Origin of the sequence: Acidimangrovimonas sediminis (assembly GCF_002871005.1) — a bacterium.
GTDB lineage: Bacteria > Pseudomonadota > Alphaproteobacteria > Rhodobacterales > Rhodobacteraceae > Acidimangrovimonas > Acidimangrovimonas sediminis.
Genome location: NZ_PHSN01000014.1, coordinates 53,761 through 110,304 on the forward strand (window position 1 = coordinate 53,761; position 56,544 = coordinate 110,304).

Genomic DNA, 56,544 nt, shown 5'->3' on the forward strand with positions numbered 1-56,544 from the left:
CCTCGGCGTCGGTGCAGGGGCCGTCGACCGCAGCCCCGACCGCGCCTGCGGCCTTGGCGGCGACGGTGACACCCCCGCCCCAGCAGGCGTAGCGGTCGTCGTGCAGACGGTCGACGATGACGAAATCGCCGGGCCGCAGCAGGCCCAGAAGGTGATGCAGCAGGGTCGAATCCGGCCCCGGGATGGCGATGGTCACCGCGGTGCCCACCACCCGGCGGCCCGGCAGGATCGGCTGGATCTCGCGCGAGAGAAAGCCGCGCAGGCGCCAGTGGCCCAGCGTCGCCGTCTCGCACTGCCGCAGCAGGTCGAGGTCGGCATCGGGGATCTGGGCGGGCATGTCGTTGATCTGGTAGCTCATGGTATCCTCTGGGAAAGATCAGCGCCCGAAGGCGCGGGCGAAGCCTACGGAACGCTCGACGATCAGCACGATGCCCAGCGAGACCGCGATCAGCAGCACGGCCAGCACGGCGACCATCGGGTCGGTGCGTTCGTCGACGTAGCGATAGATGGCGACCGGCAGCGTGGTCAGCCGGGGCCCCACGATGAAGAGCGACAGCACCACCTCGTCGAAGGACAGGATGGCCGAGATCGCCCCCGCCGCCACCAGCCCCGGCACCAGCCGCGGCAGGGTGATGTAGCGGAAGGTCTGCAAGGGGCGTGCGCCCAGCGTCATCGCCGCCTGCTCGACCTCGGTCCCGAGGTTGCCCAGCGTCGTCTGCAGGATGCGCACGGTGAAGGGCAGCGTCATCACCAGATGCGCCAGCACGAGGCCCGGGTAGGTGGCCGTCAGGTGCAACTGGGTGAAGATCATCAGGATGCCGAGACCCAGCACGATGGTCGGCAGGATCAAAGGCGCCAGCACGAAGCTGCGCAGGAAATCGCGGCCCGCAAAGTTCAGCCGGGTCAGCGCATAGGCCGCCGGAAGCCCGAAGGCGAGGCTCAGCACCATGACGATGGCGGCGATGATCGCGCTGTTGCGGATGCCCGCCATGAAGTTCGCGTTGCCCAGCACCTCGTGATAGTAGCGCAGGCCCCAGCCGTGCGGCGGGAAGTTGAGGTAATCGTCGGTGCTGAACGAGATCAGCAGGACGAGGATCAGCGGCAGGAAGATGAAGGCGAAGACCGCGATCACGTAGAGCCGCCCGAGTTTCGGAAGTAACGACTGCATGTCCGCCCCCTAGCCCAGCCGCTTCACCAGCCGCCCGGCGACCAGAAGCGCGATGAAGAAGATCACCAGCATGACGAAGCTCAGCGCCGCCGCCGTGGGCCAGTCGAGCGAGACCAGCGCCATGTTGTAGACTTCGGTCGCCAGCACGAAGACCCGGCCACCGCCCAGAAGCTCCGGCGTGATGAAGGACGAGACCGACAGCACGAAGCCGATGGTCAGCCCGGCCACGATGGCGGGGGCCGAGAGCGGCAGCGTCACCTTGAGGAACACCGTGGCGGGCGGGGCGCCCAGGCTCATCGCCGCCTCGTCCAGTCGCCGGTCCAGCCGGTCGAGCCCGGCCATCACGGTGAGGAAGATGTAGGGCATGATGCTTTCGGTCAGGCCGATGACCACGCCGGTGTAATTGTTCACCATGCGGATCGGGTCGTGGATCAGGCCCAGCGATTGCAGGAAGGAATTGACGAAGCCGTTGTCGCCCAGCGTCACCATCCAGCCATAGGCGCGCACCACCACCGACACCAGCAGCGGCGAGGTGGCCAGCACCGCCAGCACCGTGCGCCAGCGCGATTCCATCCGAAGAAGCGTCAGCGCCACCGGATAGGCCATTGCGGTCGCCAGCACCGTCGCGGTCATCGACAGCTCCAGCGAGCGCAGCAGCAGGTCGAGGTAGTAGGGATCGGAGAAGACGTCGCGATAGGTGTCGAGGCTGACGGCGGGGATGATCGCGCCGTTGTCCGACTGGTTCAGCGCCATGCGGAACAGCCAGACCAGCGGCCCGATGAAGGAAAAGCACAGCACCAGCAGCACCGGCGCCATCAGGATCCAGGGCGTCAGCGGCCCGCCGGTGCCGGGTTCGCGGAAGGCTGCGGCGGCCCGGCGTTTCGCGGGGGCGGCGGGAACGGCGGTCATGCGGGGAACACCCGGATCGCCTCGGGCCGCCAGGTCAGACCCACGGCCCGGCCCGGACGCGCGCTGTCGTCGCCCGGTCCGCCGGGGCGCAGCTCGGCAAAGATCATCTGGCCCCCCTCCAGCTCCACCTCGATCTCCAGCGCATTGCCCATGAAAGCGCGGCGGTGAACCACGCCCTGAAGGATCCCCTCGTCGGGGGTGCAAAGCTCCACCGCGTGGGGCCGCAGGACGGCGGTGACGTCGGGCCCGGGGGGCAGGTCTGCCGCATGCGGGAGGGCGCGGCCATTCAGCTCCAGCCGCGCCGCGGCGCCGCTGCCGGTTACCCGGCAGTCGAAGCCGTTGGCCCGCCCGATGAAATGCGACACGAAGCGCGAGCCGGGCCGGTCGTAGATCTCTTCCGGCGTGCCCACCTGCTCCAGCTTGCCGCCGTTCATCACCGCGATCCGGTCGCAGAGCGTCAGCGCCTCCTGCTGGTCGTGGGTGACGAACAGCGTGGTGATGCCGGTGCGCATCTGGATATCGCGCAGCTCGAACCGCATCTCGTCGCGCAGCCGCGCGTCGAGGTTCGAAAGCGGCTCGTCCAGCAACAGGATATCGGGGCGGATGACGATGGCGCGGGCGATCGCCACCCGCTGCTGTTGGCCGCCCGACAGCTGCGCGGGCTTGCGGTCCCCCAAACCATCCAGACGGACGGTGCGCAGCGCCTCCTGCACCCGGTCGGCCACCTCCGTGCGACCAAGCTTTCGCAGCCGCAGCCCGAAGGCCACGTTCTGCGCCACGCTCATGTGCGGAAACAGCGCGTAGGACTGGAACACGAGGCCCAGGTTGCGTTCCCACGGGGGCCGGGCGACGATATCGTCCCCGCCCACGAGGATCCGCCCCGAGGTCGGCGCGATCAGCCCGGCCACCATGCGCAGCGTCGTGGTCTTGCCGCAGCCGGAGGGGCCGAGCAGGCCAAGGAACTCGCCCCGCCGGATCCCCAGGTTCAGGCCGTCCACGGCGGGCTTGTCCCCGCCGTAGTCGAAGGTCAGGTTCTCAACCGTGACATGTGCCGTATCGGGCGCCGAAGCGGAAGCCGGGCCAGTGCTGGCGCGCGCGCCATCCTGCATCGTCAGATCACCCCTCATCAGCGCCCGGGCACGATCTTGCGCTGCCAGTCCTTGGTCCACTTGCCCGCGACCGTGGCCTCCCACGCCCAGTCGAAGGGCAGCATCTGGTCAAGCTTGCTGGCCGCGGTCTTGGCCCCCGCCTCGGCCGAGATCTTCGCCTTGGGGTTCACCGGCGCGTAGTACATCGCCTCGGTGAAGGCCTTCTGCGCCTTGGCCGAAAGCGCGTAATCAATGAACGCCTTGGCCGCCGGCGTGTTGGGCGCGCCCTTCACCAGGTTGATCGTGTTGATCTGCAGGACGCTGCCCTCCTTCGGCAGCATGACGCCCAGCTTGTCGGGGTTCTTCTGGGCATAGAACTGCGCCCGCGCGTTCCAGCCGGTCGCCATGTCCAGATCGCCGTTCAGCACCATGGTGTAGCCGTCGGGCTTCGGGTCGAAGGTCTGGACCGAGGGCGACAGCGTGGCGAGCTTGTCGACCGCCTTGCTGACGGATTTTGTGTAATCCTCGCCCAGCGATTTCGCGACGATCGCCAGAAGTGCCGCGCCCTGGATGTTGGGCATCGAGCTTATCCCCAGGCGCCCCTTCAGCTTCTTGTCCCAGAGCGCGTCGATCGAGGTGGGCGGCGTCGGGAACGCCTTCTTGCTGTAGACGAAGACGAGGTTGTCGAAGGTCACGGCGGGGCCGTAGCCTTTCTTGATGATCGCCTGTTTCGACAGCTCGCCGATCACCGGATTCTCGGAAACCGGAAGCTTCGCCAGAAGCCCCTCCTTGTCGCCGATCAGGCTGGTCGAGGCGTCGAAGATCACCACGTCGACCTGCGGCGACCCCTTCTGCGCCCTGAGCGTGCCGAGCATCTGGGCCGAGTTGCCGGTGGTGTAGTATTTCACCGTGACGCCGGGGTGCGCCTTCTCGAAGGGTTTCACCACGGCCTCGGTGTACTTGTCCTGGAAGAGGCCCGAATACGCCATCAGCGTCACGGTGCCCTTCAGGTCGTCAGCCTGCGCCGGGGCGAAGCCGCCCAGCGTGCCCACGGCAAGGGTCAGCGCACCGCCGAGGATCGTGCGGCGGGTGGCGGAATTGCCGGATGTCCGGTGTTTGGTCATGTCGTCTTCCCTGTTGGTCGGGTCTGGCCGAGGCCTCGCTGTCGAGGCTTCTGCCGGCCTTGATGGCCCCAAGTGAGGAAGCCGGGGGTGCTTTCTGTCCAATAGAAAATTCTTCGTTTCCCCATAAAAGTTACGGCGTTGGCAAGCGGCGGAAGCTGGGGTACGGCTGGGTCGATTCTCCGCTTTCCCTCCCCCTTCGACAGGCGCTTCACATGACCCGATCCCCGCTTCCCTTCACCTGCGAGAAGCGCCCCGCGACGGGGGCCGGCGGCATGGTCGTGGCCAACCATCCGCTGGGCGCCGCGGCGGGGGCCGAGCTTCTGGCAGCGGGCGGAAACGCCGTGGATGCGGCGGTTGGCACGCTTCTGGCGCTGACGGTGGTGGAGCCGATGATGGTGGGCATCGCGGGCGGCGGGCTGTCGCACCTGCGGCTGCCCGACGGCCGCCACGTGGTGATCGACGCGCTGGCGACGGCGGCGTCGGGCATGCAACCGGGGATCTACACCCCGATCTCCGACGACCCGCTCAGCTACGACGTGCGCGACCGGCGCAATCTGGTCGGCCCCTCGGCTGTCGCGGTTCCGGGCAACCTTGCGGGCTGGTGCCGCCTGCATGAGCAGTTTGGAAAGCTGCCCTTCGCCGATGTCGTGGCGCCCGCCATCCGACTCGCCCGGCGCGGCTTCCTTGTGACCGACTACCTCTCCGGCGCGATCCGCGAGAACGCGGCCGATCTGTCCGCCGATACGGCGATCTCTTCCGTCCTGATGCCCGGCGGCGCGGTGCCCCGCACCGGCGACCGGCTGACGATGGGCGATTATGCGGAAAGCCTGTCCCTCATTGCAGAGGAGGGCGCGGCGGCGCTGCATGGCGGCGCGCTCGGCGCGGCGCTGGCCGAGAGCATGGCGACGGGCGGCGATGGAGACGGCTGGATCACGCGCGAGGACCTTGCCGCCTACCGGCCCGCGGAACGCGAGGCGCTGCACGGCACCTACCGCGGGTTCGAGATCGTGGGGCCGCCGCCGCCGGCCTCCTCGGGCGTTCACATCCTGCAAATGCTCAACATGCTGGAAGCCTACGACGTGGCGGGGCTGGGCTTCGGCACCGATGCGGGGATCGACCTTCTGGCACAGGTGCTCCAGGTGGCCTTTGCCGACCGCCGCGCGCATTCCGGCGACCCGGCCTTCGTCGACGTGCCGGTGGCGCGGCTGACGTCGAAGGCCTACGCCGCCGAATGCCGGGCCCGGCTGGGCACCTCCGCCCCCCCTGCCCCGGGCTACGAGAGCCGCGACACCACCCATGTCACCGTGGCCGACCGCGACGGCATGATCGTGACCGCGACCCACACCATCAACGGCCTCTTCGGCGCCCGCTACATGGTGCCGGGTACCGGGATCATCCCCAACAACTACATGTCGAATTTCGACCCGCGGCCGGGCCGCGCCCTTTCGGTCGCGCCGGGCAAGCGGGTGCCCACCTCGATGGCCCCGATGATCGCGCTGAAGGACGGGGTGCCCGCCTTCGCGCTGGGGCTGCCGGGCGGCCTGCGCATCTTCCCCTCTGCGCTGCAGGCGATCGTCAACCTGATCGACCACGGCATGAGCCTTCAGGAAGCGGTCGAGGCACCCCGCGTCTGGACCCAGGGCGGAGAGCTGGAGATCGAGAAGACGCTGACCGACCGCGCCCCGGCGCTGGAGGCCGCGGGGCACGAGGTGAAGATCGTCCCCCATATCGGCGGCGGCATGAACGCGATCGGCTTCGGCGCCGACGGCATGATGACCGGGGCCGCCTGCTGGCGCGCCGACGGCACCGTGATGGCGCTTGGCGGCGGGCTGGCGCGACCCGGCGTGCGGTTCTGGCCCGACAAGGCCCCCGAGACGCCCGAGGGCTCCGCCACCCCCGCCGCCAAGGCCTGAGACCGGAGACCCCGCCCGATGACCAGGATCGTGATGCTCGACCCGATGCCCGAGGCGCGGCTGGAGCGTATTCGCCCCTACCTGCCCGAGGGCTGGACCGTCACCACCGCCGCCTCGCGCGCGCCGGCCGACCAGATCGCGGCGCTCGAGGGCGCCAGCTTCGCGATCACCGGCGACGTGCCGGTCAGCGCCGGCATGATGGCGGTGCCGGGGCTGAGGGGCGTCCACAAATGGGGCGTGGGCTATGACAACATAGATTGCGAGGCAGCGCAGTCCCACGGCGTGCGGGTGATGCGCACGACCGGATCGAACGCGGTCGCGGTGGCCGAGACGACACTGGGCTTCATCCTGGCGCTGAACCGCAATATCGTGCGCGGCCATGTCGGCATGCTGGACGGCAAGTGGCTGAAGCAGGACCTCTCGAGCAGCTCGATGCGGCTGTCGGGCAAGACCGTGGGGATCGTCGGGCTGGGCTACATCGGCAAGGCGCTGGCGCGGCTTCTGGCGGGCTTCGGCTGCACCATCCTCTATGCCAAGCGCACCCCGCTGACCCCGGAGGAGGAGGCCGAGCTGGGCGTCCGCTTCGCGCCGCTGGACGACCTGCTTGCGCAATCCGACGTGGTGACGCTGCATTGCGCGCTGAACGACGAGACGCGGGGGCTGATCGACGCGGCGACGCTGGCCCGGATGAAGCAGGGCGCGCTGCTGATCAACGCGGCGCGCGGCGGCGTGGTGGTCGAGGCCGACCTTGCCGCCGCGGTCGTCTCGGGCCACCTCCGCGGCGCCGCGGTCGATGTCTTCGCGACCGAACCGGCAGAGACCGGCAACCCGCTGGTCGGCGTCGACGGGATCATCGTCACCCCGCACGTGGGCGCGATGTCGGCCGATGCCTTCGTCGCCTCGATCACCCGCATGATCGCCAACCTGCGGGCAGTGGATCGTGGCGACGACCCGCCCGCGCTCGACACCGTGGTCTGAGGGCCGCGCCGCCGATCCGTGCGGCATGGCCGCGCCCGGACCCCGGCGAAGACGGCAGGAACACCTGCGATGCAGGCGTCTGTCCGGTGCAAGCCCACGGCAAGCCCACCCCGGTAGCTCCCGCCCCGGCAAACCGAGGTTCTACGGCATACCGGCTGAGGCCCCGGGCGTGACGGGCCAGCGGGCACGGTGGCTGGCGACCGTTCGCCGCGTGGCAAACCTGCCCGGGCGAGTATTGGCCGGGCACGATGGCCCGGAGCGCGCCACCGAGGTGGCGGCCCGGGTGCGGAGTCGTTACGCGAGGCTCTCGATCCGCCGCAGATCCTCCAGCAGGCCGGGGCCGGTGGGCTCCCATCCCAGCACCTCACGCGTCCAGTCGCTCGACGCGAGGATATTGAAACGGGCGAAATGCGCCAGCGGGCCGAAATAGCCCTCGACCTCGGCGTCGTCGAGGGCGTGCACCGGCAGGCCCATGCCCTTCGCCAGCGCCTCGGCCACCTCGACCGCGGGCACGCCGGCCTCGGCCGCGGCGTGATAGACGGCCCCCGGCACGGCCCGTTCCAGCGCAAGGCGGTACACCCGTGCCGCATCGCTGAAATGGGCGGCGGGCCAGAGGTTCGACCCGTCCCCCGCGTAGCCGACAAACCCCTTCTGCCGCGCAACTTGCGCGAAGAAGGTGATCAGTCCGAAATGCGCCGTGTCATGAACCTGCGGCAAGCGGATGATGCCCATGTTGGCCCCGGCCGCCACTGCCTCCTGCGCCGCTTCCTCGCTGGCCGCGCGCGGCATGACATCGCTCCCCGGATGGCTGTCCGTCTCGACCGAGGCCCGGCCCGGCGCGGCGGGAATCCCGCTGGTGACGACCATCGGCCTGCCTGTGCCGGCCAGCGCCTGCCCCATGGCGTGGATCACCTTGCGGTCGTCCTCGCAGTTTTCCCTGAAGCGGGTGAAATCGTGGTTGAAGGCCAGGTGGGCGACGGCGTCGACCTTGGCGCAGGTCCGGGCCATCAGGTCGAGGTCGTTCACGTCGCCCATCAGCACCTCGGCGCCAGTGTCGGCCAGCGCCCCCGCCTTCTCGGCCGAGCGGGCAAGACCGGTCACGCTGTGGCCCGCGGCCAGCAGATCGGCGGTGACGGCGGCCCCGATGAACCCCGTGGCGCCGGTTACGAAGACATGCATGGATCTTCTCCTCATTGCGATATGGACGCTACCTGCGCACGGATGCTATCGTGTTAAAGTAGTGACTTTATCCTGTTATACGGCTTAACAGGCTGGAAGGTGAGCATGGACGGCACATCCCCCCGCAGCCCCGATGGCAAGCAACCCCTCGGCCAGAGCCTGGGCCAGTACCTGAAGGACCGCCGCGCCCGGCTGGACCCGGCTGCCCTCGGCTATCCGGAGGGGCGCCGCCGCACCCCGGGGCTGCGGCGCGAAGAGGTCGCGCAGCGCGCCCATATCTCTCCCGCCTGGTACACCTGGCTGGAACAGGGGCGCGGCGGCGCGCCCTCGGCCGATGTGCTGGACCGGGTGGCGCGGGCGCTGATGCTGACGGATGCCGAGCGTGAGCATCTGTACATGCTGGGCCGGGGGCACCCGCCGGAACGGCACAGCCGCCATGCCGAGGATATCTCGCCTCGGCTGCAACGGGTGCTGGATGCCCTCGACCCCTGCCCCGCGCTGATCCGCAACGTGGCCTTCGACGTGCTGGGCTGGAACCGTGCCGCGACCGTGCTGCTGAGCGACTATGAAAAGGAGCCCCCGGAGGCGCGCAACATCCTGCGGCGGATGTTCCTCGACCCCCGGTCGCGGGAGGCCCAGCACGACTGGCTTTCGGTCGCGCGGTTCATCGTCGCCAGCTTCCGGGCCGAGGCGCTGCAAGCGGCCGGCGATCCGCACGTGCAGGAGCTGCTGGACGAACTGACCCGTGCAAGCCCCGACTTCGCCGCGATCTGGCGCGAGAGCGAGGTCATAGGCCCCTTCGGCGGTGAGAAGGTGCTGCGGCACCCCGTCTTCGGCGACCTGCGGATGGAGTTCTCCTCCTTCGGGGTGGACGGGCGTTCCGACCTGACGCTGCTGATCTTTTCGCCCCTCTCGCCCGAAGACAAGGACCGCTTCCGCGCCGCTGTCGAGGGAGGCGGGCCCGGCGCATAGGACACCCCGTTCAGACCGCAATCAGGGCCGAGGGCCCAAGGACCGGAAGATTTGCGACACCGCCCATGGCAGACGGTGCCTGCCCCCGCAGGCCGCAAGCCCGGGGTGACAGGACGCCGCCGTCCCGGACCATAGGCGACGAATTCAGGTCGTGGCCCCCTGGCCGACCGGGGGCGCGCCGTCCTCCTCGGTCAACACGAATTCGCAGGTGACGCAGACCGGGCACTCCCCCGGGACCAGCCAGCCTTCGAAGATCGCGCCGTCCACATCGACGATCGCGATGCGCAGCCTTGCCGCCCCGACCTCTTCCGCGTTCCCTTCCCCAGCCTCCTGCGGCGCGTCGTAACGCCCGTCGAGGACGAGGAATTCCGACGCGAAGGAATGCATTGGCGGCGCGTCATCAAAGACCGCGCCGTTCAGGCTGCCGATGCCGCGGATCCGGGCGCGCCGCCAGCCTGCCTCGCGGCAGATGGCCGCCAGCGCAGTCGGCACATCGGTGTTGGGCTTCAGCGTGACGGCCAGCGCCCGCGGGCGCGGCGGCGACATGCCCATCGGTTCGGCGGCGAAAAGGCGAAAGCAGGTCTCCGCGTCCTCGCGCGAGACGAAGGCGCCGCCCGTCAGGCCGATGCCCTGCACCGCGATCTCAGCCGCCGCGCGGCTGTCGGGGCAGAGCAGATGCCCCATCTCGACCGGCCCGCCCTCCGCCTGCCAGCTCCCGTGACAATGGACGAAGGGCGCACCTTCGCGCCACCCCACGATCGCGCCCGCCCGCAGCACCGTCGCAGCGGGATGGGCGATGGTCGGCGAATACCACGCGGCATGGCTGTCATCGGGCGACGGAGCGGGCATGACGAAGGCGAACGGGGCAAGCGGCGCCGCCGACATCTCGACATAGGCGCTGTCACAGCCCGCGGCGCGCAGGCCGCGGGCCAGCCCCTCCTCGACCGTCTGGCCCGGTGCGATGGAAAAGCTGATCGGCTGCACCCTGGCCGGTGCCCGGGTGTCACGGTCGGGCGACACCGGGCCGGGGTGGCGGATCTCCGGGTTAAGCGGCATGGCGACGATCCCCTCCCGGCATCACGCGTCCTGCCCGAGGGTCAGCAGCCCCCGCGCCTCGAGCGTCTCGCGCACCAGCTTCTTGGTGATCTTGCCGTAGGCCGACTTGGGCATCTCGTCGAGAAAGAGGATCCGCTTGGGGATCTTGTAACGCGAGACCTTCTCGGCCAGCAGTGCGGCGATTTCCGCCTCCGTCACCGTGGCGCCCGGCTTGGGCACGCAGACCGCGACGCCCACCTCGCCCCATTGCGGATCGGGCACCCCGAACACCGCGACCTCGCTCAAGGCCGGGTGGGTCAGGATCTTTTCCTCGATCTCGCGCGGGTAGATGTTCGAACCGCCCGAGATGTACATGTCCGAGGCACGGCCGGTGATGAACAGAAACCCCTCGGTGTCGAGATGGCCAAGATCCCCGGTGCGGAACCAGCCGTCGCGGAACGATTTCGCATTCGCTTCGGGGTTGCGGTAATAGCCGGCGAAGACCCCCGGGCCGGTCACGCAGATCTCTCCGGTCTCGCCCGCCGGCAGGATCGTGCCGTCCTCGGCCTGGATCGTCACCTCCATCGCGGTACGCTCATAACCACAGGTGCCCGGACGGGCGTCGGCGGTGTCCTCCGGCCGGTGGGCATGCGGGGGCAGCACGGTGATGTTGCCGGTCACCTCGCCCAGCCCGAAATACTGCACGAGGACCGGGCCCAGCTTGGCCAGCGCGCGCTTCTGATCCTCGCGGTACATCGGCGCGCCCGCATAGATCACGTAGCGGATCGAACTTCGGTCATACGCGTCGACCGCCGGATGCTCGATCAGCCGCTTCACGATCGTGGGCACGGTGAACATGGTGGAAACCTTCCACCGCTCCACCAGCGACCAGACCTCGGCCACGTCGAAATTGGCGGCGGCGGGCAGGATCGTCGCCACCCCCGCCGCGACCTGGGTCAGCTGGTGCACCCCCGCGCCGTGCGAAAGCGGCGCCACCACGATCGAACGGTCTTGCCCGGTCAGCCCGGGCATCAGGTCGCACAGATGGTTCGTCACGATATAGGCCATCTGCCCATGGGTCAGGACCGCCGCCTTGGGCCGGCCCGTCGTGCCCGAGGTGAAGAAGAACCAGCAGGGATCGTCGCGGTCCACCGCCGCATCGCCGACCACCGCACCAAGGTGTTCCGCGACCAGCCCGTCGTAATCCGGCCCGAACCCGGCCTGACCGATCGCCACGACGAAGTCCGGCGGAGAGGCCAGCGCGCTGCAGGCGGCGGCATGATCGGGAAAGTCCGCGTTGCAGATCATGCCCTTCGCCCCGCTCGCCTCGCACAGGTAGGCAACCTCGTCCGGGGTCTGGCGATAGTTCGTCGGCACCCAGACCGCACCGAGGCGGAAGCACGCGAACATCGACTCGAACATCTGGTTGCAGTTTTGCGACTGCACCAGGATGCGGTCGCCCTTGCGCACGCCGAACCGGTCGCGCAGGCATGCCGCCATGGCGTTGATGCGACCCTCGAACTCGGCCCAGGTCCAGAGGCTGTCGCCCCAGATCACGGCGGGCTCGCCTGCCTGGCGCCGGGCCGCGCGCGTGACGAAATGCGCAAGGTTCGACACCCGGGTGGAAACCGGGGCAAAGCCCGGATCGAACGCCGTTTCGCGATAACCGGTGGTCATTTCACCCGCTCCAGGATCGAGACGTAGTTGGCCACGGCGGCGCCGCCCATGTTGAAGACACCGGCCATGCCCGCGCCGGGGATCTGCATCGCGCCCGCCTCGCCCATCAGCTGCATCGCCGCCAGAACATGCATCGACACGCCCGTAGCGCCGATCGGGTGGCCCTTGGCCTTCAGCCCGCCCGAGGGGTTCACCGGCAGCTTGCCGCCCTTCTGCGTCAGCCCCTCGCGAAGGATCCGCCCGCCCTGGCCCGGCTCGGCCAGACCCATCGCCTCGTATTCGATCAGCTCGGCGATGGTGAAGCAGTCGTGCGTCTCGACGAAATCCAGATCGTCGAGGGTGACGCCCGCGTCCTCCAGCGCCTTGACCCATGCCCGGCGCGCGCCGTCAAACGCGATCGGGTCGCGGCGGCTCAGCGCCAGCACGTCGTTCTGGTGGCTGCGCGCGCGGAACCCGATGGCGCGCGCAAGACCCGCCGCCGTCTCCTCATCCGCCAGCACCAGCGCCGCGGCACCGTCGGACACCAGAGAGCAATCGGTGCGCCGCAGCGGTTGCGCGACATAGGGGTTCTTGTCGGAAATCGTGTTGCAGAAATCGAAGCCGAAATCCTTCTGCATGTGGGCGTAGGGGTTCACCGCGCCGTTCGCATGGTTCTTGGCCGCGATCATCGCCAGCTCTTCCGACTTGTCCCCGTACCGCTGGAAATAGGTCCGCGCGATGCCGCCGAAGACACCTGCGAAACCGCCGTCGATCTCGGATTCCTCGGGCCGGTAGCAGGCACCGAGAAGGATATCGCCCACCTCTGCCGTGGGGGTGGCCGTCATCTTCTCGGCCCCGACCACAAGGGCGATCCGCCCGCGTCCGCTCTCGATGAAATCCATCGCGCCGTGCAGCGCCGCGGACCCCGTGGCGCAGGCGTTCTCATACCGCGTGGCCGGAGTGGTGGCGAGGCCCTCATGCACCATGCCCACCAGCGCCCCCTGGAAATCCTGCTTGGAGAAGCCGTTGTTCATGACGCCGACGAAAATCCCGTCGACCGCCTCGGCGCCGACGCCCGCGTGATCCAGCGCCTGTGCCACCACCTCGGCCATCAGCGCTTCGGTCGAGGGCGCCTCGGACTTGCCGAACTTGCCATGGTGCCAACCGACGATCTGTGCCTTGCTCATCCTTGTCTCCTCCTGTTTCCAAGGGTTGCCCCGGCGGATGCGCGCGGGGCGAACATGCGTTCCAGCTTCTGTTCGATGCGGGCCTTCTCGGTGCGCATCAGGGTGACCAGCTCGGCCCGCCGCGCGTCGCCCATGCGGCTGTCGATCGCGGCGATCGACAGGGCGCCCGCGACCCGGCCGTCAGGATAATGCACCGCCATGCCGATCGCCCAGGAATTCGCCAGCACCAGACCGGGGTTCAGGGAATGCCCCTCGGCCCGGGCCCGGCACACCTGCTCGTGCAGCACCTCTGCCGTGTATTGCGGGTAGCGCGCCGCAAGCTCCGCGGCATTCTCGGAGATCACCTGCTCGATCTCCTCGTCGGACAGCTCCGCCAGCAGCGCGGCGGAACCCGCGCCGATCCCCAGCGGATGGTGCTCCCCCGCCACCAGCACATGCGTGCGGATCGGAAAACGCCCCTCCTCTCGCTGGAGGCAGACGGAATGGCCCCGCCGCATGACCGAGAAGAAGGCCGTATCCTCGCTGGCATCGGTCAGCCGCCGCAAGCTTTCCCCCGTGATCTCAAGCAGACCATGCCGCCCGGCGGCCAGCGCCCCCATGACGAAGGCCTCCTCGCCCAGGTGATAGCGGCGGCTGGCCTCATCCTGCTCCACCAGCCCCGCGCGGATCAATGCCAGCATCAACCGCCGGACCGTCGGCTTGTTCAGCCCGCTTTCCTGCATCAGCCCCGACAGGCCGATCCCCTCGGCCGCATTGCGCCGGACGACGGCCAGAAGGCCAAGCGCACGGTCCACGCTTTGCGCGCCGGAAAGGGCCTGATCGGTCATGCGAACCTCACGCAGGGATAATTCATAATATGGACCACTTTTCCGAGTCTTTCTTGCATGATCTATTTTTGTGGCGCCAAGGTGACTTTTCAAGCCACAAATCATGGGCAATCATGCGAACAGGAAAAATGTGGATGATCCACATTATGGACCTTGTGGAGGAGAGTTCATGACACATTCCGAGGAGGAGCCCGGGCGCACACCGGCCGGCGGACGCGTGGCGGGGAAGGCGATCCTGATGCTGGGCGGCGGCGCGCCGGCCGAGGGGCTGAACAACGGCAAGGCGGCGGCACTGCTTTACGCACGCGAAGGGGCGCGGCTGGCCATCGCCGACCGCGACCTTGCCGCAGCCGAACGCACCTGCGCCGCGCTTGGAGACGAGGGGTTCGCGGCGACGGCGGTTGAGGCCGACGTGACCGACAGCGACAGCCTGGCCCGGGCCTGCGCCGAGACGCGCGCGCAACTGGGCCGGATCGACATCCTGCACAACAACGTGGGCATCGCGGCGACGGGGGGCCCGGTCGAGACCTCCGAAGACAGCTGGAACCGCGTGATCGCCGTGAACCAGACCGGGGTGTTCCTGGCCTGCAAGCACGCGATTCCCTACATGCTTCAGGGCGGCGGCGGCGCCATCGTCAACATCTCGTCCGCCGCCGCGCTGCGCTGGATCGGCTTTCCCTATGCCGCCTACACCGCATCCAAGGCGGCGGTTCTGGCGCTGACGCAGAACGTCGCGCTGCAATATGCGGGCCAGGGGATCCGCGCCAATTGCGTCCTGCCCGGCCTGATGGACACGCCCATGATCCGTGAGCCGCTGGCCGCAAGCTATGGCGCCGATGTCGAAACGATGCTTGCCAAGCGCAACGCCCAAAGCCCGACCGGCAAGATGGGCGACGCCTGGGATACCGCCTATGCCGCGCTGTTCCTGGCCTCGGACGAGGCGCGCTATGTCAACGGCACGCAGATCATCGTCGACGGCGGGCTGACCCAGCGCTGCGCCTGAGCGACAGGGGCGCGCGCCGCGATCCGTTCGACAAGGTTCCGTCCGGATGTGCCGCGCGCGCCCCATGATCAGACCCTCAGGCCGGCGCTGATGAATCCGCCGTCGACCGCGATGATCTGACCGGTGACGTAGCTGGCAGCGGGCGACAGCAGGAACGCCACCACCTCGGCGATCTCTTCCGGCGTGCCGTAGCGTTGCATCGGCACCCGGTCGTTCCACTGCTTGCGCACCTCGGGGGTGTGGACCTGCCGGGCAAGCGCGGTATCCACCGGCCCCGGCGCCACCGCGTTCACCCGGATGCCCTGCGCGCCCATCTCGGTCGCCATCACCTTCGTCATCTGGTTCACGCCGCCCTTCGAGGCGCCATAGGCGCTGCGCCCGCGGTTGCCGGTCAGGCCCGAGACCGACGAGATGTTGACGATGCTGCCGCCCCGCCCCTCGGCGATCCAGTGCCGCGCGGCGGTGCGCGCGATCAGGAACGACCCGGTCAGGTTCACGTCGAGGATGCGGCGGAACTTCTCGACCGGGGTGTCGATGGCAAGCGTATCGGCCGCGATCCCGGCCGAATTCACGACACCGGCCAGCCGCGCCGTCGCGCAGACCGCCTTGAACGCCGCCTCGACCGCGGCCTCGTCGCTTACGTCGCAGTCGAGCGTATGACCCTCGGGCAGGCCCAGATCGGCCGCGGCCTGCGCCAGACGGTCGGCGCCGAGATCCATGAGGAAGACCTCCCACCCTGCCGCCTTCATCTTCGCCGCGACCGCCAGCCCGATGCCCGAGCCGCCGCCGGTGACGACGACCGCGTCAGCGCCTGCCGAATTTGACATACTTCCTCCTTCGGGTGGCAACGCGGCCCCCGTTCTTCCGATGTTCAGACGTGAGGGATCAGCCTCAGAGGAAGCCGATCGAGAACCACGGCACCGCCGCGATCAGGATGACGCCCAGGATCAGCGCGACGAGATAGCCGACGATCGGGCGCATGCCTTCGTCGGGGTTCACCTTGCCGATGACGCAGGCGGTGTAATAGCCCACGCCGAAGGGTGGGGCGAAAAGGCCGATCCCCATCGAGAGGATGACGACGATGGCGTAGTGCACCTCGTTGATCCCGACCATGTGGGCGATCGGGAACAGGAGCGGCCCGAACAGCACGATGGCGGGGATGCCCTCCAGCACCGATCCCAGCACGATGAACACCACGATGGACATCGCCATGAAGGTGAAGGCGCCCCCCGGCTGCGACGACATGAAGGCCGCCAGCTGGCTGGAAAAACCCGATTGTGTCAGCGCCCAGCCCATGCCCGTGGCCGCCCCGATGATGAACAGGATCGCACCGGAGAGAGAGGCCGTGCCGATCAGGATCGGGTAGATCCGGCGCCAGTCGAATTCGCGGTAGACCAGAAGCCCGATGACGACCGAATAGACGATGCCGATGGTCGACACCTCGGTCGCCGTCGCGATCCCCTCGATCACCGCGGCGCGGATCACGAAGGGCAGGACCAGCGCCGGGATGGCGACGATGAAGCTGCGCGCCAACTGCTTGCGCGGGGCGCGCTTGATCTGCGACATGTCCTCGCCCCGGGTGCGCCACCAGGCGACGCCCGCCAGCGCCAGCGCAAGCACCACCGCAGGGATCAACCCTCCGTCGAACAGGGCCGAGATCGACACCCCCGTGACCGAGCCGATGGTGATCAGCACGAGCGAGGGGGGGATGGTTTCGGACATCGCGCCCGAGGAGGACAGAAGCGCCACCAGTTCACCGGGCTTGGCGCCGCGGCGCTTCATCTCGGGGAACAACACGGGGGCGACGGCGGCCATGTCGGCAGCCTTGGCGCCCGATATGCCCGAGACAAGGAAGATCGCGCCAAGCAGCACGTAGTTCAGCCCGCCCCGCACATGCCCCACGAGATCGGCAAGAAAGCCGACCATGGCGCGGGCCATCCCGGTCATCTCGATCAGGTAGCCCAGCAGCACGAACAGCGGCACGGCCAGCAGGATGAGCGACGACATCCCCCCGTCCATCCGGCCCACGATGATCGACAGCGGGATCTCGGTGGTCAGCGAGAGATAGGCGAAGGTGGCAAGGCCGAAGGCAAAGGCGATCGGCACGCCGGCAAAGATCGCGCCGGCGAGGAAGATCACGAAGAAGATTACCAGGTTCAGGTTTCCGAGCGCCTCGAACACCGGCTTCAGCGCGACCAGCCCGATGCCGATCGCGAAGGTGGCGACGATGGCGCCCAGCACCATGGCCAGGCTGCCCACCTTCAGCATCCTTATGAGCGATATCAGGATCATCAGGACCGAGGCCACCGGCAGGGCCGCCGCACGCCATGCGGCAGAAATGCCCAGACCCGGCGAGGTGATGATGATCTCGTTGATCGCGAAATCGTAGGACGGTTGCAGGATCAGCGCGACGAAGGCCGCCGCCGTCACCACGGCGATGACCTCGGCAAAGGCCTGCCCGCGTGGCGACAGAAGGCCCACCACCGCTGTCATCCGCATGTGCGCGCCGGATCTCAGCGCGATGCAGGTGCCCAGAAGGCCCAGCCACAGGAAGCAAAGCGAGGCCAGCTCATCCGACCAGACCAGCGGGCTGTCCAGCAGGTAGCGCGCGATCACGCCCGCGAACAGCACCACCACCTCGACCAGCACGAGGATGGCGGCCGGGATCTCGATCGCATAACCGACCGCGGAATCGAGGACGCGGAGCCAGGGCGCGTGAACGCCCAGGCCCGCCTTCTCGGCATCGACCGCCAGATCCGCCATCGGCTCAGGACAGCTTGCCGACGGCCTGCTCCAGCAGCCCCCAGGGTTTCTCGCCGAACTTCTTCTTCCACTCGTCGTAGAAGCCAGCCGAGCGCAGCTTGTCGCGGAACGGGCCCGCGTCGGGCGAGTTCAGCGTCATCCCCTCGGTCTTGAGCTTGTCGGCGAGCGAGCCGTTCAGCTTGGCCACGTCGTCGCGCTCCTTCAGCCCGGCGGCGTTGATGTGCTTCGACACCACCGACTGGATGTCCTTGGGCAGCGCGTCCCATTTCTTCTGGTTGGCGAGGAACCAGAAACCATCCCACATGTGGTTGGTCATGGAGCAGTACTTCTGCACCTCGTAAAGCTTGGCGGTCTGGATGATCGCCAGCGGGTTCTCCTGCCCTTCGACCACGCCGGTCTGGAGCGAGGTGTAGACCTCGGAGAAGTTGATCGAGGTGGGCGCGGCGCCGAAGGCCTCGTACATCGAGGTCCAGAGCGGGCTGACCGGCACGCGGATCTTGAAGCCCTCAAGATCCTTGGGCGAGGTGATCGGCTTTGCGCGCGACGTCGTCTCGCGGAAGCCGTTGTCCCAAATCTTCTCCATCGGATGGATCCCGTATTTCGAGATCTCGCCGCGGACATAGGCGCCAAGGTCGCCGTCCATCGTCTTCCACACGGTGCCGTAATCGGGGAAGGCAAAGCCCACGCCGTTGATCGCGGCCACCGGCACCAGCGTCGACAGGATCAGGCCCGACAGCGTGAAGAATTCCACCGCCCCCGCGCGCAGCTGGCTCAGCGTCTCGGTATCTCCGCCCAGCTGGCTGCTGGGGAAGATCTGGATCTTCATGTCGCCATTGGTTTCCTTGGCGATCGCCTCCGCCGCCTCCTTGGCGCGGATGTTGAGCGGGTGGGTCAGCGACAGGTTGTTGGCGAACTTGTAGTTGAAGGTCGCGGCCTCGGCCCGGCGAATCCCCGGCATCGCCAGAACGGCGGCGCCGGACAGCGCGGTGGTGACGAAAGCCCTGCGGGTCTGATTGGTCATGTGCTCCTCCCAAAGACACAAGGGCGGCCGGCCTTTCCCGTCCGCCAGCGCGCAGTCCACAATGTGGAATGGTATCTGCGCAGGTTCCTCCTGCCGACGAGTTAAGGAACCGGGAAACCCTCTGTCAAACGATAAATATGAAAATACGGCAGGAAAGGCAGGAAAATGAAAGGTCCATAATGCGGACCAAATTCACACCCAAGCCGTCGAAAGGGCAGCCAACCCTCCCATGGCGCTCCGGCAAAGTCGGGCGGTTTGCCCTTCCGAAATGAACCGACATGTTCGATGCGGAGCAGTACGACTATCGCATGTGTGACCGCAATCAGACAGAGAGGCGGGCACACATGTTGCCCCAGAGCGAGCAAGAGCAGCGCCGCGTGTCATGGCGCGTGGCCAATTGGTCGCCTGGACACACAGCAGGCTGGATCAACGCCAGCTTCCTGGAACTCCAGGCACGCCACAGACATGGCGAAATCTCGCTTTCGGAGGTTTGGGACGAGCTTCGCCGCCGGCAACGGGCACGCGCGCGGGACGGCTGACCCCGCCTGGCGAAATGCCCGATCCGTCAGGACCCGCGCTTCTTGCGGGTCTTCTTTTCCGGCTCAGGCGTCGTTGTCGCCTCGCGTTCCAGGCGGGCCTGACGCAGGCGGGCGTTCTTCGTGTCCCGCGCCTCGGTCTCGGCATCGAGGATTTCCCAGAATTGCCGGGTCGTCTTGTCGATCTGTGCGCTCGGTCCGGTCGTGGGGTGATCGCGCAGCGTTTCCCTGGTGCTTTTCGCCATTCAGGCGCGGGCCCCGGCCGGAGCTCCGGGTACGCTCGCCCTGAAACCGGCCGTCGTCGCGGCCGAGAGGAACGCTTGCCGTGCAACCGAGACGGGAACGAGGCAATCCATAGCCGCCGCGACCTTGGAAAGCGCGACGTCTCTCGCGCGGTCGGCGACGGGCCACTTCTGCTTCAGCCAGTACTGGGCCTGTTCGATGGTGGAGATCCGCGTGGCCTCGTCTTGTGTCGAGAGGGCCATCGGGGCGCCCCAGTGAATTTCTATCAAGTCATATCCTATCTTGGGTAACATGGTGCAGCGCACCCGCGGGGGGGGGGGCGCTGCGGGGTAACGGCGCCACGGCGCCGTGGGTGCCGGCCTCAGGCCAGCGCGACGTTCGTCGCGGATTCACGGCCATCGCGGCCGGTCTCGACGTCGAAGGTGACTTCCTGGCCATCATCGAGGCCGCGCAGCCCGGCGCGCTCGACCGCGGAAATATGGACGAAGACGTCCTTCAACGCGCCTTCGGGCGAGATGAAGCCGAAGCCTTTTTGGGAGTTGAAGAATTTCACGGTGCCTTTGGCCATCGTGATGTTTCCTTTTGATGGATGCCGCCCGCAGGATGCGGCGGCCCGGCGCACAGTCGACGTAGGATCAACTGGTGCCAGAAGGAAACAGAAGGCCGAATGAGGAAGGTTTGCCTTCAGGACATGGGGCCGCCCCTTCACTTATGCAAGGGTTTTCGCTGTCTTCCGAAGGATAGCAGGCGGAAACGGGGGTGCCGTTGCCACTTGGTCGCGAGGCCCTGCAAAGCATGGATCGCCATCCACGGCACGTCCCCCAAGGTGACATGGATCGTGGCTTATCGCAGTCCGAATTCGCCGAGCGGCCGCCAGAGGCAGAATGATTTTTCGTGTAATTACTGTTGCTTAAATGACCTCCGCGCAATCAGGATGATGTCTTGACCTCCCCTTTCCCATCGGCGGTTTCAATGGCGCGCAGGCGGTCGTTTTCCGCGTCGTGCCAGCCCTTGAAATCGGCGAGCGGGATATCGGCCACGCAATAGCCTGCACCAACCCGGGCGGCGTGAAATCGCAGCCGGAGGGAAATGACGCGCAGACGGCGGATGGCGCGGGAGCATGCATGTTTCACCCCGTGCCCCGTCATTCTGATGCGACCTTGGGGCCCGGACCGGGGGCGAAGTCGCGCGTCGCCGGATCCACGCGGCGGCCGTCACCGAACATGATGCTTTTCGGCGACACACACCGATGCGCCGGACACCTTTCTACCGGCAACTCCCGCCCGCCCCGGAAGGTCGCGCCCCGGGTCAGCCTCCGGGCGCGCCTCGGGCGGATCGCCCGCCCGGACAGCACGACAGATGCCCCTAGCACAGGAGCAACCGGCGGGGCTCCCCAAGCAGCGCTGCATACCGCGACAGAAACCGCGCGGCATCGGCACCGTTCACGACCCGATGGTCGTAACTCAGGTCGAGCGGGCACATCGGCACCGGCACCCATGATCCGTCCTCGTGAACCGGCTGCGTCCGGGTCCGCGTGAGGCCCAGGATCGCCACCTCGGGCGGGTTGACGATCGGCGTGAACCCGTTGCCGCCGATGCCGCCCAGGTTCGAGATCGACATCGAGGCGCCCCCCATCTCCTCCGGGCGGATCTTGCGGGTCTGCGCACGGGCGGCGAGATCGGCAATCTCGGCGGCCAGCGCCCAGAGCCCCTTGTCGCCCGCGTCGCGGATCACCGGCACCATCAGCCCGTGCGGCGTGTCGACTGCGATGCCGATATGGACGTACTCCTTGAGGATCAGCTGCCTTCCATCCGCCGAAAGCGAGCTGTTGAAGCGCGGGAACTGCCGCAGGCAGCGCGCCAGCACGGCCACGTGGAAGGCCAGCGCGGTCAGCTTCGTCCCGCGCACCTGCGCTTCAGGTTTCAGCCGGGCGCGGAAGCTCTCGATCGCGCGCATATCGGCGCAATCGTGGTGCGTGACCTGGGGGATCGCCGCGTTGGCCGCAGACAGGTTCGCCGCCGCCAGCGTGGCAAAACGCGGCAATTCCTCTTCGCGGACAGGGCCATGGGCGGCGTGGTCGACCTCCCAGTAATGGCTGGTGCGAACGCCCGAAGCCGAATCCTGAACCGAAGCCGGCGCCGGGGTCATGCCGGCCGCCGCCTGGTCGACATCCTCGCGCGCCAGTGTCTCGCGACCGCTTTCGCGGGCGAGGCGGGCAAGGTCCACCCCCTTCTGGGCCGCGTAGGACCGGACCGAGGGACTTGCGACATAGCTCATGATCGCCTCCTACCAGCTGGCCGAGATGTATTGGGTTTCCATGAATTCATGCATGCCCTCGTGGCCGCCCTCGCGCCCGAGGCCCGATTGCTTGGTGCCGCCGAAGGGGGCCGCCGGGTCGCTGACGAGACCGCGGTTGAGGCCGACCATGCCGTAGTCGAGCCGCTCGCAGACCTGTAGCCCGCGGCGCATGTCGCGGGTGAAGACATAGGCGACAAGGCCGTATTCCGTGTCGTTGGCGCGCGCGATCACCTCATCCGTGTCGGTGAAGGTCTGGATCGCCGCGACCGGGCCGAAGATCTCGTCGCGGACACAGGCGGCATCGGTGGGCACGCCGCTCAGCACCGTGGGCGGGTAGAAGAAGCCCTTGCCGCCGGGCAGCTCACCGCCAAGGTGCAATGTCGCCCCCTTCGCGACGGTATCCTGAACAAAGCCATGTACCTTGTCGCGGGTATCGGCATTCACCAGCGGCCCGACGTCGATCCCGTTTTCCAGCCCGTCGCCCATCTTCAGCGCGGCCATCTTCTTGGTGAACCGCGCGGTGAAGACCTCGGCCACGCTTTCGTGGACGTAAAAGCGGTTGGCGGCGGTGCAGGCCTCGCCGAGGTTGCGCATCTTGGCCAGCATGGCGCCTTCGACCGCCGCGTCGATGTCCGCATCGTCGAAGACGATCAGCGGGGCGTTGCCGCCCAGCTCCATCGCCGGTTTCAGCACCTGGTCGGCGGCGGCGTGCAAGAGCTTGCGGCCCACGCCGGTCGAGCCGGTGAAGCTTACCACCCGCACCCGCGGATCGTGCAGCAGGTGATCGACCAGTACACCCGTCCGGCGCGAGGGCAGAACGTTCACCACGCCCTTCGGCACACCGGCCTCCTCCAACAGCGGCATCAGCGCGAGCATGGTCAGCGGCGTTTCCGAGGCGGGCTTGATGATCACCGGGCAGCCGGCGGCCAGCGCCGGGGCGATCTTGCGGGTGCCCATGGCGGCCGGATAGTTCCAGGGTGTCACCAGCACCGCGATCCCCGCGGGCTTGTGCTGCACCATGATCCGCGCGCCCGAGGCCGGCGCGCGGGTGATCAGACCGTCGGCACGCACCGCCTCCTCCGCGAACCAGCGGAAGAACTCGGCGGCATAGGTGGCCTCGCCCATCGCGTCGGCGCGGGCCTTGCCGTTCTCCAGCGTGATCAGCCGCGCGAAATGGTCGAGGCGGGCGGTCATCAGCTCCCACGCGCGGCGCAGGATCTCGGATCGTTGGCGCGGGGTCTTTCCGGCCCAGTCTGCAAAGGCGGCTTCGGCGGCATTCAGCGCGGCATCGGCATCGGCGATCTCGGCCGAGGCGACGGAGGCAAGCACCTCCTCGGTCGCCGGGTTGATCACGTCGAAACGCGCGCCCTCGGCCCCCGGGCGAAAGGCGCCGTCGATGTAAAGGTCGGTCTGGTCCATGGGATACTCCGGTGTCAGAGGAGGTGGCGCAGCGGGTCGTTCAGCCGCGCGGCCACCCCGGTCATCAGGTCGAGCGCGGCGGCGGGCGACAGCTGCCCCGCCGCGCATTCGAGGGTGAGGCAAATCCGGTCGTCACCCGTCAGCGTCAGCACCGGCGCCTCCTCGGCGCCCAGCCGCAGGCCGGTCAGGCCACTGCCGCGCAGGTCGCGCAGGATCAGCGCGGGCGCAGCCTTCTCCTGCGGCTGCGGAGCCGAGCCGAGGCCGCCGCGATCCGGGTCGGCATAGCTGCGCCGCTGGCCATGGCGTTCCACTGCGACGATCAGCGACCCCTCCGCATGGGGGCGCAGGGCCCCCGCGGCGAACCCGGCGAGGAGACCCGCGGCATCCACCGGGGCATTCCCTTCGCCTGCGATCCACGCGACGAGTTCGGCGAGGGCCGTGGCCGGTGCCTCGGCAGTCAGGTGCAGGCTGGCAGCCGCCTGTGCCGGGTTCGCCGCCGCCCCCGGAGACGGAAGCGCGCGCAAGGTGTCGAGATCGGCCACATGGAAAGGCTGCGGCACGCCCGCATCACGCAGCCGCGCAAGATCCAGCCCCTCGGCCGCCGCCAGCCGCCGCGCCTTCGGCGAGGCAAGGATACGCCCCCCCTGCGTCGGAACAGCCGCCGGGGCGACCTTTTTCTCGGCCGCGGCGGCGGGCGTCCCGGTCGCGACCGGCTTGGCGGTTTCGGGCATTGGCGACGGCGCGACAGGCGCGCCACCTGTTGCCGCGCTGCGCTGCACCGGGTTCTCCGGCTTCGAAGTCGAGATCACCGCGATGGTCGCGCCCACCGGCACCTCTTCGCCCGCCTCGGCCAGCAGCGCCGCAATGTAGCCATCGGCGCCCGCAGGCACCTCCATCGTGCTCTTGTCGGTCTCGACCTCCAGCAGCACCTCATCGCGGCCCACCGCCTCTCCCGGGGCCTTCAGCCAGGCGACAAGGATCCCGGTATCCTGCGCCATGCCGAGCGCCGGCATGATGATCGCCTCGCCCTCCGGCAAATCGTCCGGCGCGGCCCCGCCCCCGGCAGAAGCGGCCGGGGCGGCGGGAGGGGAGGATGCGCCCTCGCCCGTGCCCCCGGGCCGGTCCGCGATCAGCGCGACCACCTCTCCCACGGGCACGTTCGCCCCGGCCTCGGCGCGGATGTCGGCGAGGAACCCGTCAAACTGGGCCTCCACCTCCATCGTCGCCTTGTCGGTCTCGACCTCCATCAGCGGCTCGCCCGCCTTCACCGCATCGCCCGCGGCCTTCAGCCAGGCGACGATCTGGCCCGTCTCCTGCGCCATGCCGAGGGCGGGCATGATCACCTCATGCGGCATCGGTCATCTCCCCCCGCACGATCCGCCGCGCGGCCTCGGCCACGCGGTCGGGCGTCGGCACGGTCAGATCCTCGAGCGCGGGCGAGAACGGCACCGGCACGTCCATCGCGCCGAAGCGCAGCACCGGCGCGTCGAGATGGTAGAAGGCCTTTTCGCTGATCCGCGCCGCGATCTCGGCGCTGACGCCAAAACTCTGATGGCCCTCGTCGATGACGATGGCGCGGCTGGTCTTGCGCACGCTGTCCAGGATCGTCGCCTCGTCCAGCGGGACGATGGTGCGCGGGTCGATGACCTCGGCACTGATACCATCGCGGGCCAGGACCTCGGCCGCGGCCCGGGCCACCTGCACCATCGACGAGGTGGCGACCAGCGTCAGATCGCGCCCCTCGCGCAGCACCGCGGCCTGGCCGAAGGGGATCAGGTATTCCTCTTCCGGCACCGGGGCCTTGTCGTTGTACATCAGCTTGTCTTCGAAGATCACGACCGGGTTGTTGTCGCGGATCGCGGTCTTCATCAGACCCTTCGCCTCGTAGGCCGAAGAGGGCAAGGCGACCTTGAGCCCCGGGATATGCGCAACCAGCGCATGCAGTGATTGCGAATGCTGCGCCGCCGAACGGCGGGTGGCGCCAAGGTTGGTGCGCAAGACCAGCGGCACGTTCAGCTTGCCGCCGGACATGTAGTGGATCTTGGCCGCCTGATTGCAGAGCTGATCCATGACGAGGAACAGGAAGTCGCCGAACATCAGGTCGACGATGGGGCGCGAACCGGTCATCGCGGCGCCCACGGCAAGCCCCATGAAGCCCGGCTCGGAAATGGGTGTGTCGATGATCCGCTCGGTGCCGAATTCCTCGACCAGACCCGAGAGCACCTTGAACGGCGTGCCGGCCTCGGCCACGTCCTCGCCCATCAGGAAGATGGTGGGATCGCGGCGCATTTCCTCGGCGATGGCCTCGTTCACGGCCCTGGACAGGGTGATTTCACGCATCTCTCTCTCCTCAGGCGGCGGTGTCGGGGGCATAGACGTGCATGTCCACCTCGGCGGCAGGCGGATAGGCCGCGTCCAGCGCATAGGCGACGGCGGCCTCGGCATCGGCCTTCACCGTGTCGCGGATCTCCTGCAGGTCGGCCTCGGTGGCGATCCCCTCCTTCGCCAGCCAGACGCCGAAATTGACGATCGGGTCGCGGTTCTCCTTCCAGATCGTCTCTTCCTCCTTGCTGCGGTAATAGTTGCGGTTGATGTCGCCGACGTGGTGACCGTGATAGCGGTAGGTCTCCAGCTCGATGAAGAACGGGCCCTCGCCCTTGCGCGCCCGGGCGACCAGCTTGGCGGCAAGGTCGTTCACGGCCAGCACGTCCTGCCCGTCGACCTGGTGCGCCTCGATCCCGAAGGCCTCGGCCCGTTTCATCAGCGACCCGGCGGCGATCTCGTCGGTGCGGGTGTATTCGGAATAGCCGTTGTTCTCGCAGGCGTAGATCACCGGCAGCTTCCACAGCGCCGCCATGTTCATCACCTCGTACCAAAGACCCTGCGCCGTCGCCCCGTCACCGAAGAAGCACACCGTCACCTCGTCGGTGCCGCGCAGCCTGGCCGACAGCGCGGCGCCGGTGGCGATGCCCATCGAGCCGCCGACGATGGCGTTGGCGCCAAGGTTGCCGTGGCTCTGGTCGGCGATGTGCATCGAGCCGCCCTTGCCCCGGCAATAGCCCTCTTCCTTGCCCAGGAGCTCGCAGAACATCTGCCTGAACTCCGCCCCCTTGGCGACGCAATGGCCGTGGCCGCGGTGGGTCGAGGTGATCTTGTCGTCGTCCGTCAGCGCCTCGCAGATGCCGACGGCCACCGCCTCCTCGCCGGAATACATGTGGGTCAGCCCCGGCATCCTGGCCGAAAGGTACAGCTGGTTCGCATTGTCCTCGAAGCTGCGGATCCGCACCATCTGGCGATACATCCGCAGGTAGGCCTCGGTATTGGTCTTGCGCTTGGCGGCAGCCATCACGCCCTCCCTGATTTCATCTTGGCAAAAATACTCCCGCCGGAGGCGCGGCCCTTCCGCGAAGGGCCGCGCCCGGGGCAGGTCAGTAGCGCGCGGCGATCGGCAGCTCCTCGGCCGGGAACAGACTGATCACGGTGCAGCCCTTGTCGGTCACCACCACCTCCTCCTCGATCCGAGCGGCGGAATATCCGTCCGCCGCCGGGCAATAGGTCTCCAGCGCGAAGACCATGCCGGTCTGGATCTCCATCGGGTTGTCGAGACTGACCGCGCGGCTGATGATCGGGCGTTCGTGCAGCGCCAGCCCCAGACCGTGGCCGAATTGCAGACCGAAGGCCGAAAGCTCGTCGGGAAAGCCGTATTCTTCGGCCCTGGGCCAGAGCTTTGCCACCTGGTCGGTGGTTACGCCCGGCTTGATCGCCCCGATCGCCGCATCCAGCCATTCGCGCGCCTTGACGTAGGCGTCCCGCTGGGCCGGCGTGGAGCGCCCGATGTTGAAGGTCCGGTAGTAGCAGGTGCGATAGCCCTGATAGCTTTGCAGGATGTCGAAGAAGGCCTGGTCGCCGGGCCGGAACAGCCGGTCGGTGAAATTGTGCGGATGCGGGTTGCAGCGTTCGCCCGAGATCGCGTTGATCGCCTCCACGTCGTCCGAGCCCATCTCGTAGAGCAGCTTGTTCGACATCGCGACGATGTCGTTCTCGCGCACGCCGGGTTTCAGCTCTTCGTGGATCATGTGATAGACGCCGTCGACCATGCTGGCGGCCTGGTTGAGCAGCTGGATCTCGTCGATGTTCTTGATCTCGCGCGCCGAAAGCATCACCTGCTGGCCATCCACGACGTTCAGCCCCGCCTCCTTGAGTGCGAAGAACATCGCGGTTTCGGCATAATCCACGCCCACCGGCATGTCGGCCATGCCCGCCTTCCTGATCAGTCCCGCGATTTCCTCGGCATAGCGTTTCATCAGGCCGAACGACGGCGGGATCGTTCCGCGCATCCCCACGACGCCCGCCAGCATCCGCTCGGGATCCAGCCAGTCGCAATATTCGCGGTGGTGCACAGCGGCCGAGCCGAAATCCCAGACATAGGGTTCCTCGTCCCCCGCAAGCAGGCAGAACCGGCACATCTTGTCGCGTTCCCACTCGCCGATCTTGGTGCCCGAGATGTAGCGAATGTTGTTGACGTCGAAGAGCAGGAGCGACCCGCAGCCCGACTTCTTCAGCGCGTCCTTGGCGCGGCTCAGGCGGTAGCGGCGCAGGCGGTCGTGATCGACCCGGCGCTCGAAATCGACCGAGGTGTGACCCCAGGCGGGGATGTGCTTTTCCCAGCGCCAGTTGGGGTCTATATCCCCGGGCTGAAGGATGCGGGGGTTGAGGGCTGTCGTGGTCATGCGTCTCCTCCCTGCACCCGCGCGGGGTGCAGCTTGTTCGGGTTGGTTTCGTTGCTTCGTGTCGGTTCAGGCGGCAGCGCGCTCTTGGCCGCGCCCGGTCACTGGATGACCCAGCCGCCGTCGATGTGGATCATCTGGCCGGTCATGTAGTCGCTGTCGTGGCTGGCCAGGAACGCCGCCGTTCCCTTGACGTCGTCGGGATAGGACACCTTCTTCAGCGCGAGGATCTCGGCGATGTCGTCGAAGGCCTGCCCCTCGCGATCCTTGAAGCCGATATCCACCAGGTCCTTGTCGAGCTGCGCCCAGAGCGGCGTCTTGACCACGCCAGGGGCATAGCCGTTCACGGTGATGTTGTGTTCGGCCAGCGCGACCGCACCGCAATGGGTCAGCGCGAGGCAGCCGTATTTCGAGGTGCAGTAGACGGTCACGTCGACCAGCGGCTTGCGCGACGCGACGGAGCCCACGTTGATCAGCTTGTAGACGTGTTCCTGCGGGCCCTGGGCGATCATCTGCCGGGCCACCTCCTGCATGCCCAGCCACATGCCCTTGGTGTTGACCTGCATGATGTGGTCCCAGTTGTCCTCGTCGATATCCATGAAGAACCGGGGCTTGTTGAGGCCAGCGTTGAACACGCCCACGTTGATCGTGCCGAAGGCATCGACCGTGGCCGCGACCGCCTCCGCATTGTCGCGGCGCCTGGTCACGTCCATCCGAACCGCGACCGCGCGGCCGTTGCCGGCGGCGTTGATGCGGTCCGCCACCTCCTGCGCGTGGTCGAGGTCGACATCGCCGAGGCAGACGTTGGCGCCCTGTTCGGCGAAATGCTCGGCGTTGCAGGCGCCCATGCCCTGGGCCGCGCCGGTGATCAGGATATTCTTGCCCTTCAGGCGGTTGGGATCCATCGTCTCCTCCTCAGGATGGTCGGTGTCTCAAGGCGTCCTCGGCCCGGGATTGCGTTCGGGCGAGGGCGGCACGCGGGGTCGTGACCCCGCGCAGCATGTCGTGAAGTTCCTGGCCGCAGATCTCGATCAGGTCGCAGATCCGGGGCACCGGGGGCCGAGGCCAGAATTGCAGCTCGTCGCGCCAGGACATGCCGTCCACGGCCTCGAAGATCGGCGACAGCCGCTGCACCTCGGGGTCGGCGCCGACCGAATAGCGGGGCGCCGTGCGGCTGCCGTTCTGGATGTAGAGCTTCTGCGCCGCGGGTGAGGTGAAGGCGATCAGCGCCTCGGCCGCCGCGGCGCGCCGCTCTGGCGGAAGGTTTGCGGGGATCGCCATGACATAGCCGCCCACCGGCGCGACCGGCGCGCCGCCCGGTCCGGCCGGGTGCGGCAGATAGCCGGTGGTGTCATGCGCGGGCGACCCGGGGTCGAGCTCGAAATACGGCGCGAGAAGGGTATAGCCATAGGCCATCGCCACCCGCCCCGCGGCATAGGGGCGGACACGTTCGTACCACGACATCGACAGGATGTCGGGCGGCGAGTAGTTCATCAGTTCCAGCAGGTACTCCGCCGCGGCCTCGGCCGCCGGCGTGTCGAACTGCGGCACGAAATCGTCGCGGTCCAGGTGGTCCGCGTCGAACCCCCCGGCGATCGGGTCGAGATCGACCACGGGCTGGCCGAAATCGGCGCAGGTCATCATGAAGGTGTGCCCCAGCGCAGTGCCCCGCGCCGCGTTCCAGGCGATGCCGTAGCGACCGTGGGCAGGCGCGTGAAGGCGGCGGGCGGCCTCCAGCACGGCGCCCGTGGTTTTCGGCGGCTCAAGCCCTTCGGCCGCGAACAGATCCTTGCGGTAGAAGAACAATTCGGGTGTCGTCTGGCTGGGCACGCCATAGGGCCGCCCCGCCCAATGCGCCGCGCGCCAGCCCGCGGTATGGAAATCGCCGGGGTCGAGCCGGGCGATATCCATCACCTCGTCCAGCGGCAGGATCAGACCCTTCTTGGCGAACTCGCCGATCCATGGCAGGTCGATGGCGATGATGTCGTAGTGGCTGGCCTTGCGATGCCCGTTGCGCAGCGCCTCCTCGTGAAGCCGGTCGATGGAGAATGCCCGCTGCGAGATGCCGGTGCCGATGATATGCTCGAACTGGCGCTTGAGCGTCTCCATCACCATGAAGGTGGGATCGCCGTGCACCAGCACCCGCACGCCGCCGGGCAATGACAGCGGCTCCGGCAGGACGACCGGCGGCTTGATGCTGCGTCCCTCGCTGTAGGAGCCGCCGAAGTAATAGTCGCGCTCGGCAAGGGGGGCCGCGACGAGATGCTGCCGCGCGAGCCGCTGAATCCGCGTCGAAAGGTGGCTCCAGCTATCAAGCAGCTTTGCGCTGGCATGGAGCGAAAAGGTCTTGCCCGAGGCGGTGCGCGGACGCTGCTCGATCAACCCGGCCTCGGTCATGTCCGCAAGCCTGCGCACCGCGGTCGCATAGGGCACGCCCGACGCCGCGACCAGCGACGACGGGGTCACGGTCTTGCCTTCCAGGTGGTTGCGGACAAGGTGGGATGCCATGGCGAGATACGGGTTCGGAGTTGAGAGATCGAGGGTTTCCCCGACCTCGGTTGCAAAGGCGTCCATGAACGCGATCACCGAGAGCGCGCCGCCGGAGCCGTCATCCGGCTGATGCAGCCCCGGGGTTCTTTCCGGGAGTCCGATCTGGACATTTTTTGCATCTGGGGTGGTCACGTCGGCATTGCGGCTGGCCCGGATTCGGGATCGGTTCGAGTTGGACATGTGTGTCTCCCGGAAGATGTTCAGATTGAGGATGTCCCGCTGCGGGAATAAAATCCATTATGGATAAAAAGATATCCGAAACGGATTTCTTGTGGGGAAGAAACCCGGCGCAGGTATGGGAATGATCTGGCCATCGTCAGCGGATTCGGCCGCCTGGAGGAGGGCGCCACGCCGACGGGCAAAATGCCGGGAACTGGAAAAAAGCAACGGGAGGAACATCATGGATAACAGGCTCAAGGCGCTGATCGCGGGAAGCACCGCGATGGCCGCCGTCGCCCTTGCCGGCGGCGCGTCGGCCGATCAGATGAAGATCGGGATCACGCAGAACAACGTGGGTGTCGACAGCTACCAGACGACCTACGAGAAGGCGTTCATCGCGGCGGCCAAGGCCAATCCGAACGTCGACGTCGTGGTGCTGGACGCCGGGGGCGACGTGGCGCGTCAGATCGCGCAGATCCAGGACCTGATCCAGCAGAAGGTGCAGGCGATCATCATCTGGCCCACCAACGGCAAGGCGGTGGTGCCCGCGGTGAAGAAGGCGCATGACGCCGGGATCCCGGTGGTCATCACCAATTCCAACATCGCCAAGCAGGGCATGCCGTTCATCTCGGCCTTCTCGGGCCCGAACAACATCGAGCAGGGCAAGGAAGCCGCCGACATGATGTGCAAGGCCCTGAACGACAAGGGCCAGATCGTGCAGATCTCGGGCAAGCCCGGCTACACCACGGCGATCGAACGCGAGAAGGGCTTCGAGGACCAGCTCTCCGCCAAGTGCCCCGGGGTGAAGATCCTCGACACCCAGCCCGGCGACTGGAACCGCGAGAAGTCGCAACGCGTGATGGAGGATTTCCTCGTCAAGTATCCCAAGATTGACGGGGTCTATGCGGCCGACGACAACATGGGCGTGGGCGCGCTGAACGCCGCCAAGGCGGCAGGGCGCGCGAAGGACATAAAGTTCGTCGGCGCCACCAACTTCGCCGTCGGCTACGAGGCGATGAAGAAGGGCGAGTATTACGGTTCGGTCTACCAGTCGCCGGTGGACGACGCCGAGAACGCGCTGAAGACCGCGATCGAGGTGATCGAGGGCAAGAAGGTGCCCAAGATGAACTACTTCAAGACGCCCGAGATCACCCAGGCGAACATGGACAAGTTCAAGAAGCCGGTCTTCTGATCGCGACCCCACGGCGATGCGGGCCCCGTGCCGGGCCCGCCCCGCCCATTCCAAGCTTGACGAGGTGATCATGGGACGCGTTTCGGGACGGGTCTGTCTTGTGACCGGCGCTGCGCGGGGCCTTGGCCGGGCGATCGGCGAGGCGTTGCTGGACGAAGGGGCGGACGTCTGTTTTGCCGACATCAACGGCGAAGGGGCGGCCGCCGTCGCAAGACAGAACGCGGCCCGGGCCGAGGCCAGCGGCGGGCGGGTGATGTCGGCGGCGGTCGACGTCACCCGGCGCGATCAGGTCCGGGCGATGATCGGCGCGGTCGCGGAGCGCTTCGGCCGGCTCGACGTGAAGTTCAACAACGCGGGCGTGAACCGCCCGATGAACTTTCTCGACGTGACCGAGGAAAACTGGCGCTTCATCATGGACGTGAACGGGCTGGGCACGCTGATCGGAATGCAGGAGGCCGCGCGGCCGATGATCGCGCAGGGCGGCGGCGGCAAGATCGTCAATACCGCCTCGATCGCCGGGCGGCAGGGCTTCGACAACGTGGCGCCCTATTGCGCGTCGAAATTCGCCGTGGTCTCGCTGACGCAATCGGGCGCGCGCGACCTGGCGCGACACGATATCACGGTTACAGGCTTCGCCCCCGGCGTGGTCGCGACCGAGATGTGGGAAGAGGTCGACCGCGACCTGCTGGAGATCGGCGCGGCCGAGCGGCCGGGACAGGCGATGGAGGATTTTTCCGCCGGGATCCTGCGCGGCCGCGTGGCACGGCCCGAGGACATCACGGGCACGACCACGTTCCTCGCCTCGGCGGCGAGCGATTACATGACCGGTCAGATCGTGATGATCGACGGCGGCATGACGCTGGTCTGACACAGGTCGGGCGACCGGCGGCCCGGGCGGTGCGGGAGGCACCGCAAGGGGCGCAGCAAAGGGAGGCAAGAACGAAATGGCGCAGACACGCCTGGAGAGCGCGCGCATGCCCGGGGCGGAAGACCCGGCGGGGCGGCGCGGCGAAAAGGGAGGCGGCATGGCTGGAAAACGACTGAAGGCGGTCACGGGTGTGCTGGCGCGGCAGGGCATCCTTGTCGCCTTCGCGCTGTTCCTGATCGGCTTCGCGCTGGGGTCGGACAGGTTCCTGAGCGCCGACAACATCTTCTCGGTGATCCGCGCATCGGCGATCATCGGGGTCATGGCGCTGGGGGTCACGGTGGTGGTGATCGGCGGCAATCTCGACCTCAGCGTGGGGTCGATGCTGTCGTTCTCCACCGTGCTGGTGGTCGACCTGCATGACAAGATCGGGCCCGGCCCCGCGATCCTGGTCACGGTGCTGGCGACGCTGTGCCTCGGCGCGGTGAACGGGGTTCTCGTGGGCGTCGCGCGGCTGAACTCGCTGATCGTGACACTGGGGATGCTGTCGGCGATCCAGGGTCTCACGCTGATCTACTCGGGCGGCAAGAACGTCGACATCGCGAACCCGGACGGCACCTGGTTCAGCCTCTTCGGGCGCGGCTACATCGCCGATATCCCGACGCCGATCGTGATCTTCGGCCTTGCCGCGATCGTGTTGCATGTCGCGATGGCCTACACCCCGTTCGGGCGGCGCATCTATGCCACCGGCGGCAACCCGACGGCGGCGGTGTTTTCCGGCATCCGCCGCAGCCGGGTGGTGTTTTCCACCTACCTGATCTCGGCCTTCACCGTGGCGATCGCGGCGGTAATCCTGGGCAGTCGGGTGATGGGGTCGCAAAACAACGTGGGCCAGGGCTACGAGCTTCAGGTGCTGGCCGGGGTGATCCTTGGTGGCACCTCGCTGCTGGGCGGGTCGGGCACGATCTGGAAGACGGTGATCGGCGTGCTGATCCTGGGCTTCATCCAGAACGGCCTGCTGCTTCTGGGCTTTCAATACTACGTGCAGTGGCTGGTGACCTGGGTCGTCATCATCCTCGCGGTCTGGCTGGACATCGCGGCCAAGCGCGGCCGGCTGCTGTCGCCCATCGCGTGACGGAGGGGGAAATGGCACAACGCTTCAAGACATCGCCGCTGGGCTGGCTGGCACGCAACCCGATCTGGGGGTTCATCGTGCTGATCTTCATCTTCTTCAGCTTCGCGAACCCGTATTTCTTCGCGATCCAGAACTTCCAGAACATCCTGGTGCAGACCTCGACCATCGGGTTGATCGCGCTGGGGATGACGCTGGTCATGATCAACGGCAACATCGACCTGAGCGTCGGCGCCGTGGTCGCGCTGGCGGCAAGCCTGTGCATCGACATCCAGGGCTGGGCCGTGTTCGCAAGCTGGGGCAACTGGGCGATCCTGCCCGGCGTCGCGGCGGCGCTGACGGCGGGGGTCGCCCTGGGCGCCCTGAACGGGCTGATCGTGTGGAAGACGGGGGTCGATGCCTTCATCGTCACGCTGGGGGCGATGCTCGGGGTGCGCGGCCTCGTCTTCGTCTACACCAAGGAACAATCGTTCTTCGCGATGAACTTCTCCTTCTCCGATTTCGGGTCGTCGAACCTCGGCCCGCTGCCGACGCTGGCGGTGATCTTCCTGATCTGCGCCGTCGCGGTGCATTTCCTGCTGGCGCGCACGGTCCACGGGCGCAACAGCTATGCGGTGGGCGGCAACCGGTCGGCCGCGGTCAACGCGGGCATCCGGGTCGGCCCGCACATGCTGGTCAACTTCATGATCGTGGGGTTCTTCGCCGCGCTGGCCGGCGTCACGCTGTCCAGCCAGATGGGCGCGGCGACCCCCAACCTCGGCACCAATTACGAGCTGTGGGTGATCACCTCGGTCGTCCTGGGCGGCACCAAGCTGAATGGCGGCTCGGGCGACATCGTTGGCACCATGGGGGGCGTTCTGGCGATCGGCATCCTGCGCAACGGCATGAACCTGATGCAGGTGCCCGCCTTCTATGTGCTGGTCATCCTCGGGATGATCCTGATCGCGGTGCTCCTGCTCGACAAGCAGCTCAACCGAAAGGGCAAGGAGGAAATCCGGTTATGACCGCGCCCGACAAGACACCCGCCCCCGCGCTCCGGCTGGAGGGCATCGTCAAGACCTTCCCCGGCGTCCGCGCCCTCGACGACGTCAGCTTCGAGGTCCGGCACGGAGAGGTGCACGCCCTACTGGGCGAGAACGGCGCCGGCAAGTCGACGCTGATGAAGGTGCTCGCGGGCATGTACCAGCCCGACGAGGGCCGGATCTTCATCGAGGAACGGCCCGTCACCATGCGCTCGCCGCTGGAGGCCAAGGCGCGCGGCGTCGTGCTGATCCACCAGGAACTCAGCCTCGCCGAGGAAATGTCGGTGGCCGAGAACATCTATCTGGGCGAACTGCCGCGCCGGTCCTTCGGGCGGGTCGACTGGAAGACGCTCTATGCCAACGCGCAGGCCATCCTCGACCGGCTGAAATGCGGCTTCGGGCCGAAGGACCGGGTGGGAAGCCTGTCGATCGCCAACCGCCAGATGGTCGAGATCGCCCGCGCGCTGACCGTCGACGCCAAGGCGGTGGTGTTCGACGAACCCACCGCATCGCTCACCGACGCCGAGAAGGTGGTGCTGTTCGACATCATCAACGACCTCAAGGCCCGCGGGGTGGGGATCGTCTACATCTCGCACCGGATGGACGAGATCTTCACGCTGGCCGACCGCATCTCGGTGCTGCGCGACGGGGCCCATCGCGGCACGCTGATCGCGGCCGAGACCGACGAAGACGAGGTGATCCAGTTGATGATCGGCCGCAAGCTGGACCTGTCGCGCCACGAACGCGAGGCGGCGAACCTTGGTGCCGTGGCGCTGCGCGTCGAGGGGCTGTCCTGCGGCTCGCTGTTTGAGGACGTCAGCTTCGAGGTATCCGAGGGCGAGGTGCTGGGCTTCTACGGCCTCGTCGGCGCCGGACGCACCGAGATCGCCGAAACCCTGTTCGGGCTGCGCCAGCCAACCGCAGGCAGCATAAGGATCGGCGACGAGACGGTCTCCGTCACCTCGCCCGCCGATGCGATCGCACGGGGCATCTCGCTGGTGCCCGAAAGCCGCAAGGAGCAGGGGCTGGTGCTTGGCATGAATTGCCGCGACAACATCACCCTGCCGCAGGTCGGCGACCTGACCTCGGGGCCCTTCGTGTCCGACGGGGCGGAGGTGGCGATCTTCGACCAGTACCGCGACCTTCTGAAGATCAAGACGCCAAGCTGGCGGCAGGCGGTGGGCAACCTCTCGGGCGGCAACCAGCAGAAGATCGTGATCGGCAAGTGGCTGGCGATGCGGCCACGCATCCTGATCGTGGACGAGCCGACCCGCGGCATCGACGTGGGGTCGAAATCCGAGATCCACGCGCTGATCCGCGACCTCGCGAAATCAGGGTATGCGGTAATCGTGATCTCGTCCGAAATGCCCGAGGTGCTGCATGTCTCGGACCGGATTGTCGCCATGTACCACGGCAGGATCACGCGCACCTTCGACGTCGACGAGGTGACCGAGGACAATCTCGTCGCCGCGATCTCGGGGATCGGGCAAGACAAGGTGGCGTGATGCCGTGGTCCGCGCCGGGCATGTCGAATCCGGCGCGGGGCGTACGCAGCCATCGGCTGCGTACGATGGTCCGGTGATGCGGACCCGGTCTTCCGGTCCGGACCGGGCCTAACCCTCGCAGGCCGCGGTGATGATGATTTCGACCTTCAGCTCGGGGCGGGCAAGCCTGGACTCGCCGCAGGCGCGTGCGGGCGCCTCGCCCTCGGGCACCCAGGCGTCCCACACCGCGTTCATCGCGTCGAAATCGGACATGTCGGCCAGCCAGACGATCGCCTGCAGGATCCGGTCGCGCGACGAGCCCGCCTTTTCCAGAAGCGCGTCGATGCGCCCGAGGCAATCCTTGGTCTGCGCCGCGACATCGTCGCCCGCGCCGACCTGGCCGCACAGATAGACGACACCGTTGTGCCGCACGATCCGGCTCATCCGCGCGTTGGTTTCGATACGTTCGATCATGATCTGCTTTCCTTGCTGTCGGCGCCCGGGTTCTGGTGTTCCGAAAGTTGCGCCACTTCACTCAACGTCACCGGCTTGATCGGGGGACGCAGCCGGTAATAGCCCGTCGCCTCGGGGTCCGCACCCGTCGCCTGCGAAAGGATCTGGGTCACGGTCAGGCCGCAGTAGCGGCCCTGGCAGGGCCCCATGCCCGCGCGATTGAAGGCCTTCATCTGGTTGGGCCCAAGACAGCCCTGGCGGATCGTCTTGCGCACATCCCCGCCGGTTACCTCTTCGCAGCGGCAGACGATCGTATCGTCGGCAGGGGCAAGCGCCTCTGCCGCGGGGGGAAACGCGAGGTCGAGGAAGGGGCGCACCGCACGTTCGGCGTCCAGCGCCCGGCGGCTGCCCGCGCTGCGCCGGTCGCGTTCGTCTTGCGTGATCCGACCCAGATCGCGGGCGATCTCCGCCGCGGATACCCTGCCCGCGTATTCGGCCGCCTTCGCCCCCGCGATGCCTGCCCCGTCGCCCGCGATGAACACCGCCTCGGCGCTGGAACGGCCCCAGGCGTCGAGAACCGGGGCGAAACAGGCCTGCCCGGCCTCCCAGCGGTGATCGAGGCGCAGCGCCCGGCTGATCTGCACGTTCGGGACGACGCCGTGATGCAGCAGAACCGTGTCGCAGGCGATGAACTGCGCCCCGCCCGCGGAAAAGCGCAGACCGGTTGCCGCCCCCTCGCCCTCGATCGTGATGTCGCGCGCCCGGCGATACCGGCGCACCCCCGCGCGACGCAGCTCGCGCAGCAGGCCGGTGCCCTTCATGAGGGTTCGCCAGCCCCGCAGCGCCTGCGGCAGCGCCCCGAGCGCGCGCCCCAGCCCCCCGGGCGTTTCCACCAACGCCAGTGGCGGCGCCCCGGCACGGACCATCTGCACCGCCACGAGGTAGAGAAGCGGGCCCGAGCCGACCAGCACGGCGCGCCGCGCCACAAGGCCCGATTGCTTGAGCAGGATCTGCCCCGCCCCCGCCGTCATCACGCCAGGCAACGTCCAGCCGGGCAGCGGCATCGGCCGCTCCAGCGCGCCGGTCGCCAGCAGCAGGCGCTTGGCGCTGATCTGCGCTGTCTCCTCGCCCCGGGTATAGGTGACCTCCCCCTCGACCGTCAGGTTCCACACCTTGGCCTGTTCGATATGCGTGACGCCCGGCGCCCGGACCGCACCGGTCAGGCTGGCCCCATGCAGGTAGTCCGCGCCCAGGATCCGCCCGCGCAGGCGGCCGGCCCGGTCGACATCGCGGTAGATCTGCCCGCCGGGGCGCGGCTGCTCGTCCAGCAGCACCACCGACAGACCAAGACCCGCCGCCTCGGCCGCGGCGGCAAGGCCCGCGGGCCCTGCCCCGATGATCGCAAGGTCGCAGCGCGTCATGGCCTCTGCCCCCGTCCCCTTGCGGGAAGGATCACCATTCCCTCGCGGATCTCCGTCATGCAGGCCTGGCAGGTCACGCCGTCGATATCGACCAGGCAATCGAAACAGGCGCCCATCATGCAAAACGGCCCGCGCGGCGCCCCGGACACCGGGGTGGCGCGAAACCGGCGTTCGCCAAGGGACAACAGCGCCGCCGCAAGGTTCGCACCCTCCGGCAGGTCATAGTCCCTGCCGTCGAAACTGATCGTGACATGCCGCACGCCCTCCGGCCGGGCGACAGGCTCAAACGGTAAATCGGTCTTCACTGAACTTCTCCAGGTCGGGGGCGGCGGGCGCCGCTTCCAGCCAGTCGGGCAGGAAGCGGGCGTGGGCGGCGGAAAGGGTGACACCGGAATGGCAGGTCACCATCGCCACACCGGGCAACGTTTGCGATTTCTGGTAGATGGGCAGGCCGTCTGGCGACATGATCCGCAGCGCGGCCCAGGTTCGGACAAGCTGCACCTGCGCAAGCGCGGGAACCACGGCGACGGCGCGCTGCGCAAGCGCCGCGGTGGTCATCACCGTCACCCGATCGTCAAGACCCACCTCTTCCTTGCTGTCGCCGATCTGTATCCCGCCCTCGTCCACCTGACGGACGATCCCCGACGGGCGGTTGAGCAGTCTGGGAAGTTTCTCGGTGATCAGCACCTGGCCCCGCTGCGGACGGATCGGCGCCCTGAAGCCCAGCTTCGGACCCAGATCCATCGCACCCAGACCCGCCGCCAGCACCACCCGGTCACAGGTCAGAACCCGCCCCGAGGCCAGCGTCACGCGCAGCCCCGCGCCCACGTCGGTCACGCTTTCGCCCGTCAGCACCGTCGCCCCGCGCTGGCGCACCGCCTGGGCCAGCGTCCGCAGCAGGCGCAGCGGATTCACGTGCCCGTCCTGATGATGAAGGATGGCGCCGGCCACCCTTGGGCCGACCTCGGGCTCTTCGCGCTGCAGGGCGTTGGCGCCCAGAACCTCGAAGGGATAATCGCCGCCAAGCTGCTCCTTCAGCGCGTCGTACCTGGCGACCTTCGCCGCCAGGCTTTCCTCGCTGAGGTGAAAGTCGAGGCCGCCGTTCTGCTGAAGCTGCAGGTCGTTGCCGGTCTCGCGGCGCAATTCGTCGGCGTAATCGCCCCAGGCCCCGGCCGAGGCCTGTGACCACCGCGCATAATGCGGCGCGCCGATGCCCTTCGACTGAACCCAGACCAGGCCGAAATTGCCGCGGCTGGCCCGGATCGCCCCGTCGCCGCCATCGACCACGGTCACCCTCTTGCCGCGGTTCAGCAGGCCGTAGGCAACCGACAGGCCGACGACACCGCCCCCTATGATAACGTAGTCCGCGTCCATCTTCCGCACTTTCCGATCGGACCGGGCGCCGCGCCCTGCGACGCCCGGCAGATCTGTCTCAGTCCTGCGCTTTTTCCTGGGCCTTGGCCTTGTCGAGGATCTTGCTGCCCCAGTCCTTGCCGATGTCGGTCAGGATGACCGGCCAGACCTCGGCCCGCACCTTCTTCGACATCGCCTCGAGCTGGGCATCGCTCAGATCGACGACCTTGGCGCCCGCTCCCTCCAGCTTCTTGACATTTTTGGCCTGATCGGCCTCGGCCACCGTCCAGCGCTTGGTCTCGAACGTGGTCGCCGCCGTCTGAAGCGCCTTGCGATCCTCGGGCGAAAGCGCATTCAGCGTCTCGTTCGAGATGGTCAGATACCAGACCTCGAAATGGGTATTCGCCGGGATGTAGGTCTTGGTCACGTCGCGGAACGAGGCGTAATACCCCTCGGCGCCCGATCCGATCACGCCATCGACCACGCCGGTCTGCACGGCCGTGTAGGCATCCGAGAACGGGATCGGCGCGGGAATGTAGCCCAGGGCCTGCCCCAGCAACTGAAAGCTCTTGATCCCCGGAACGCGCACCTTGATGCCCTTCTTGACCGAGGGATCCCCGGGCGAGATCGGCGCACGGTTCAGCGCGATGCCACCGAAATACACGGGATAGGCGGCCAGCATCGTGATGTCCTGCTTCTGGAAAAGCTTGGCCATCGTGTCGCGGATCACCCCGCCCGGCCCGTAAACCGCGCGCGCCTGCTTCCAGTTCTCGGCCAGATAGGGGAACGAGCTGATCTGCATCTTGCGGTCGGTGTCGGTGCTGGCGGGCTGCACCGCCATGTCGATCGCGCCGAGCGAGACCCGCTGCTGCACGGTGGTGTAGTTGCCCAGCTCGGACGAAGGGAACAGCTTGATGGTCACGTCGCCATGCGTGCCCGCCTTCACGTCGTCGGCGAAGACCGCCAGTTCCTTGTTGATGGTGGCGTCGGCCGGGCGCACGTCGCTCAGCTTCAGCTCCTTTGCCATGGCGGGTGCCGCGGCGGCGATCAGGGCGGCGATCGCCGCGCCGGTGAACAGATGTTTCAACCTTAGTCTCCCTGTTATTGTCAGTAGCCGAAAAAGCTGGGTAGGAACGTCGAGAGGGCCGGCCAGAAGGAGGTGAGGAACACCACCGGGACATAGCCGGTCACGATCAGGATCATCGCGGGTCGGATCACCTTGGTGACCTTCACCTTGCCGATCCGCGCCCCGAGATAGAGGATCGAGGCATAGGGCGGCGTCACCCCGCCCATCGCGGTGTTGACCCCCATGATCGCGGCGAACTGCACCGGGCTGACCCCGATCGCGTTCATCAGCGGCAGCAGCAGCGGCCCGATCAGGATGATCGCGGTGGCGTCGTTCACCACCATGCCGACGAAGAACAGCAGGAGGTTGACCAGGATCAGCAGGACGATCTTGTTGTGCGTGATCTCGAAGATCGCCCCGACCAGCTTTTGCGGCACGCTTTCGTAGACCAGCATCTGGCTGAAGATCATCGAGAACAGGATCATCATCATGATCGTGCCCACGGCGGTCGCCGCTTCCTTCCCGGCCAGCAGGAAGTTGCTCCAGCGCAGGCCCTTGTAGATCAGAAAGCCCACCGGGATCGAATAGACCACCGCGACGGCGGCGGCCTCGGTCGGGGTCATCACCCCGCCGTAGATCCCGCCGAGGATGATGATCGGCATCATCAGCGCCGGGAAGGCGTTGAAGCCGCGCTTGGCGATCTCGCCCGACAGGTCCGACAGGCTGGGCTTGTCGTCCAGCACCAGCGGAAACTTCCGCGCCATGAAGAGGTTCACGACCGAGAAGTTGAACATGATCAACAGGCCCGGCAGCAGCGTCGACAGGAAGCACGCGAGGATCGAGGTGTCGGTCACCCAGCCGTACAGGATCATCGTCACCGACGGCGGGATCAGCAGGCCCAGGATCGACGAGTTGGCGATCAGCGCGGTGGCGTATTCCCGCGGGTAGCCGCGCTTTTCCATCTCGGGGATCAGCAGTGGCCCGATCGCCGCGATGCCGGTCAGGCCCGAGCCCGAGATCGCCCCGATGACCGCGCAGGACACCGCGGCAACCACCCCCAGCCCGCCCCGGATATGCCCGACGAAGGCGTTGACGAAGCGTAGAAGACTGGCCGCGATGCCGCTTTCGGACATGATCGTTCCGGCCAGCACGAACAGGGGGATGGCCAGCAGGACCGGATTGCCCAGCTGCTGCATCCCCCACAGGATGTTGCCCTTCATGATGACGTCGCCGACGAAGTACATCACCATCAGCGCACCGCCGAAGCAGTAGGGCAGCGGAACCCCCAGGGTCAGCAGCAGCACAAGCGCCGCGATTGCGAGAAGGGCGACCTCAACCATGCTGGGCCTCGTCGGTCATGAGCTCGGGGTGGCGCAGGACGCGGACATGGCGGCCAAGCTGGATCAGGGTGAACAGCATCATCAGCCCCATCCCCAGAACCAGCGAGATGTCGGCATAGAAAGTCGGCAGATACAGCGTCGCGCTGGTGCGCCAGACCCGCCAGGAATATTCGCTGAAGCTCCAGGCCCAGCTCATCAGCCACAGACCGATGATCAGGCTCAGGGCATCGGCCACGATCGCCAGGATCGTGTGCTGCCGCGGCGTCTTGAGAAAGATCTCCAGCACGTTCGCCCGGATGTGCGAGTTTTCCCGCGAGGCATTCACCGATCCCAGGATGTAAAGCCACATCGTGGGATAAAGCATCGCCTCGTCCATCCCCATGACCGGGACCTGAAGGACATAGCGCGTGATGACCTGGACGAACTGTCCGGCGGCGACGGCGCATATCAATGCCGTCAGCACATATTTCGCGACCCGTTCCATGGCGTCTCCCTGCTGCGGACTCTTGCGGTCCGATCCGGAGACTTGACGAAAACTTACCCATAGAGGCAAATTGAAAATATCGCTATATCCATAAATCAATCTTATGGGGAACCATGAACCTGACCGTCCGCCAGCTGGAAACGTTCCGCGAGGTCATGCGCTGCCGCTCCATCTCCGAGGCCGCGCGTAATCTCGGGCGGACGCAGCCCGCCGTGAGCAGCATGATCATGGGGCTGGAGGCAGAGCTGGGCTTTCGGTTGTTCGAACGCACCCCGGGCCGGTTCGAGGAAACGCCCGAGGCGATCTTTTTCGCTGAGGAGACGGAGGCGATCCTGGCCCGCATAGATCGCACGCGGAACAGCCTGCGCAACCTTGCGGCGCATGAGCACGGGCGCATCAGGATCGCCTGCCACCCCGCCGCCGCGGGGATCTTCCTGCCCGGCGTGCTGGCGCAGTTCCTCGCGGACAAGCCGGAGGTCGAGGCCTCGCTGATGATGCGTTCGTCAACGGTGATCGAGGATCTGATCGCCTCGCAGCAGTTCGACGTCGGGTTTGCCGAAACGCCTGCGCCGCGCAGATCGGTGCGCCAGGAGGATTTCGAGTTCGACTATCTCTGCGCTGTCCCGAGGTCCGACCCGCTTGCGGAATGTTCTGCGATCACGCCCGAACATCTCGACGACCGGCCGATGGCGACGCTCTTTGCCGAACACCCGAGCTTTCGCCGCACGCAGGAGGCCTTTGCGATGCGCGGCTGCAGAATTCGCCGCCGCTTCGAGCTGCGCACCTTCCAGCCGGGGCTGAGGCTTGTCGCCGCCCGCCAGTGTTACATGATCTGCGACATGGTCACCGCCTACAGCTATCTGCAAAGCCCGGTGACCGGGCCGGACGTCGTCTTTCGAAGGTTCGCACCCGGAATCTCCAGCGGCCTGTCCATCCTGACCCCCGCCTTGCGCCCGGTCTCTCTGGTCGCGCAGGCCTTCTGCAAGGATCTGTCGCGCGAAGTGCAGGGCCTTTGGCAAGCGATACAGCCGCACCTTCTCGTCTCTTGAGCATCGCGACGGTGTAGAAGCCCGGCGGACGCCCCACCGTGATGTTGCGCGCGCCATTCCCCCGTGCAGCAGCGTGCAATCGGCGTAACAGGGCAATTGCTGCCCCCTGCGCGCTTCTCCCCCCGGGGCCAGATCGCATCGGCCGCGGCCCTGCATGGCGCGGCGAGATCAGGGGCACACGCCGGGCCTGCCGCAAGCATATCGCCGTTTTCCAGCACATCGCCGAGAGCGTGAGGCGCCCGGATCGCGCCTGTCCGACACATTCACAGGCCTCCGCCCTCATGCCCTCCCCTGACACGGCTGCCTTCTCCGGCTGCGTCCAAGCTTGACAGACCCGACCATAACGACCTAGATTACTATTTAGAACGTTATTCTATAATTCAGAACATGTTGGAGGGAGGCTGGCATGGAGCTCAACCGTCTTGCGGAACTTGTCCCGACGGGCGCCTGTCTGGCGCTTCCGGTGGATTATGCCGGTGTTTCCATGGCAATGACGCTGCCGCTGATCCGCCATGGAGGCGACGACCTGCACCTGGTCTGCGTGCCGACCGGCGGCCTGCAGGTCGACATGCTGATCGGCGCGGGCAAGGTCAGGCTGGTGGAAACCAGCGCCGTCTCGCTGGGCGAGGCCGGCGGCGCCCCCTGCTTCAACCGTGCGGTCCGCGACGGCGCGATCGACCTGCGCGACGCCACCTGTCCGGCGATCCACGCGGGCCTGCTGGCGGCGCAGAAAGGCGCGCCCTTTACCGCCATGCGCGGGCTGATCGGCACCGATGTGCTGGCCAACCGGCCCGACTGGAGGGTGATCGACAACCCCTTTGGCACGGGCGGCGATCCGGTCGCCCTGATTCCGCCGATCGTGCCGGACGTGGCGATCTTCCACTGCCCGGTCGCCGACCGGCTGGGCAATGTCTGGATTGGCCGGCGGCGCGAGCTTGCCGCGATGGCCTATGCCGCGAAGCTGACCATCGTCACCGTGGAACGCATCAGCGACCGCCCGCTTCTGGAAACCGAGGAGATGGCCGCCGGCACCCTGCCCGCGCTTTATGTCGACGAGATCGCCGTGGCGCCGAAGGGCGCCCGTCCCTACGGTCTCTGGGGCGAATACGGCCCCGACACGGCAGAGCTCAAGCGCTATGCCGCGGCCGCCCGCAGCACCGAAGGTTTCGCCGATTACATGACTGCGATCGTGGGGGAGATGGCCTGATGTCTTCCGCCCTCACCACGCCCCCCGACGCGCCCCCGAGCACGGCGCCCGCCACACCGCGCGAGACGCTGATCTACACCATTGCCGGCCTGCTGCGCGGGATCCGGCACGTCGCCGTCGGCGCCTCCTCCCCGATCCCGGCCGCGGGCGCAATGCTCTGCCGGGCGCTGGCCGAACGCGACGGCGACCCGCGGGTGCGCTTGTCGATCCTGGGATCCGTCCAGCACAACTTCTTCACCAACGGCTCGGTCGAACTGTTCGATTGCGCGGGCCAGGGCCGGATCGACGCCTTCTTCCTCGGCGGCGGCCAGATCGACGGGCGGGGCAACGTCAACCTCGTCGGGGCGGGCCCCTATCCGCAAAGCAAGGTGCGCTGGCCCGGCTCCTTCGGCTCGGCCTACCTCTATTTCACCGTGCCCCGGGTGATCCTGTTCCGCGAGGAGCACAGCCCCAGGGTGCTGGTCGACAAGGTCGATTTCATCTCGGCCCCGGGCGTCAGCGAAGAAGGCGTCTACCGCACCGGCGGGCCGAAGGCGCTCCTGACCAGCATGGCGCTCTTCGACTTCGATCCCGGGCGGCCCGGCTTCCGCCTGCGCAGCATCCACCCCGGCCACGACCTGTCCGAGGTGCGGGCGGCCACCGGCTTCACCTTCCAGGCCGACGATAGCCCCGCCGTCACCCCGCCGCCCGACGCCGAAACCCTCGCCCTGCTGCGCGGCCGCGTGCTGGGCGAATTGTCCGAGACCTACCCCGCCTTCGCCGACACGCTTCGCGCCGAGACGGCTGAGGCGGGCGCTCTCCAGAAGGAAGAGGCGTTGCACAAATGACCACCGAAACCACCGGCCCCGGCTCCCTTGCAGGTCTGCGCGTGATCGACGCAAGCCGCGTGCTGGGCGGCCCCTATTGCGGCCAGATCCTTGCCGACCACGGCGCCGACGTCATCAAGCTGGAGCCGCCCCAGGGCGACGAGACCCGTGGCTGGGGCCCGCCCTTCCTTGACGAGACGGCAAGCTACTTCCTCGGGCTGAACCGCAACAAGCGCGGCATGACGATCGACCTGTCGCAGGAAGCGGGGCGCGCGCTGCTTTTGCGCCTGCTCGACGGGGCCGACGTCTTCATCGAGAACTTCAAGACCGGCACGCTGGAGAAATGGGGGATCGGCAACGAGGAACTGTCGCGCCGCTTTCCGGAACTAGTGCATTGCCGTGTCTCCGGCTTCGGCGCCGACGGGCCCTATGGCGGGCGGCCGGGCTATGACGCCGCGATCCAGGCCTCCTGCGGGATCATGAGCGTGAACGGAGAGGCTGGAGGCGACCCGCTGCGCGTGGGCCTGCCCGTGGTCGACATGGTGACCGGGCTGAACGCCGCGCTGGGGATCCTCATGGCGCTGAACGAGCGGTCGCGCAGCGGCAAGGGGCAATTCGTCGAAAGCGCGCTTTACGATTGCGGCGTCTCGCTTCTGCACCCGCAGCTGCCGAACTACTACCTGACGGGCAAGCCTGCCGGCCGCCAGGGCAACGCCCATCCAAACATCTGCCCCTACGACGCCTATGCGACGGGAAGCGAGCCGATCTTCCTTGCCGTCGGCAACAACCGCCAGTTCGCCACGCTCTGCGACAAGATCGGCCGGCCGGATCTGCCCGGCGACGCGCGCTTTGCCTCGAACGCCGCGCGCAACGTCAACCGCGACGCGCTGAAGGTGGAGCTGGAAGCCGCCCTTGCCGCCCATGACTGCGCCGCGATCGCCGAGACGCTGATCGCCGCGGGCGTGCCCTGCGGTCAGGTGCGCAGCCTCGACCAGGTGGTCGACGATCCGCACACCCGGCATCGCGGGATGATCGTCGACATCGACGAGTACCGCGGCACGGGCAGCCCGATCAAGCTGTCGCGCACCCCCGCCAGCTATCGCCGGAAACCCCCGCGGCTGGATGAGCACGCGGCAGAGATCCTGCGCGAATTCGGTGCCGACGCCGGCACGCAAGACCCGGCCCGCGAAAGGGCGGAGGAGGAGACGTGATCTTTCAGGACATCAGCGCGCGGGCGCTGCGCATCGGCATCATCGGCGACGGCTTCATGCGCCCGCCGTTCTTCCGCAAGGCGCTGGCCGAGATGCTGGGCGAGCGCCCGGCCGAGTTCACCGAGATGGAGCTTGACTGGCCGCTCCGGCTGAAGACGACCAAGCACGACCCCGACCTGCCGGTGGCCGAGTTCGTGGGCCGCCCCGAGGCGTATTTCGACTTTCTGTCGGGCCTCGACATCCTCGTGACACACCTTGCGCCGATCACCGCGCAAAGCCTTGCCCATGCGCCCGACCTGCGGCTGATCGCGGTGTCCCGCGGCGGCCCGGTGAACATCGAGATGGCAGCGGCGCGCGCGCGCGGGATCGAGGTCATCAACACGCCCGGCCGCAACGCCTCGGCGGTGGCGGAATTCACCGTGGCCGCACTTCTGGCCGAGACCCGCAACCTCGTGCGGGGACACCTGTCGGTGAAAAGCGGCGAATTCCGGCGCGACTTCTACCACAGCGACAATGCCGGGCCCGAACTGTGCGAGCTGACCGTGGGCATCGTGGGGTACGGCGATATCGGCACCCGCGTGGCGCGGCTGCTGGCCCCCTTCGGCTGTCGCATCGTCGTCTCGGACCCGTTCAAGGAACTGACGGATGCCGACCGCGCACTGGGGATCGAGAAGCTGCCCTTCGACGAGCTTGTCGCGACCGCCGACGTCCTGACCCTGCATCCCCGCGTCACGCCCGAGACGGTGGGCATGATCGGCCGCAAGCAGATCGAGGCGATGCAGCCCGGCAGCTACATCGTGAACACCACCCGCGGGCAGGTGCTGGACTATGACGCGCTTTACGACGCGCTGGTCTCGGGCCACCTGCGGGGCGCCGCGCTGGATACCTTCACGCCCGAGCCGCCGCCCCCGGGCATGCCGCTTCTGCAGCTGCCCAATGTCACGCTCTCGCCCCATATCGCGGGCGCGTCGATCTATTCCATCCGCAAGGCCGCCACCATGATCGCAGGCGACATCGGCCGCATCCTGGCCGGCGAGCCGCCGCTCTATCCCGCGAAGTGAGATCCAGAAGATGACCGAAGAACTCCGCCTCCGCACCCTCGTGATCGACAGCTGCCGCCGCATGAACGCGCTCGGCATCAACAAGGGCACCTCCGGCAACATAAGCGTGCGCCATGGCGACGGCTTCCTGATCTCGCCGACCGGCATCCCCTATGACAAGCTGGAGCCCGGGCACGTCGTCCAGATGGGATGGGACGCGACCTATGCGGGCGAGGTCCAGCCCTCCAGCGAATGGCGCTTTCACCGCGACATCCTGAAGGCCCGGCCCGACCTTAACGCCGTGGTCCACACCCATTCGACCAATGCAACCACCGTCTCCATCCTCGAACGCGACATTCCGGCGGTTCACTATGCGATCGCCGGCGCCGGCGGCGACAATATCCGCTGCGCCCCCTACGAGATCTTCGGCAGCCAGGCGCTGGCGAACGTGGTGATCCGGGCGCTCGAGGGGCGCCGGGCCTGCCTGATGGCGCACCACGGGGTGATCGCCGCGCATGTCTCGGTCGAACGCGCGCTGGCGCTGGCCGTCTCGGTCGAGGAGATGGCGACGCTCTACCTCAACTGCCTGCAGACCGGGATCGAGCCGCCGATCCTGTCGGCCGCGCAGATGGCCGATGTGCTGGAACGGTTCAAGACCTATGGCCAGCAGCCGCAGGCCGTGACCGAGGGGCTGCGCCAGGCCTCCTGACCGACAGGGCACCACGATGGACGGGCTCATCCTCTGCGTCGATTCCGGCACCACGTCGGTCAAGGCGGCGGCCTTCGGGCTGGACGGCAGCCTGCGCCATATCGCCGAGGCGCCAAACGACGCGCTGCACCGCACGGGCGCGCGGGTCGAACAGGACATGGCGCGCGCCTCCGAACAGATGTTCGAGGTGCTGCGCGCCACCGTCGCAGCGGCAGGCGGGCGTGTCGAGGGGATCGCCCTGACCGCGCAGGGCGACGGGCTCTGGCCGCTGAACGAGGATCTTGCCCCGGTCGGCCGCGCGCTGACATGGCTGGACGGACGCAGCGGATCGCTGATGGACGAGCCCGGCATGTCCGAGGCGCTTGCCCGGATCGAGGCCGTCACCGGTGCGCGCCCGACGCCGGCATCGGCCAGCCTGCAACTCTTGTGGATGCAGCGCCACGACCCGCCCCGCTTCGCACGGATCCGTCATGCCCTGCGCCTCAAGGAATGGCTGTTCTGCCAGTTGACCGGCGTGCTGATGGCAGAACCGACGGCGCTGTTGAACACCTGGGGCGACTGGCGCACCGGCGCAGTCTCGACCACGCCGGAAGAGGCGTTGGGTCTGATCCGGGGCGCGGCCCTTCTGCCGCCGCTACGGCCCGTGGCCGAGACGGTCACGCCCCTGTCGAAGGCGGCGGCCCGCCGTGCCGGCCTTCCCGCGGGCGTGCCGGTGATCCTGGGACCCGGCGACGTACAGTCGACAGCGCTGGGGCTGGGGGTCGGGCTGCCGGGCGGCGTGGCGCGCTGTTCCATCTTCGGGACCAGCGCGATCCACCTGCGCCGGCTGGACGACCCGGGCCGGATGCGGGCGAAACCCTCGGGCGCGATGATCCAGCCGCTGGCGCTGGGGCCCGGCTACCTGTGCTTTCACCCCAGCTTCAACGGCACCAACCTGTTTCGCCACGTCGCGCAGAACCTCGGCGCAGGGGGCGCGGATCACACCGTGCCGCAGGCGCTCTCTGGTCTTGTCCTTCACCCGTTCTTCGAGCGTGGCGGCGAGCGCGCCCCTGTCACCGACCCGCGGGCCAGCGGCGCGCTTCTTGGCCTGAAGGGCGATACCACACCCGCCCAGATCGCCTGGGCGGCACGCGAAAGCCTCGCCTTCATCGCCCGGATGAGCCACGAGATGATGCGGCCCGGGGGCGAAGGTTCCGGCGCCCCCCTGGCCGAACACCTGACCGAGCCGCTGGCTCTTGGCGGCGGGCTGGCGGCAGACCGCGCCTTTGCCGAATTCCTTGCCACCGTCCTTGGCGCCGAGGTCGAGATCCGTGACGCGGCGCATGTCGGGCTGCGCGGGCTCGGGGCGCTGGCCGCGACCGTGCTGGGCCATTCCACCGAGGGCTGGCAGGCCGGCGCGCGCCGCCGCATTCCGCCCGCCGGAGGCGCCCTCGCCGACTATGCCGCGCGCAAATACGATTGCTTCCGTGTCCTCGTCGACCGGCTCGGCGACAGCTGGGCCGAACTTGCCGAGCTCGGGAAACTCGCCACGAACCTGAACGGGGAAACAGAATGAACGGTGCCGATCTGCTGTGTGACACGCTTCTGGCCAACGATGTCGACGTGTGCTTTGCCAACCCCGGCACGTCCGAGATGCACTTTGTCGCGGCGCTGGACCGCAAGCCCCAGCTGCGCTGCGTGCTGGGGCTGTTCGAGGGGGTGGTGACCGGGGCGGCCGATGGCTATGCCCGGATGGCCGACAAGCCGGCGGCGACGCTCCTGCACACCGGGCCGGGGCTGGCGAACGGGCTGGCGAACCTGCACAACGCGCGGCGCGCCGGCATGCCGGTGGTCAACATCGTGGGCGACCATGCGTCGTACCACCTGCCCTACGACGCGCCGCTGACCTCGGATATTGAGGGGCTAGCCCGGCCGATGTCGCGCTGGGTCGGCCGCGCCACCGGCCCTTCGGACATGAGCGCGAAGGCCGCCGAGGCCATCGCCGCCGCCCGCCATCCCGAAAGCGGCGTGGCGACCCTGATCCTGCCGGCCGATGCGGCCTGGACCGAGGCGGCCCCGCAGGACCCGGTGATCGCCCGGCCCGAGGCCGCCGCCCGCGTCGAGAGTGCCACCGTGGCCACCGCGGCGGCGGCGCTGCGGGAAAATCTGGACGAGACGATCCTGCTGCTGGGCGGCGGGGCGGTGCGTGAGGCGGGTCTGCGCCTTGCCGGGGCGATTGCCGAGGCGACCGGCGTCATCGTGCTGGCGCAGCAGGCCAATGCCCGGATGGCCCGCGGACAGGGCCGGATCGCCCTCGACCGCGCGCCCTATGTCGTCGCGCAGGCGGTCGAACGCTTCGCCCGCACCCGCCGCCTGATCCTTGTCGGGGCGAAAAGCCCGGTCGGGTTCTTTGCCTATCCCGGCCTGCCCAGCTCCCCCCTGCCCGAGGGCTGCGAGGTGATCACGCTGGCGGGCGCCGGCGACGATGCCGAGGCGGCGCTTGCCGATCTGGCCGGGGCCCTCGGCCTGCCGCCCGGTACCGCGCCGCGGATCCCGGCGCGTGAGGCCCCGGCCCTGCCGACCGGCGCGCTGACCCCCGACAGCATCGGCGCCTGTCTTGGTGCGCTGATGCCGGAGCAGGCCATCGTCTGCGACGAGGCGATCACCTCGGGCCGCGGCTTCTACCGTCACACCCAGGCCGCCGCGCCCCACGATTTCCTGCAACTGACCGGCGGCGCCATCGGCGAGGGCCTTCCGATGAGCGTGGGCGCCGCCATCGCCTGCCCGGACCGCAAGGTCATTGCCCTGCAGGCAGACGGCAGCGGGATGTACACGCTGCAGGCGCTCTGGACCATGGCGCGCGAGGGGCTGGACGTGCTGGTCGTGATCTTCGCCAACCGCACCTACAAGATCCTGCACGGCGAGCTGAAGAACGTCGGGGCCGGGGCGCCGGGGCGCAATGCGCGGTCCATGCTGGACCTTGACGCGCCGATCCTCGACTGGGTGTCGCTGGCCCGCGGCATGGGGGTCGAAGCCGCCCGCGCCGAAACCGCCGAGACGTTTGCGGACCTGTTCCGCGCCGCGCGCGACCGCAAGGGGCCGTTCCTGATCGAGGCCCTGATCTGACCATCACCCGAGGGAGTCCGTCACGATGACCGTTACCCGCGTCCCCCACGCAAGCCATTGGGGCACCTACACGATTCTCGTCGAGGACGGCGTCATCACCGGGGTCGAGCCCTTCGCGGGCGATCCCGACCCCTCGCCCATCATCCGCTCTGTCACCGGCTGGACCGATCCCGAACGGCGCATCCTGCACCCCATGGTGCGCGAGGGCTGGCTGAAGGACCGCGTGGCCAGCGACCGGGCGGGACGCGGGCGGGAACGTTTCGTCCCCGTCGACTGGGACACCGCGCTGAGGCTGGTTGCGGAAGAGATCGACCGGGTACGCCATGACCACGGCAACGCCTCGATCTTCGCGGGCTCCTACGGCTGGACCAGCTGCGGACGGTTCCACCACGCCTCGACCCTGCTGAAGCGGGTACTGAACCTCGTCGGCGGCTATACCGGCCATGTCGACACCTATTCCATCGCCGCCGGGCCGGTGATCCTGCGCCATGTGCTGGGGTCGTCGGACGCCTGTGACGGGCGGGCACCGACCTTCGCCGAGATGGCCGACCACACCCGCACGCTCCTGGTTTTCGGCGCGCTCGATCCGCGTACCGCGCAGAACGAGGCCGGCGGGATCGGCCGCCACGCGCTGGCGCGGAACCTGCGCCAGCTGGTCGCGCGCGGGGTGCGCGTCGTCCATCTGTCGCCGCGCCGCGACGACCTGCCCGACTGGGTGGGCGCGGAATGGTGGCCGATCAAGCCCGGCACCGACACCGCCCTGCTGCTTGCGCTGGCGCAAGAGGCGGTGCGCGCCAGCCTGCACGACGCCGCCTTCCTGGCCGAGAAGTGCAGCGGCAGCGCGCTGTTCCTCGACCACCTCGCAGGCGGCAACGACGGGACCGAGAAGACCGCGGACTGGGCCGCGGCGATCACCGGGCTCGATGCCGCGGCGATCCGGGCGCTTGCGCGCGAGATGGCCACCACCCGCAGCTTCGTCACCATGAGCTGGAGCCTGCAGCGCGCCCGCCACGGCGAACAGCCGTTCTGGGCCGCGGTGGCGCTGGCCTCCGTGCTGGGCCAGATCGGCCTGCCGGGGGGCGGCGCGGGCTTCGGCTACGGCTCGCTTGGGGGCGTCGGCGCGCCGGTCCCGCTGACCCGCTCGCCCGCCATGTCGAAACTCGAGGAGGCCTGCCCCGCCTTCATCCCCGTCGCGCGGATCACCGACCTGCTGCTCAACCCCGGGCAGCCCTTCGAATACGAGGGCCGCGCCCACCACTACCCGGACACCCGTCTTGTCTACTGGGCCGGCGGCAACCCGTTCCACCACCACCAGGACCTGAACCGGCTGGAGCGCGGCTGGCAGCGCCCCGAGACGATCATCGTGCAGGATCCGATGTGGACGGCGACCGCGCTCAGGGCCGACATCGTGCTGCCGGCAAGCACCTCGATCGAGCGCAACGACATCGCGGGCAACCGCCGGTCCGACCTGCTGGTCGCGATGCACCGCGCGATCGCCCCGTTGGGCGAGGCGCGGTCGGATTACGAGATCTTCTCGGGCCTGGCCGAACATCTGGGCGTCGCCCCCGCCTTCACCGAGGGCCGCGACGAGATGGGCTGGATCCGTCATCTCTACGACCTGACGCGCGAGGATGCGCGCGATCGGCTGGGGGTCGACCTGCCCGCCTTCGAACACTTCTGGGAGGCCGGACAGGTCGAGATCCCGACCACGGCCGACACCGCCTTCCTGCGCAGCTTCCGCGCCGACCCGCAGGCCGCGCCGCTTCGTACCGAAAGCGGGCGCATCGTGCTGGGCAGCGAAAGCCTTGCCCGCTGGGGCTATGCGGATTGCCTGCCGCACCCGGCCTGGCTCCCGCCCGAGGAATGGCTGAGCCCCGAGGCCGAGGCGCAGGGCTTCTACCACCTGCTGACCCCGCAACCCCAGGGCAAGCTGCACAGCCAGCTGGACGCGGCCGACTACAGCGTCGCGCAAAAGCATGACGGTCGCGAGCGGTTGCGGATGAATGCGGACGACGCCGCGCGGCTCGGGCTGGCAGAGGGGCAGGCGGTGAAGGTGTGGAACGCCCGCGGCGCCTGCCTCGCCGCGGCGGCCCCCAGTGCCGACGTGCGGCCGGGGGTCGTGCTGTTGCCCACGGGCGCCTGGTTCACGCCCGATGGCGACGGGCTGGAGCTGTCGGGCAATCCCAACGTGCTGACCAACGACATTCCCACGTCCGAGCTGGGACAGGGCTGCGCCGCTCAGACCTGCCTTGTGCGGGTCATGCCCTGGAGCGGGAACGCGCCGACCCCCGACCATGCCTATCGTGCAGCGATGGTGGCGCGGGGCGTCGGCAAACTGGCTGCGGAATGACCGTCAAGCCGGCCGCGGAATGACGAAAGGGGCCGGCGGGATCCGGCCCCCTTTTTTTAAACCTGTGAGGGCGATCAGCCCCAGATGTTCGGCATCACGTCGGCCGAGAACCCCGAGACGAAGCTTTTCGCGGTGCCGGTCGCGCCGTCGAAGACCTGCCGCTGCACCCGGCCGATATTGCTGCCGTAGACATGGATCGAGATCGAGACCCGGTCGTCGAAGGCATTGCGGACCTGATGGTAATCGCCAAGGTCGGGCGATACGAGGTCGATATCGCCGGGATCGAGCCGGTCGTCGCCAAGCGCGGCCATCGGCGCGCCCTCCTCCGGCGGCGCGAAGCGGGTCGAAATCTCGGCCCCGCGCAACATTCCGATCATGCCCCAGACCGTGTGGTTGTGGATCGGCGTCTTCTGCCCCGGCCCCCAGACGAAGCTGACGACCGAGAACCGTTCCAGCGGATCGCAATGCAGAAGGTATTGCTGGTAATATTCCGGGTGCGGCCGGGTGAAGGCCTCGGGCAACCAGTCGTCAACCGCGATCAGATCGCCCAGCGGCCCCTTGAGACGGTCGAGGATCATCCCCTCGTCACGCTCCTCGGCAACGGTCGCGGTCGCCGCATCTACGAACTGCCTCAGCTTCCCGGTCATTCCCCGGCCTCCCTCTGACTTTGCAATTCCCGCAGGATCTCGTCGTTGTGCTCCCCCAGCGCGGGGGGCTGGCGCGGGTCGGGCGCGGCATGCCCCGAAATGGTGATCGGCGAGGCGAAGGTGCGCGTCTCGCCCCCGCCGGGCAGCGACAGCGCCCGGACCCAGCCGAAATGCGCGACCTGCGGATCGGCCAGCGCCTCGGAATAGGAATTGATCGGCCCGCAGGGGATGCCGCGTGCCGAGAACAGCGCCAGAAGATCGGCCACCTCCCGCGTCGCGAACTGCGCCTCCAGCGCCTCCTTCAGCGCGACCTGGTTCGCGGCGCGCAGCACCGTCGTCTCGTAATCCGGGTTGGCGAAGAGGTCGGGCCGGTTCAGCGCCTCGCAGACCGATTGCCACAGCTTGTTGTTGCCCGCCGCCATCACGAAATACCCGTCTTGCGCCTTGAACGCCTGATAGGGCGCATTGCGCGGATGGGCGGAACCAAGCTTTTCCGGATCGGCGCCGGTGCCGAAATACTGGCTGGTCTGCAACGCCGCGACCCCCAGCGAAGTGCCGATCATCGGCACGTCGATATGCGCCCCCCGCCCCGTGCGGCGGGCCTCGGGCAGCATCGCGGCGATCGCGTAGGCCGCATAGAGCCCGGCGCAGAAATCCGAGATCGGCACCCCGCATTTCACCGGCGCGCCGCCGGCCTCTCCGGTCACGCTCATGATCCCGGAAACACCCTGGATCGTCAGGTCGAAACCGCCCTGCGCCGCCCGCGGGCCGCTTTGCCCGAAAGCCGAGATCGAGCCGTAGACCAGCGCCGGGCGGATCCGCGACAATGTTTCGAAATCGAGGCCGAGACGCTTCATTACGCCGGGCCGGTTGTTCTCGATCACGATATCGGCCGTCTCGGCCAGTCGCAGCGCCGCGGCACGCCCGGATTCGGACTTGAGGTCGAGCGTGACCGAACGTTTCGACCGGTTCACCGAGGCGAAATTCTCGCTGTAACCGTTGTTGAAGGGCGGCCACTGACGCATCGAATCGCCCGCCTCGCTTTCGATCTTGATCACATCCGCCCCCATGTCCGCGAGCAGCATGCCGCAAAATGGCCCAGCGGCAACCTGGCAGAACTCCAGTACGCGCACCCCCGCCAACGGCAAGCGTGGACTGTCCTTTTCGGCTTCCGGCACCCGATACTCTCCTATCTCTTCAGCTCATTTGCATCCGGCCTTCCGAGGCGGTCAGTCGAACGTTGGAACTCTCGCTGTTCTCTTTTATGGAATTGTGTTCTACGATACAGACCATCCAGAGAGCCTGTCAAGCGGCGAAGCCGCGCGGGCCGCTGCGTGCTGCTGCCAGAAGAAGGAAGACCCGGTTGAACGAGATACGATACGAGGAAGACGGCACCACCGTTCAGGTGGTGCTGGCCCGTCAGAGGGGCGGCAACGCCCTCTCCGCCGAGATCGTCGAGGCGCTGCACGCGGCCCTCGACCGGGTCGAGGCGGGGCCGGCGCGGCGGCTGGTGCTGTCCGCCGAGGGCAAGGGGTTCTGCGCCGGTCTCGACCTGTCGGCGCTGGAGAGCGAGAACGACGCGAGCCTCCTGCACCGGCTGGTGCGGATCGAACTGCTCCTGCAGCGTGTCCACCGGCTGCCGCTGGAAACCGTCGCGCTGGCGCATGGCTTCGTCTACGGCGCGGGGGCCGACCTGTTCGCGGCCTGCCAGCTGCGGATCGCCGATCCCGGCGCCAGCTTCCGCTTTCCGGGGGTACGTTTCGGCATCGCCCTCGGCACCCGCCGGCTGGCGCAGCGGGTGGGCGCCGACCGCGCCCTGGCGCTGCTGCGCGGTGACGGCGCCTTGCCCGCAT

General features: G+C 67.9%; 53 protein-coding genes (2 of these 53 cut by a window edge). 19 read left to right on the top strand and 34 right to left on the bottom strand.

Annotated elements, in window-relative coordinates; genetic code table 11:
- The 5 genes in view from CVV76_RS13865 to CVV76_RS13885 are tightly spaced (at most 18 nt apart) and all read right to left on the bottom strand, a layout consistent with a single transcriptional unit that may run on beyond the window.
- A protein-coding gene (locus CVV76_RS13865) for an RraA family protein (protein ID WP_102225267.1) crosses the window boundary here: on the bottom strand, positions 1–358 show its 5' portion. The gene continues 311 nt to the left of window position 1, outside the view; 358 of the gene's 669 nt are visible here — the first part of the coding sequence; the start codon lies at positions 356–358; its stop codon lies beyond the left edge, outside the window.
- Between the two features lie 18 nt (positions 359–376).
- The gene (locus CVV76_RS13870) at positions 377–1,168 is read right to left on the bottom strand and encodes an ABC transporter permease (RefSeq protein WP_102225268.1); all 792 of its coding nucleotides are present in this window, start codon (positions 1,166–1,168) and stop codon (positions 377–379) included.
- Positions 1,169–1,177: 9 nt separating this feature from the next.
- Positions 1,178–2,077 (bottom strand): ABC transporter permease, encoded by a 900-nt coding sequence (locus CVV76_RS13875; RefSeq protein ID WP_102225269.1) that lies wholly within the window; start codon positions 2,075–2,077, stop codon positions 1,178–1,180.
- Positions 2,074–3,204, bottom strand: coding sequence for an ABC transporter ATP-binding protein (locus tag CVV76_RS13880; RefSeq protein WP_199178605.1), 1,131 nt, complete (start codon positions 3,202–3,204; stop codon positions 2,074–2,076). The genes CVV76_RS13875 and CVV76_RS13880 overlap by 4 nt, the downstream gene beginning before the upstream one ends.
- The gene (locus CVV76_RS13885; RefSeq protein WP_102225270.1) at positions 3,204–4,289 is read right to left on the bottom strand and encodes an ABC transporter substrate-binding protein; all 1,086 of its coding nucleotides are present in this window, start codon (positions 4,287–4,289) and stop codon (positions 3,204–3,206) included. Before CVV76_RS13885 ends, CVV76_RS13880 begins: the two co-directional genes overlap by 1 nt.
- 212 nt (positions 4,290–4,501) lie before the next feature.
- Between CVV76_RS13885 and ggt the strand changes: the two genes are divergently transcribed.
- Together ggt and CVV76_RS13895 are read left to right on the top strand one after the other, a co-directional pair.
- The gene (ggt, locus tag CVV76_RS13890; protein ID WP_102225271.1) at positions 4,502–6,202 is read left to right on the top strand and encodes a gamma-glutamyltransferase; all 1,701 of its coding nucleotides are present in this window, start codon (positions 4,502–4,504) and stop codon (positions 6,200–6,202) included.
- Between the two features lie 18 nt (positions 6,203–6,220).
- Positions 6,221–7,180, top strand: coding sequence for a 2-hydroxyacid dehydrogenase (locus tag CVV76_RS13895; protein ID WP_199178606.1), 960 nt, complete (start codon positions 6,221–6,223; stop codon positions 7,178–7,180).
- Between the two features lie 294 nt (positions 7,181–7,474).
- On the opposite strand, the gene CVV76_RS13900 is transcribed toward CVV76_RS13895, so the two are convergent.
- A complete protein-coding gene (locus CVV76_RS13900; RefSeq protein ID WP_102225272.1) occupies positions 7,475–8,359 on the bottom strand; it encodes an NAD-dependent epimerase/dehydratase family protein in 885 nt (294 codons plus the stop codon).
- Positions 8,360–8,464: 105 nt separating this feature from the next.
- On the opposite strand from CVV76_RS13900, the gene CVV76_RS13905 reads away from it, so the two are divergent.
- Positions 8,465–9,331, top strand: coding sequence for a helix-turn-helix transcriptional regulator (locus CVV76_RS13905; RefSeq protein ID WP_102225273.1), 867 nt, complete (start codon positions 8,465–8,467; stop codon positions 9,329–9,331).
- Between the two features lie 144 nt (positions 9,332–9,475).
- On the opposite strand, the gene CVV76_RS13910 is transcribed toward CVV76_RS13905, so the two are convergent.
- Genes CVV76_RS13910 through CVV76_RS13925 form a run of 4 tightly spaced genes read right to left on the bottom strand, consistent with a single transcriptional unit; the run spans position 9,476 to position 14,036 of the window.
- A complete protein-coding gene (locus tag CVV76_RS13910; RefSeq protein ID WP_102225274.1) occupies positions 9,476–10,387 on the bottom strand; it encodes a PCC domain-containing protein in 912 nt (303 codons plus the stop codon).
- Positions 10,388–10,408: 21 nt separating this feature from the next.
- On the bottom strand, positions 10,409–12,043 hold the full coding sequence (locus tag CVV76_RS13915; protein WP_102225275.1) for an acyl-CoA synthetase: 1,635 nt from the start codon (positions 12,041–12,043) through the stop codon (positions 10,409–10,411).
- Complete coding sequence (locus CVV76_RS13920) at positions 12,040–13,209, bottom strand: acetyl-CoA acetyltransferase (RefSeq protein WP_102225276.1); 1,170 nt, start codon at positions 13,207–13,209, stop codon at positions 12,040–12,042. Before CVV76_RS13920 ends, CVV76_RS13915 begins: the two co-directional genes overlap by 4 nt.
- Positions 13,206–14,036 carry an IclR family transcriptional regulator gene (locus tag CVV76_RS13925; protein WP_102225277.1) on the bottom strand — a complete coding sequence of 277 codons (831 nt, stop codon included), beginning with the start codon at positions 14,034–14,036 and terminating at the stop codon, positions 13,206–13,208. Before CVV76_RS13925 ends, CVV76_RS13920 begins: the two co-directional genes overlap by 4 nt.
- 169 nt (positions 14,037–14,205) lie before the next feature.
- Here CVV76_RS13925 and CVV76_RS13930 point away from each other — a divergent pair, with 169 nt between their 5' ends.
- Positions 14,206–15,039, top strand: a complete 834-nt coding sequence (locus CVV76_RS13930; RefSeq protein WP_102225278.1) for an SDR family NAD(P)-dependent oxidoreductase — start codon at positions 14,206–14,208, stop codon at positions 15,037–15,039.
- Between the two features lie 68 nt (positions 15,040–15,107).
- Here CVV76_RS13930 and CVV76_RS13935 read toward each other — a convergent pair whose 3' ends face one another.
- The 15 genes from CVV76_RS13935 to CVV76_RS14005 all read right to left on the bottom strand — a co-directional run bounded on the left by CVV76_RS13935 (position 15,108) and on the right by CVV76_RS14005 (position 30,776).
- Positions 15,108–15,866, bottom strand: coding sequence for an SDR family NAD(P)-dependent oxidoreductase (locus CVV76_RS13935; protein WP_102225279.1), 759 nt, complete (start codon positions 15,864–15,866; stop codon positions 15,108–15,110).
- 64 nt (positions 15,867–15,930) lie between these two features.
- On the bottom strand, positions 15,931–17,802 hold the full coding sequence (locus tag CVV76_RS13940) for a TRAP transporter large permease (RefSeq protein WP_102225280.1): 1,872 nt from the start codon (positions 17,800–17,802) through the stop codon (positions 15,931–15,933).
- A gap of 4 nt (positions 17,803–17,806) precedes the next feature.
- Entirely contained in the window at positions 17,807–18,823 is a 1,017-nt protein-coding gene (locus CVV76_RS13945; RefSeq protein ID WP_102225281.1) for a TRAP transporter substrate-binding protein, read from the bottom strand.
- A gap of 565 nt (positions 18,824–19,388) precedes the next feature.
- Positions 19,389–19,604: a hypothetical protein gene (locus tag CVV76_RS13955; protein WP_102225283.1), complete on the bottom strand. Its 216-nt coding sequence runs from the start codon at positions 19,602–19,604 to the stop codon at positions 19,389–19,391.
- On the bottom strand, positions 19,605–19,871 hold the full coding sequence (locus tag CVV76_RS13960; RefSeq protein ID WP_233192914.1) for a DUF982 domain-containing protein: 267 nt from the start codon (positions 19,869–19,871) through the stop codon (positions 19,605–19,607).
- Between the two features lie 92 nt (positions 19,872–19,963).
- Complete coding sequence (locus tag CVV76_RS13965; protein ID WP_102225285.1) at positions 19,964–20,170, bottom strand: cold-shock protein; 207 nt, start codon at positions 20,168–20,170, stop codon at positions 19,964–19,966.
- Between the two features lie 361 nt (positions 20,171–20,531).
- Positions 20,532–20,750, bottom strand: coding sequence for a hypothetical protein (locus CVV76_RS24690; protein ID WP_146010294.1), 219 nt, complete (start codon positions 20,748–20,750; stop codon positions 20,532–20,534).
- Positions 20,751–20,967: 217 nt separating this feature from the next.
- On the bottom strand, positions 20,968–21,879 hold the full coding sequence (locus tag CVV76_RS13970) for a 2-oxo acid dehydrogenase subunit E2 (protein ID WP_102225286.1): 912 nt from the start codon (positions 21,877–21,879) through the stop codon (positions 20,968–20,970).
- A gap of 9 nt (positions 21,880–21,888) precedes the next feature.
- A complete protein-coding gene (locus tag CVV76_RS13975) occupies positions 21,889–23,319 on the bottom strand; it encodes an NAD-dependent succinate-semialdehyde dehydrogenase (protein WP_102225287.1) in 1,431 nt (476 codons plus the stop codon).
- A gap of 14 nt (positions 23,320–23,333) precedes the next feature.
- Positions 23,334–24,674, bottom strand: a complete 1,341-nt coding sequence (locus CVV76_RS13980) for a biotin/lipoyl-containing protein (protein ID WP_102225288.1) — start codon at positions 24,672–24,674, stop codon at positions 23,334–23,336.
- Complete coding sequence (locus tag CVV76_RS13985) at positions 24,664–25,659, bottom strand: alpha-ketoacid dehydrogenase subunit beta (RefSeq protein ID WP_102225289.1); 996 nt, start codon at positions 25,657–25,659, stop codon at positions 24,664–24,666. The genes CVV76_RS13980 and CVV76_RS13985 overlap by 11 nt, the downstream gene beginning before the upstream one ends.
- A 10-nt stretch (positions 25,660–25,669) precedes the next feature.
- Positions 25,670–26,665 carry a thiamine pyrophosphate-dependent dehydrogenase E1 component subunit alpha gene (locus CVV76_RS13990; protein WP_102225290.1) on the bottom strand — a complete coding sequence of 332 codons (996 nt, stop codon included), beginning with the start codon at positions 26,663–26,665 and terminating at the stop codon, positions 25,670–25,672.
- An 82-nt stretch (positions 26,666–26,747) separates the two neighbouring features.
- Positions 26,748–28,049, bottom strand: a complete 1,302-nt coding sequence (locus CVV76_RS13995) for a M24 family metallopeptidase (protein ID WP_102225291.1) — start codon at positions 28,047–28,049, stop codon at positions 26,748–26,750.
- A 98-nt stretch (positions 28,050–28,147) separates the two neighbouring features.
- The gene (locus CVV76_RS14000) at positions 28,148–28,951 is read right to left on the bottom strand and encodes an SDR family NAD(P)-dependent oxidoreductase (protein ID WP_102225292.1); all 804 of its coding nucleotides are present in this window, start codon (positions 28,949–28,951) and stop codon (positions 28,148–28,150) included.
- Between the two features lie 10 nt (positions 28,952–28,961).
- Complete coding sequence (locus CVV76_RS14005) at positions 28,962–30,776, bottom strand: ABC transporter substrate-binding protein (protein WP_102225293.1); 1,815 nt, start codon at positions 30,774–30,776, stop codon at positions 28,962–28,964.
- A 220-nt stretch (positions 30,777–30,996) separates the two neighbouring features.
- Between CVV76_RS14005 and CVV76_RS14010 the strand changes: the two genes are divergently transcribed.
- The 5 genes from CVV76_RS14010 (at position 30,997) to CVV76_RS14030 (ending at position 36,471) form a co-directional block, all read left to right on the top strand.
- The gene (locus CVV76_RS14010; RefSeq protein WP_102225294.1) at positions 30,997–31,947 is read left to right on the top strand and encodes a sugar ABC transporter substrate-binding protein; all 951 of its coding nucleotides are present in this window, start codon (positions 30,997–30,999) and stop codon (positions 31,945–31,947) included.
- A gap of 70 nt (positions 31,948–32,017) precedes the next feature.
- Positions 32,018–32,815, top strand: coding sequence for an SDR family oxidoreductase (locus CVV76_RS14015; protein WP_102225424.1), 798 nt, complete (start codon positions 32,018–32,020; stop codon positions 32,813–32,815).
- Positions 32,816–32,972: 157 nt separating this feature from the next.
- Positions 32,973–33,947 carry an ABC transporter permease gene (locus CVV76_RS14020; RefSeq protein WP_199178607.1) on the top strand — a complete coding sequence of 325 codons (975 nt, stop codon included), beginning with the start codon at positions 32,973–32,975 and terminating at the stop codon, positions 33,945–33,947.
- A gap of 11 nt (positions 33,948–33,958) precedes the next feature.
- Positions 33,959–34,948, top strand: coding sequence for an ABC transporter permease (locus tag CVV76_RS14025; RefSeq protein ID WP_102225295.1), 990 nt, complete (start codon positions 33,959–33,961; stop codon positions 34,946–34,948).
- Positions 34,945–36,471, top strand: a complete 1,527-nt coding sequence (locus CVV76_RS14030) for a sugar ABC transporter ATP-binding protein (protein WP_102225296.1) — start codon at positions 34,945–34,947, stop codon at positions 36,469–36,471. Before CVV76_RS14025 ends, CVV76_RS14030 begins: the two co-directional genes overlap by 4 nt.
- Before the next feature lie 108 nt (positions 36,472–36,579).
- Here the strand turns inward: CVV76_RS14030 and CVV76_RS14035 are convergent, their stop codons facing one another.
- From CVV76_RS14035 to CVV76_RS14065, 7 genes are read right to left on the bottom strand one after another with little or no spacing between them, the layout of a single operon-like run.
- Complete coding sequence (locus CVV76_RS14035; protein WP_102225297.1) at positions 36,580–36,924, bottom strand: RidA family protein; 345 nt, start codon at positions 36,922–36,924, stop codon at positions 36,580–36,582.
- Entirely contained in the window at positions 36,921–38,324 is a 1,404-nt protein-coding gene (locus CVV76_RS14040) for an FAD/NAD(P)-dependent oxidoreductase (RefSeq protein ID WP_102225298.1), read from the bottom strand. The genes CVV76_RS14035 and CVV76_RS14040 overlap by 4 nt, the downstream gene beginning before the upstream one ends.
- On the bottom strand, positions 38,321–38,629 hold the full coding sequence (locus tag CVV76_RS14045) for a (2Fe-2S)-binding protein (RefSeq protein WP_102225299.1): 309 nt from the start codon (positions 38,627–38,629) through the stop codon (positions 38,321–38,323). The genes CVV76_RS14040 and CVV76_RS14045 overlap by 4 nt, the downstream gene beginning before the upstream one ends.
- Positions 38,607–39,698, bottom strand: coding sequence for an NAD(P)/FAD-dependent oxidoreductase (locus CVV76_RS14050; protein WP_102225300.1), 1,092 nt, complete (start codon positions 39,696–39,698; stop codon positions 38,607–38,609). Before CVV76_RS14050 ends, CVV76_RS14045 begins: the two co-directional genes overlap by 23 nt.
- Before the next feature lie 58 nt (positions 39,699–39,756).
- On the bottom strand, positions 39,757–40,764 hold the full coding sequence (gene dctP, locus CVV76_RS14055) for a TRAP transporter substrate-binding protein DctP (RefSeq protein WP_233192917.1): 1,008 nt from the start codon (positions 40,762–40,764) through the stop codon (positions 39,757–39,759).
- A gap of 20 nt (positions 40,765–40,784) precedes the next feature.
- The gene (locus CVV76_RS14060; protein ID WP_102225301.1) at positions 40,785–42,083 is read right to left on the bottom strand and encodes a TRAP transporter large permease; all 1,299 of its coding nucleotides are present in this window, start codon (positions 42,081–42,083) and stop codon (positions 40,785–40,787) included.
- Positions 42,076–42,567, bottom strand: a complete 492-nt coding sequence (locus CVV76_RS14065; protein ID WP_102225302.1) for a TRAP transporter small permease — start codon at positions 42,565–42,567, stop codon at positions 42,076–42,078. The genes CVV76_RS14060 and CVV76_RS14065 overlap by 8 nt, the downstream gene beginning before the upstream one ends.
- A gap of 113 nt (positions 42,568–42,680) precedes the next feature.
- Between CVV76_RS14065 and CVV76_RS14070 the strand changes: the two genes are divergently transcribed.
- The 9 genes from CVV76_RS14070 (at position 42,681) to CVV76_RS14110 (ending at position 54,044) form a co-directional block, all read left to right on the top strand.
- On the top strand, positions 42,681–43,616 hold the full coding sequence (locus CVV76_RS14070) for a LysR family transcriptional regulator (RefSeq protein ID WP_102225303.1): 936 nt from the start codon (positions 42,681–42,683) through the stop codon (positions 43,614–43,616).
- 406 nt (positions 43,617–44,022) lie between these two features.
- Complete coding sequence (locus CVV76_RS14075) at positions 44,023–44,823, top strand: CoA transferase subunit A (protein ID WP_102225304.1); 801 nt, start codon at positions 44,023–44,025, stop codon at positions 44,821–44,823.
- On the top strand, positions 44,823–45,650 hold the full coding sequence (locus tag CVV76_RS14080) for a CoA transferase (RefSeq protein ID WP_102225305.1): 828 nt from the start codon (positions 44,823–44,825) through the stop codon (positions 45,648–45,650). The genes CVV76_RS14075 and CVV76_RS14080 overlap by 1 nt, the downstream gene beginning before the upstream one ends.
- Positions 45,647–46,840 carry a CaiB/BaiF CoA transferase family protein gene (locus CVV76_RS14085; protein ID WP_102225306.1) on the top strand — a complete coding sequence of 398 codons (1,194 nt, stop codon included), beginning with the start codon at positions 45,647–45,649 and terminating at the stop codon, positions 46,838–46,840. The genes CVV76_RS14080 and CVV76_RS14085 overlap by 4 nt, the downstream gene beginning before the upstream one ends.
- Positions 46,837–47,901: a 2-hydroxyacid dehydrogenase gene (locus tag CVV76_RS14090; RefSeq protein ID WP_233192918.1), complete on the top strand. Its 1,065-nt coding sequence runs from the start codon at positions 46,837–46,839 to the stop codon at positions 47,899–47,901. Before CVV76_RS14085 ends, CVV76_RS14090 begins: the two co-directional genes overlap by 4 nt.
- A 10-nt stretch (positions 47,902–47,911) precedes the next feature.
- Complete coding sequence (locus tag CVV76_RS14095) at positions 47,912–48,589, top strand: class II aldolase/adducin family protein (protein ID WP_102225307.1); 678 nt, start codon at positions 47,912–47,914, stop codon at positions 48,587–48,589.
- Positions 48,590–48,605: 16 nt separating this feature from the next.
- Positions 48,606–50,144: an FGGY family carbohydrate kinase gene (locus CVV76_RS14100; protein WP_102225308.1), complete on the top strand. Its 1,539-nt coding sequence runs from the start codon at positions 48,606–48,608 to the stop codon at positions 50,142–50,144.
- Positions 50,141–51,694, top strand: coding sequence for an acetolactate synthase large subunit (locus CVV76_RS14105; protein WP_102225309.1), 1,554 nt, complete (start codon positions 50,141–50,143; stop codon positions 51,692–51,694). Before CVV76_RS14100 ends, CVV76_RS14105 begins: the two co-directional genes overlap by 4 nt.
- A gap of 25 nt (positions 51,695–51,719) precedes the next feature.
- A complete protein-coding gene (locus CVV76_RS14110) occupies positions 51,720–54,044 on the top strand; it encodes a molybdopterin-dependent oxidoreductase (protein WP_102225310.1) in 2,325 nt (774 codons plus the stop codon).
- A 74-nt stretch (positions 54,045–54,118) separates the two neighbouring features.
- On the opposite strand, the gene CVV76_RS14115 is transcribed toward CVV76_RS14110, so the two are convergent.
- A complete protein-coding gene (locus CVV76_RS14115; RefSeq protein ID WP_102225311.1) occupies positions 54,119–54,691 on the bottom strand; it encodes a cysteine dioxygenase family protein in 573 nt (190 codons plus the stop codon).
- Positions 54,688–55,869 (bottom strand): CaiB/BaiF CoA transferase family protein, encoded by a 1,182-nt coding sequence (locus CVV76_RS14120; protein WP_269844493.1) that lies wholly within the window; start codon positions 55,867–55,869, stop codon positions 54,688–54,690. The genes CVV76_RS14115 and CVV76_RS14120 overlap by 4 nt, the downstream gene beginning before the upstream one ends.
- A gap of 185 nt (positions 55,870–56,054) precedes the next feature.
- Between CVV76_RS14120 and CVV76_RS14125 the strand changes: the two genes are divergently transcribed.
- Positions 56,055–56,544: the 5' portion of an enoyl-CoA hydratase/isomerase family protein gene (locus CVV76_RS14125; RefSeq protein WP_199178608.1), read on the top strand. The gene runs 293 nt beyond the window's last position; only the first 490 of its 783 coding nucleotides appear in the window; its start codon is at positions 56,055–56,057; the stop codon falls past the right edge of the window.

Coding starts and splice junctions, on each gene's coding strand:
- CVV76_RS13870 (WP_102225268.1), bottom strand. CDS start 1,168: ATGCAGTCGTTACTTCCGAAACTCGGGCGGCTCTACGTGATCGCGGTC.
- CVV76_RS13875 (WP_102225269.1), bottom strand. CDS start 2,077: ATGACCGCCGTTCCCGCCGCCCCCGCGAAACGCCGGGCCGCCGCAGCC.
- CVV76_RS13880 (WP_199178605.1), bottom strand. CDS start 3,204: ATGAGGGGTGATCTGACGATGCAGGATGGCGCGCGCGCCAGCACTGGC.
- CVV76_RS13885 (WP_102225270.1), bottom strand. CDS start 4,289: ATGACCAAACACCGGACATCCGGCAATTCCGCCACCCGCCGCACGATC.
- ggt (WP_102225271.1), top strand. CDS start 4,502: ATGACCCGATCCCCGCTTCCCTTCACCTGCGAGAAGCGCCCCGCGACG.
- CVV76_RS13895 (WP_199178606.1), top strand. CDS start 6,221: ATGACCAGGATCGTGATGCTCGACCCGATGCCCGAGGCGCGGCTGGAG.
- CVV76_RS13900 (WP_102225272.1), bottom strand. CDS start 8,359: ATGCATGTCTTCGTAACCGGCGCCACGGGGTTCATCGGGGCCGCCGTC.
- CVV76_RS13905 (WP_102225273.1), top strand. CDS start 8,465: ATGGACGGCACATCCCCCCGCAGCCCCGATGGCAAGCAACCCCTCGGC.
- CVV76_RS13910 (WP_102225274.1), bottom strand. CDS start 10,387: ATGCCGCTTAACCCGGAGATCCGCCACCCCGGCCCGGTGTCGCCCGAC.
- CVV76_RS13915 (WP_102225275.1), bottom strand. CDS start 12,043: ATGACCACCGGTTATCGCGAAACGGCGTTCGATCCGGGCTTTGCCCCG.
- CVV76_RS13920 (WP_102225276.1), bottom strand. CDS start 13,209: ATGAGCAAGGCACAGATCGTCGGTTGGCACCATGGCAAGTTCGGCAAG.
- CVV76_RS13925 (WP_102225277.1), bottom strand. CDS start 14,036: ATGACCGATCAGGCCCTTTCCGGCGCGCAAAGCGTGGACCGTGCGCTT.
- CVV76_RS13930 (WP_102225278.1), top strand. CDS start 14,206: ATGACACATTCCGAGGAGGAGCCCGGGCGCACACCGGCCGGCGGACGC.
- CVV76_RS13935 (WP_102225279.1), bottom strand. CDS start 15,866: ATGTCAAATTCGGCAGGCGCTGACGCGGTCGTCGTCACCGGCGGCGGC.
- CVV76_RS13940 (WP_102225280.1), bottom strand. CDS start 17,802: ATGGCGGATCTGGCGGTCGATGCCGAGAAGGCGGGCCTGGGCGTTCAC.
- CVV76_RS13945 (WP_102225281.1), bottom strand. CDS start 18,823: ATGACCAATCAGACCCGCAGGGCTTTCGTCACCACCGCGCTGTCCGGC.
- CVV76_RS13955 (WP_102225283.1), bottom strand. CDS start 19,604: ATGGCGAAAAGCACCAGGGAAACGCTGCGCGATCACCCCACGACCGGA.
- CVV76_RS13965 (WP_102225285.1), bottom strand. CDS start 20,170: ATGGCCAAAGGCACCGTGAAATTCTTCAACTCCCAAAAAGGCTTCGGC.
- CVV76_RS24690 (WP_146010294.1), bottom strand. CDS start 20,750: ATGACGGGGCACGGGGTGAAACATGCATGCTCCCGCGCCATCCGCCGT.
- CVV76_RS13970 (WP_102225286.1), bottom strand. CDS start 21,879: ATGAGCTATGTCGCAAGTCCCTCGGTCCGGTCCTACGCGGCCCAGAAG.
- CVV76_RS13975 (WP_102225287.1), bottom strand. CDS start 23,319: ATGGACCAGACCGACCTTTACATCGACGGCGCCTTTCGCCCGGGGGCC.
- CVV76_RS13980 (WP_102225288.1), bottom strand. CDS start 24,674: ATGCCGCATGAGGTGATCATGCCCGCCCTCGGCATGGCGCAGGAGACG.
- CVV76_RS13985 (WP_102225289.1), bottom strand. CDS start 25,659: ATGCGTGAAATCACCCTGTCCAGGGCCGTGAACGAGGCCATCGCCGAG.
- CVV76_RS13990 (WP_102225290.1), bottom strand. CDS start 26,665: ATGGCTGCCGCCAAGCGCAAGACCAATACCGAGGCCTACCTGCGGATG.
- CVV76_RS13995 (WP_102225291.1), bottom strand. CDS start 28,049: ATGACCACGACAGCCCTCAACCCCCGCATCCTTCAGCCCGGGGATATA.
- CVV76_RS14000 (WP_102225292.1), bottom strand. CDS start 28,951: ATGGATCCCAACCGCCTGAAGGGCAAGAATATCCTGATCACCGGCGCG.
- CVV76_RS14005 (WP_102225293.1), bottom strand. CDS start 30,776: ATGTCCAACTCGAACCGATCCCGAATCCGGGCCAGCCGCAATGCCGAC.
- CVV76_RS14010 (WP_102225294.1), top strand. CDS start 30,997: ATGGATAACAGGCTCAAGGCGCTGATCGCGGGAAGCACCGCGATGGCC.
- CVV76_RS14015 (WP_102225424.1), top strand. CDS start 32,018: ATGGGACGCGTTTCGGGACGGGTCTGTCTTGTGACCGGCGCTGCGCGG.
- CVV76_RS14020 (WP_199178607.1), top strand. CDS start 32,973: ATGGCTGGAAAACGACTGAAGGCGGTCACGGGTGTGCTGGCGCGGCAG.
- CVV76_RS14025 (WP_102225295.1), top strand. CDS start 33,959: ATGGCACAACGCTTCAAGACATCGCCGCTGGGCTGGCTGGCACGCAAC.
- CVV76_RS14030 (WP_102225296.1), top strand. CDS start 34,945: ATGACCGCGCCCGACAAGACACCCGCCCCCGCGCTCCGGCTGGAGGGC.
- CVV76_RS14035 (WP_102225297.1), bottom strand. CDS start 36,924: ATGATCGAACGTATCGAAACCAACGCGCGGATGAGCCGGATCGTGCGG.
- CVV76_RS14040 (WP_102225298.1), bottom strand. CDS start 38,324: ATGACGCGCTGCGACCTTGCGATCATCGGGGCAGGGCCCGCGGGCCTT.
- CVV76_RS14050 (WP_102225300.1), bottom strand. CDS start 39,698: ATGGACGCGGACTACGTTATCATAGGGGGCGGTGTCGTCGGCCTGTCG.
- CVV76_RS14060 (WP_102225301.1), bottom strand. CDS start 42,083: ATGGTTGAGGTCGCCCTTCTCGCAATCGCGGCGCTTGTGCTGCTGCTG.
- CVV76_RS14065 (WP_102225302.1), bottom strand. CDS start 42,567: ATGGAACGGGTCGCGAAATATGTGCTGACGGCATTGATATGCGCCGTC.
- CVV76_RS14070 (WP_102225303.1), top strand. CDS start 42,681: ATGAACCTGACCGTCCGCCAGCTGGAAACGTTCCGCGAGGTCATGCGC.
- CVV76_RS14075 (WP_102225304.1), top strand. CDS start 44,023: ATGGAGCTCAACCGTCTTGCGGAACTTGTCCCGACGGGCGCCTGTCTG.
- CVV76_RS14080 (WP_102225305.1), top strand. CDS start 44,823: ATGTCTTCCGCCCTCACCACGCCCCCCGACGCGCCCCCGAGCACGGCG.
- CVV76_RS14085 (WP_102225306.1), top strand. CDS start 45,647: ATGACCACCGAAACCACCGGCCCCGGCTCCCTTGCAGGTCTGCGCGTG.
- CVV76_RS14095 (WP_102225307.1), top strand. CDS start 47,912: ATGACCGAAGAACTCCGCCTCCGCACCCTCGTGATCGACAGCTGCCGC.
- CVV76_RS14100 (WP_102225308.1), top strand. CDS start 48,606: ATGGACGGGCTCATCCTCTGCGTCGATTCCGGCACCACGTCGGTCAAG.
- CVV76_RS14105 (WP_102225309.1), top strand. CDS start 50,141: ATGAACGGTGCCGATCTGCTGTGTGACACGCTTCTGGCCAACGATGTC.
- CVV76_RS14110 (WP_102225310.1), top strand. CDS start 51,720: ATGACCGTTACCCGCGTCCCCCACGCAAGCCATTGGGGCACCTACACG.
- CVV76_RS14115 (WP_102225311.1), bottom strand. CDS start 54,691: ATGACCGGGAAGCTGAGGCAGTTCGTAGATGCGGCGACCGCGACCGTT.